The following is a 57,671-nucleotide window of genomic DNA, read 5'->3' as shown; positions in this document are numbered from 1 at the left end:
CCCACGGCGCCGCAGCCCAGCGTCAAGGCCGGCGGAAGGCCGGTGGTGGCCCCCACTCCGCCGAGGGCCCCCGGCGTATTCACCAGCAAACGGGAGACAGGCTTTTTCAGCGCGAATTCCCGGATCACGCTCTTGTCCTGGCTGTGGATGGTCATCGTGTGGCCCTTGCCCTCGTTAAACAGGATCTCCATGCAGCGTTTGCAGGCGCTCTCCCAGTTATCCTCCACATAGTAGGCCAGGATGGGGCAGAGCTTCTCTCGGGAATAGGGATTGTCCTTCCCCACCGTGGTCTGGCGGGAGAGCAGGACCCGCGTGCCTTCCGGAATACGGATGCCGGCCATGTCCGCGATGGTCTGTGCGGTACGGCCCACGATCTTTGGGTTCATCGTTCCGTTGGCCCGCATGATGAACCGGCTCACCTTTTCGCTCTCCTCCGGCGTCATGAAATAGCCGCCCTGCTTTTCGATCTCGGCGGCCACCAGGCTGCTGATGCATTTCTCGGTGACGATGCTCTGCTCCGAGGCGCAGATGGTCCCGTTATCAAAGGTCTTGCTGTCAAAGATCCTGCGCACAGCCGCGGGGATATCGGCCGATTTTTCAATATATGCCGGACCATTGCCCGGTCCCACGCCCAGCGCCGGGTTTCCGGAGCTGTATGCCGCCCGGACCATGGCCTCGCCGCCGGTGGCGAGGATGATGCCGATGTCCGGGTGCCGGAGCAGGGCGTTGGTGCCCTCCATAGACGGCGTGGTGATGCACTGCACCAGCCCGTCCGGCGCGCCCGCCGCCTTGGCGGCCTGCATCACAATCTTATAGGTCTCCAAAATACAATTCTTGGCGTTGGGGTGCGGGCTGATCACAATGGAGTTGCCCGCCTTCAGCGAGATGAGGCATTTGTACATCACGGTGGACGTCGGGTTGGTGGAGGGGATCAGGGCGGCCACCACGCCCATGGGCACGGCCACCTCCATAACGCCGGTCTGTTGGTTTTCGCTGAGAATCCCCACCGTCCGCAGGTCCTTGATGCTCTCATAGGTGATGGTACTGCCCAGCTGGTTTTTCAGTACCTTGTCCTGCCAGACGCCGAAGCCCGTCTCCTCCACCGCCAGCTTCGCCAGGCGCTCCGCCTGAGCGGCGCAGGCCTCAGAGACCGCCTTCACAATCCGGTCTACCTGTTCCTGCGTATAGGACGCGTACTCGCCCTGCGCCTGCCTGGCCTTTGCCACCAGGTTTCGGACTTCCTGTATCGAACGCAAATCTCTGTCAAATTCCAACTATCATCGCTCCTCTCTTTCTATAATCTGTTCCCCCACTGTGAAAAGGCGGTTTTATCCGTATGCCACGGGACTCCCGGCGACTCCGCACACCGCCTGGGCAAAGGCCGCGCAGGCCGCCTTGCAGGCCGCCTGATCGCCGGTGAGAAGGCCGCCTGCAAAGTTGGTCTCCGTCGGCGGGCCATAGAAGAGGCCCAGTCTTACATCCGCCGCCTTCAGCGCCGCGTCCAGTCCCACGATCGCCTCCGCAGGAGGCGCGATCAGATACGCCATGGCCCCGCCCTCCGCCGCACCGGCTTTTTCCGAGAGGTAGGACCCGGTGCGGGAGATACAGTGGGCAAAATACACGATGGAATCGTCGTCATTGGCACTGTAAAAGCAGGCCTCCTCCCGCGCATAGCGGACAGCGGCTTCCAGGCCGCTGCGCACCTCGGCAGGGTCCTCTCCCGCCAGGATGCCGATAAACTCGCCCGCCAGTTTCGTACTGGCGTTGCCGGAGCCCGCATACATGCTGCTGGCGTAGGCCACCCGGACATTGGCCCGCTTGGTCGCCTCGTCCAGCGCCGCGTAGGACACGTCGTCGCAGTCCGTTGTAAGGATGCCGAGGCTGCGAAGTTCCCGGGGCAGCGCCAGCTTTTCCAAAAGGGCGGGATCGGCATTGGGGATCATCTGTACACTGAGAACGGTCGTCCTTATCGCATCGCCGCGCATCTCTCACCTCTCATTTCACCAAATCGACTCCGCTTGCCTTTTGCTCCAGGATCTGGGCGATGACCTCCACGATGTAGGCGCCGGCCTCCACTGCGGAGAGGCCGTCCTTATGGATGTTGGAGACCACCGTGCGCTTTGCCTCGGGCATGCCCACATAGGCGTTGTAGGCAATATAGGCGCTCATGCTCTCCGCCGTGGCCAGGCCCGGCCGCTCCCCGATGAGCACGCACACTACCCTGGCGCCCAGCACCTCGGACACCTGGTCCTCCGCCGCCACCCGGCCAAAGCGCAGATAGAACGGCGTTCCCACCTTCAGGCCCCTGGCCTGAAGTCCGTCCATCAGGATGGGCAGGATCTTTTCCAGGTTGGCTTCAATGGCGGAGGAGCTCAGTCCGTCCGCCGCGAAGATCTGCACGTCTGGATTGGGCACGCAGGCGCTCCGAATGGCCTTTTCCGCCTCCCCACTGAGCGTTCTTCCAAGGTCGGGGCGGGTGACATAGGTATCCTTGCAGTCGCACATGGTCTGCACGGTCATAAGCCCCATGCGCTCCGTAAGCTCAGGGCTCACGTCGGTAAAAACCGAGTCCCGGGCCTTTGCGTGGTCTGCCCGCATAGCCAGCATGGTCTGGGTATTGAGCCGCGGACCGGCGCGGCCCACGCCGATGCGGGCGTTGGTGTACCGCTTCATCCGCAGCAGCGCCTCCATATCCTGCGGGTCCCGCAGCAGCGGCTTTGCCTTGCAGGACGGGGAGGTGATATCCTCCGGCCCCTCCGCCGTCCCGGGCGCCGGGTCCTCTTTTTCCGGCAGGATCACATATCCCCGTTCCTTCAGCTGCCGCATCACCTCTTCCGTGATGCGGCTGACCAGCCGTTTATCTACCAAGCATCCTCACCCCCTGCGTGTAAAGATCGTGGGATCTCCGGCTCTCGGCGTCAGCCTGCCGTTCTCCATGATCCCCATCTTCTCCAGCCAGCCTTCAAACTCCCGGATGGGCCGCAGGCCCAGCACCTCGCGGATGGCTGCGGCGTCATGATAGGCGTTGGTCTGGTAGTTGAGCATGATATCGTCCCCGGCGGGAACGCCGAGAATATAATTGACTCCCGCGCCGGCCAGCAGAAGAGACAGGTTTTCAATGTCGTTCTGATCGGCCATCATATGGTTGGTATAGCAGCAGTCGCAGCCCATGGGGACTCCGGAGAGTTTTCCCATGAAATGATCCTCCAGCCCGGCGCGGATGACCTGACGGCTGTCATAGAGGTACTCCGGTCCAATAAAGCCTACCACTGTATTGACCATGAACGGCTCAAACGCCCGGGCAAAGGCGTAGCAGCGGGCCTCCATGGTGACCTGGTCGGCGCCATAGTGGGCGTCTGAAGAGAGCTCGCTGCCCTGCCCGGTCTCAAAATACATCACATTCGGGCCCTTGGCGGTCCCCCGCTCCTTTAACAGCTGACGGGCTTCCCGAACCGTGTCTGCGCAGAAGCCAAAGGCGCTGTTCCCCTTCTGGCTCCCGGCGATGGACTGAAAGATCATATCGCAGGGGGCGCCCCGTTTTACCGCCTCGATCTGAGTGGTGATATGGCCCAGCACGCAGATCTGGGTGGGGATCTGAAAGCGGTTCTTCACCTCGTCGAACCGCTTGAGCACCTCCATCAGGCTGGACACGGTATCATTGACGGGATTCAGTCCCAGCAGCGCGTCGCCGCTGCCATAGCTGAGTCCCTCGAACAGGGACGCGGTGATCCCCTCAATATGGTCGGTGGGATGGTTGGGCTGCAGTCTGGTGGCAAGGGTGCCCCGGCAGCCGATGGTGGTGTTGCAGGTGGCCGTGATGCGGATCTTGTTGGCGGCATAGACCAGATCCAGGTTGCTCATGAGCTTGCAGACTCCGGCAACCACCTCCGCAGTCAGTCCGCGTCCCAGCCGCTTGAGGTCCTCCTCCCCGGAGGCGTCCCCCAGGATGTACTCCCGCAGCTCTGCCATGGTCCAGTTCTGTATTTTCTCGTATACCGCGCTGTCGATGGAATCCTGGTTGATCCGTGTCACCTCGTCATCCTCATAGGGGACCACCGGATTCTCGCGCAGGTCCCGTACCAGCAGATGGCTGAGCACTTCCTTGGCCGCGATGCGCTCCAGATCCGATCCCGCGGCGATCCCCGCCAGAATGTCCCCGGATTTTTCCTCGTTGGCTTTGGCCAGCACTTCTTTTACGGAATGAAAAGTAAATGTCTTTCCAGCCAGCAGCGTTGAAAAGCCCATCTCTTATCCTCCTCTTCTTTCAGTCATCCAAAAACCAGAGTCTTTACCACGACCGGCACCACCAGCCCGTCCATCAGCGGACGGCCGATATCCACATAATCGTTCGCTTCCACTTTGACGCCGTCTATCGCGGCTGTCTTTCGTCTGCCGCCGGTCTCGGACCTCATGGCCATGCCCAGTGCTTTGGCGATATCTTTCTCCAATATGACGATAATGGGCTCGCCTTCCGGCAGCAGCCGGTCCATCACCTGTACGATCATCCGGGCCAGGGTTTTGATCTCCCCATATGTGGGATCCGCTTTTCCCGGCAGGGCAAGCACGATCCGCCGGCTGTCGCTCTGCCGCAAAAACCACTCCGTCTTCTGCGCGAGCTTTTCGGCGCTGCCGTCCAGACAGTCCTGCTGTTCCTCCATATCCAGCTTCAGCACCGGGACGTTCTTGACCGGGAAAATACCGTCGGAGCAGGTGATGGTACTGCCCGAAAGGCTGGTGGTGTAGGTCCCTGCGCCCACCACCGTGGCGCGGATGGTCTCGCTGGCCGAGATGATCTTTTCTCTCTCCGGCAGGAAACGGGCTCGGATGGAGTTTCCCAGAAACACGCCGATGTCGCCGTACCGCAGCGGGTCCGTTTCGCCCGGGGAGCGCACACAGTCCGCCACACCCCCCGAAAAACAGATCCGCTCGGCCCGCCTGATGATGCGCAGCTCGGAGCTGTTGGGCGTTTCCACCCACCCAAGCAGTGGCTCCGCAGGCGCAAGGCCGATGGCCTGGGCCAGCAGGTCGGCCATCTTGTCTGTGATCCGGCCCAGCTCCGCCGGGGTGATTTTTTGCCCGACCACGGGCCGGACGCCCACCGCCTCCGCCACCGCTCCCGCCGCCGGGCTGACGGAGGTCACGGTATAATCCGCCGCCAGGCGGATCAGGCGGCCGCCGATATCGAAGCAGCCCTTGCCTATGATATCTCCGCTGTCAAAAAGCACGATATTGGTGGTGCCGCCGCCGATATCCAGATTGACCACGGCGCAGTCATGGTCCACGCTGTACTGAAACGCGCCGCTCCCCTTGCCGGCAATGATCGATTCCAGATCCGGTCCCGCCGTGGAGACCACAAACTCGCCGGCAAATCCGCTGAGCTGTTCCGTGATCAGGGCCGCGTTTTCCTTGCGGGCAGATTCTCCCGTAATGATCACCGCGCCGGTGTCGAGCTGCGCAGGGGTAAGCCCCGCCGCCCGGTATTCCCTCTCCACGATCCTCCGGACCCCTTCTCCGTCCAGCAGGGAGGCCGTTTTCAGCGGTGTCGTATGGACCGGGCTTTTATAGACCAGCTCTTTGCCGACAATGGAGATGCGGGGCACCGAAAAGTAGCCGGCAGTATTCTCCATCCTGATACGGCTGAAGATCACCTGGGTGGTCGATGTGCCAATGTCTATTCCAACACTCAAGATCGCCGACGACACTTTTCCATCTCCCTCACCGCACAGTCCCTGATGAAAACCAAAAAAGGCCAAGACAACACATTTGTTGTCCAAGCCTTTTTGCCATAATACAGTACCCTATTGTACTGTAATCAAATATTCTTTTGAAATGACACAGTATGATGATACAGGCAGAATCTTTTCAAATAAGATGTAAAAAGTATAGCATAGATCTCAGGGGTTGACAAGATACAGCTTGCCGCTTTTCAGCGTCAGCCGCCGCGGCCGCATATTCCGCCCGCACCGCGCAGATACTATCCGCGAGGTGATCCCATGAAAAACGAACTGCCCCTCGGCTTGGGCATGGCCCTGGCCCAGAACGAGGCCGCCATGAAACAGTTTGAGTCCATGACAGAGCCGGAAAAGCAGGCCGTCCTGCAGCGGGCCCACGGCGTCCGGTCCAAACAGGAAATGCAGCGTCTGGTCTCTTCTCTCAGCGCGCCCGGCGCGCAGGGATGACTCCCCGGCATGCATACTCTCCTTTGAAAAGGGCCATATTAACCGCGGGATGATCAACATGTCTCAGCCGCAGCCAACCGGTCCGGACCGGCCGAAAATCAAGCGTCGGAATGCCGCGCATCCCCGGGGAGACAGGCCCATCCCGGATGTATATCCGGTCATCGACAACGATCTGGCCCGGGACAATCTGGAAAATGATATCCCGGCGGCAGATCTCCAGGACCTGTAGCCGGGCCCCACCGCCGCCCCGGGCGGAATGCAGCCAAAATGCCCCCGGCACAGACGTGCCGGGGGCAAATGACGGTTTCAGGCCTTACGGGATGCCGGCTTTTATCCTGCGGCGGCACAGCCCGGCGGCCGCTTTTCTCCCCACTCTCTTTACTTCGGCTCCGCACCCGGCCGCAGTTCCGGATAGCGTTCAAGCAGCCAGTTCAGCAGCTGCAGCTCGCTCCGAAAATGGAATATCTCATTTTCCGCCGCCACGCTGCCCTGCCAGGTGGCGCCCTCTGCAGATGTAATCTGAACCGTAAATCGTGCAATCACCTTTTTCTCCATCATATCACCTTCCCTGCTGCCCTTTGGGCATCACACCAGACGCTGATATTCATAAATTCCTAATTCATTATTACATGGTCCACAGGCAAAAAACAGTAGCCCTATAGCTGAAACAGGGCTACTCTTTCCCAAAACAGGGCTACCATCTTCCTCTGCAGCCGTGCAGGAAAAGGTGTGCACTTCATTGGACGCAGAAAAGGAGCCGGCATACAGCCGGCTCCCGGTCTTTTTCTAGTTTGGGACGTCCGTTTCCCGATCCGCCTTCGCAGTAAGTTCACTTCTGCTGGACACCTCAAGTTTTGAAAAAATATTGGCGGTGTGCTTTTTCACCGTATGCTCGGTCACGTTCAGATCCGCCGCGATATCTTTTCGTTTTTTGTTTTCCAAAAGGGCACGGAGTACCTCTGCCTCTCTGGCTGTCAGCATGGAGACTGCCGGCCAGCCGGCCATGATCTGCGCGATGCGCTCATCAGGCAGTGCCGCCGCGCCTTCACGTCCGGAAGCCGCGCCCGCCGCCGGGGATCCTTCCGCGCTCTCTTCTTTGGCGGCCGGGACCGCAACGCCCTTTTTCGACCCTCCGGAAGCGGCCTGTAAGGGATCTGTCTCCGGCAGGCCCGGCCATATGCCATAGTCCTGCATCATGCCGTACAGCATCAGCAGAAGCAGTCCGCTGGCAATGTAGGAAACCGACAGGAATTCAAAATCCGAGTAAATAAGCTGCTCGACAAGCCAGATGGCGACATTCAGGAACACGACCGCCAAAAGCAGCGCGGCATGTTTGCAGGACACCGTCTTTTTCCCGATGATAGAGGTCAGGACCGCACCGATCATGGCTCCGAAATAGGCGAGCAGATATACCAGATATATAACATGCAGTGGTCCGTATTCTTTGTCCAGTCTGGCCATTCCATTCACGAATACCAGTGTGGCCTCCTTATAATAGCAGTCCAGATAGCCCGGACTGGCAGCTACAAGAAAGACCCCAACGCCGATCCAGAACAGTACGCCCAAAAGCCGCTTTCGGTAACGGATGCGGCAGATATCCAGGATGGCCATCAGCATGCCAAGGGGAAGAAAGACCGAGCCAAAATAAGAGATGCGGTTGGCCAGCAGCGCCTCCTCCAGCGTTTTTGAGACCGAGAGCGCAAGATATCCCAGGTTCACGATCACGACGGAACCGTAGGTCATCAGCAGCCAGATACTTTTTTGACGCACAAGGGCGCAGTAACCGACGAACAAAAACAGGGACAGGGCAGTCGTAATCCCATACGCAATGGACATATTCGTTGTTTTCGCAGCCAATGCGGCGTCTCCGCTTTCTGCAGCAAACGCTGTCAGTTCCATAGCAAAAATAAAGAATAGCAACGCCGCTGCGCCCCCCCCACAGCCTCGGCCTGTATTATGATTCCGCAGAGCTTTTGCCTGTTTCATCTTCTTTCCCTCTTTATAGAGAACTTTTCCCTCCGGTTACGGCATGTAAATGGGAATTGTATGAAATTATAGCACCCTTGCAGCGAAAAAGCCACCGCAAATATACCCGGGCGTGCCTTCCAGCACATATATGCCTCACTTCGTTGGGCGTCCTTTCCTCTCCCTTTTGTAAAAACGGCGGTCCCCTTTCCGGCCGCACATGCTTCCCGCCGTCAGATCAGTATAGGCAGATTAAATTTTTTAAACTCAGCAGGTCGTTTTCTATGGACAAACGGTGAAGCACGTTTTATAATAAAGGTACTGATAATCGAACCAACCCGTATAGAATGTCATATAAGGAGGATATTTATTATGGACAGACTCAAAGGTAAGGTCGCCGTTGTCACCGGCTCCACCAGCGGCATCGGCATTGGCATCGCCCGGCTGTACGCCGCCGAGGGCGCCAAGGTGGTCATCTGCGGCCGCCGTGAGGAGAAAGGTCAGGCCGTTGTGGACACCATCCGCAGCGAGGGCGGAGAGGCCTGGTATCATTTCATGGACATCACCTCTCCCGAGAGCATTGAGAAGCTCTTTGCCGATACCGCCGAGAAGTACGGCAAGATCGACGTTCTGGTCAATAACGCCGCCAACGTGGGCCTGAAGGACGGCCGCGTGGACGAGCTGACCCTGGACATGTGGGACGCGGTCTTCCAGAGCGATATGCGCGGCACCTTCTATTCCATCAAGTGCGTGCTCCCCTACCTGCAGAAGAATGAGGCGGGTGGCTCCATCATCAACATCGGCTCCATGGCCTCCTGCGGCGGCGACCTGGGCTCCACCGCCTACGCCTGCGCCAAGGCCGGTGTGGATATGCTGACCAAGTCCACCGCCCTGCAGTACGGCAAGCAGAACATCCGCTGCAACTGCGTGCGTCCCGGCCTGATTGTCACCCCCCAGAACGAGGCCCACGTGCCCCAGGTGCTGAAGGATATCTTCCTGAGCAACATCATGGTCAACCGCTATGGCTGCCCCGAGGATATCGGCCACATGTGCGTCTACCTGGGCTCCGATGAGAGCAGCTACGTTACCGGCCAGGTCATGACCGTGGACGGCGGCCTGAACTCCCACGTCTCCACCGTCGCCCAGTTCAAGCAGCTTCAGTCCCGCACCTGGTAATCTGTGATATCCGCCTGCTTTCCCGGCAGGCTAGAATGCCCCCGCTCCCGGCTTTATGGCCGGCGGCGGGGGCGTTTTTTTGTTTCGGAAGGATTTTCCGGCGATGCCGCAACTTTTTTCCTCCTCCTTCGTCTATACAGAATAAGGCCGGGGGCTGAAGATTAAATTTAAGGTTTTATTAAGAACTTGTCACCATTTTGAAAGTATCTTCACGCTCGCCCCATGCTACAATGTATGTATTGCAGGTATGAAAAAACTGGCACAGGAGGAAACGAATATGACCGAACAACAGACCCCTGTTCTGGACCCGGGCACACAGTCCGCCCCCGCCGCTCCGGCGCCGGCCAAAAAGAAACACAAAAAGAAGAAAGCCGGGAAGATCGTTGCAGCCGGCGCGGTACTGGCCGCGCTGGCCGTGGGCGGCTTTCTGATGTGGAAATTTGTTCTCAGCGATCCCGAGGAAGAACAGGGCGAGGTCCTGACCGATATGGTCTACTACGGCTCCATCTCCAGCATGGTGGAGGGCAGCGGCGTGGCCAAGGCCAAGTCGGCCTCCACCATCACACTGGCCGCCAACGGGACGGTGAACGAGGTCTTTGTCACCGAGGGCCAGCAGGTCCAGGCCGGCGACCCCCTTTACACCATCCGCAGCGAGTCTGCCGAGCAGGCCGTCACCTCCGCCCGGGAGAGCCTGACCTCCCTTAATGAGGATATGCAGAAGCTCCGTGAGGACCTCTCTGAGCTCACGGTGCGCGCCCCCTTTGCCGGCAAGCTGATGGATGCGGGCGAATTCTACCCGGATGACAATATCGCCGCCGGCACCAAGATCGCCACCCTGGTCAACGACCGGAAGCTCAAGCTCTCCCTCTATTTCAGCTATGCCTATGAGAGCAGCATCTCCGTGGGACAGAGCGTCCAGGTCTCGGTCCCCGCGGTGATGGGATCCTTCTCCGGCAAGGTGGAGAAGATCAACAAGGTCAGCTTCATCACCCCCGAGGGCTCCAAGTGCTTCGAGGTGGTCTTCGTCATGGACAACCCCGGCACTCTGACCCAGGATATGGACGCCTCGGTAACCTTCAGCGCTGCCGACGGCACCCCCATCTACCCCTACGCCGATGGGCAGCTCAAATACTATGAGGTCCGTGACATCTCCACCAAGGCCGGCGGCCCCCTGGTCAAAGCCGACCTGCTCAACTACGCCGACGTCTCCTCCGGTCAGGTCCTGATGGTGCTGGGTGACGACGATGTTCAGGAACAGATCAAGGCCAAGAACGAGCAGATCCAGGAGGCCCAGCAGAAGCTGGAGGACGCTCAGAAGGCCCTGTCCGACTTCAACGCCGTGGCTCCCATCAGCGGCACCGTCACCTCCTGCGGCCTGGTGGCCGGGGAGGACGTGGAGAGCGGCAGGGTGGCCGTCTCCATCGCGGACACCACCGTGATGAACGTGACCATCGACGTGGACGAGCGCAACGTGGGCAACATCCAGACCGGCATGACCATCGATCTCACCGACTGGGACGGAAATATGTTCATGGGTATCGTAGACGGCGTCAGCCTGGAGCCCAAGACCGACTCCGGCGTCACCACCTATCCGGTCTCGGTGCGGGTGGACAATCCTGACGGCGCCATGCGCAACGGCCAGACCGTCAACTACAGCTTCGCCGCCAGCCAGAGCCTGAACTGCCTGGTGGTCCCCGTCATCTGCGTTCACTACGTCAGCGACGTCGACGGCAACAACCTCTCCGTGGTCTACCTGAAGGCCGACAGCGCCCCCGAGAACATGGTGGAGCTTCCTGAAGAGATCGCCAAGGAGATCCCCGAGGGCTTCTACCCCGTGGAGGTGGAGGTGGGCCTGTCCGACACCTCCAATGCCGAGATCCGCTCCGGCCTGAACGAGGGGGACGAGGTATTCACCAACATTATCAAGGAGCAGGCCGACAATTACGGCTGGTAAGGTCCCGATGAGCGCCGGATAGGAGCTGATACATTTGCTCATTGATATCAAGGACGTATATAAGATCTATAACGAGGGCTACGAGAATGAGGTCCGGGCCCTCAACGGCGTTTCCCTTCAGATCGACCGGGGCGAGTTCGTCACCATCGTGGGCCAGTCCGGCTCGGGCAAATCCACACTGATGAACATCCTGGGCTGTCTGGACATCCCCACCTACGGCGACTACCACCTGGACGGCACCGACGTGACCGAGCTCAGCGACCGGAAACTCTCCCACATCCGCAACAAGCAGATCGGGTTTATCTTTCAGGGCTTCAACCTGATCCCCGCCCTCTCGGCCTACGAGAACGTGGAGCTCCCCCTCATCTACCAGGGGGTCCGCGCCGGGGAGCGGGAGGACCGGGTTATGGACGCGCTGGAGCGGGTGGGTCTGGCCGACCGCCGGGGCCACAAGCCCACCGAGATGTCGGGCGGCCAGCAGCAGCGGGTGGCCATCGCCCGGGCCATCGCCACCCATCCCCCCATCATTCTGGCCGACGAGCCCACCGGCGCGCTGGACTCCAAGACCGGCCTGCACGTGCTGGAGATCCTCCGCCGGCTCTACAAGGAGGGCACCACCGTCATCCTCATCACCCATGACAACGGCATCGCCGCCACCGCGCCGCGGATGGTGCGCATCTCGGACGGCGTCATCGTCGCCGATCACCCCCAGGAGGTGGACTGGCTGTGAACTTTATCCAATCGGTCAAGCTGGCCTTCAAATCCATCATCGCCCGGGGCGGCCGGACCTTCCTCACCATGCTGGGCATCATCATCGGCCTGGCCGCCGTCATCACCCAGATCACCTACGCCAAGGGCCAGAGCAGGGAGATCATGGAGTATTACGCCAGCATGGGCACCAACCAGATCAATGTCTACGCCTACAAGTGGGGCGCGGGCAGCGACAGGGTGTTCCAGAGCCTGTACGACTACTGCCTCCAGCTGGGCGACCTGGTGGAGGGCGTCACCCCCAGCGGCACCACCTGGGGCACCATCAAGTACCAGACCAAGAATTCCGACTCCATGAACTACCAGCCCCAGGTCTACCTGGGCAGCGACCAGTGGTCCCTGTGCAACAACTTCTCCATCGGCTCCGGCCGGGACCTGTCCTACCTGGATGTGAAGAGCTACCGGCAGGTCTGCGTGCTGGGCTCCCGGGCCAAGGAGCTCTTCTTCGACTACTCCGACCCCATCGGCAAGACCCTCACCATTAGCGGCGTTCCCTTTGAGGTAATCGGCGTCTATGCCCAGAAGGATTTTTCCGACCAGGCCGAGGAGGGCTGGTCCATGGACAACGTCATCGTCATTCCCTACACCGCCAACCGTGCCCTGGCCGCGGTGAGCGGTTCCTACACCGACATGAGCGAGTTCGTGGTCAAGGCCAGGAGCCGGGAGGCCGTCACCGAGGCCATCACCCGGCTGGACGGCTTTCTCAAGGGCCTCATCGGCGACCAGCAGAGCGGCAACAGCTTCGGCTCCTACAGTGTGTACAGCGCCGAGCAGGGCCGGGAGCAGATGGAGGAGGCCACCAAAAAGCAGCAGAACATGCTGGGCGGCATCGCCGCCATCTCCCTGCTGGTGGGTGGCATCGGCATCATGAACATCATGCTGGTCACCGTCACCGAGCGCACCCGGGAGATCGGCATCCGCAAGGCCATCGGCGCCGAACGGCGCAGCATCATCACCCAGTTTCTCATCGAGGCCTGCATGATCTGCGGCATCGGCGGCATACTGGGCATCCTGGCCAGCTATCCGGCCACCTGGATCTACTGTAAGCAGCAGCTGGGCTATATCGTCAATCCCGACCCGTCCATCATGGTCACCGGCGTGGTGGTCTCGGTGCTGCTCGGCATCATCTTCGGCATGTACCCCGCCATCAAGGCCAGCGGCCTCCAGCCGGTGGACGCCCTTCGGGCGGAATGACGAAAGGAGAGAGTACCCGCATGAAATTCAGACGTATCCTGGCCGGCCTTGTGACGCTGGCCGCTCTGGCCGCCCTCCTGGTCCTGCCCGCCTCGGCGGCCGGGAGCGCCGCCTTCTCCGACATCAGCGACCCCGACGTGGCCGAGGCCGCCCAGGTCCTGCGCCTGCTGGGCGTGGTGGACGGCACCGGCGGCAATTCCTTCAACCCCGGCGGCACCCTGACCCGGGCCCAGTTCTGCAAGATGGCGGTGGACGTGATGGACAAGGGCGCGCTGGAGCCCGCCCAGCGCAGCCGCACCATCTTTTCCGATGTGGGGCCCCGGCACTGGGCCAGGGGCTATGTGAACCTGGCCTCCACCCTCACCACCTCCGGAGAGGCGGCTTCCTCCGGCGGCGAGGGGCAGAAGGCCGACCGGCTCATTCTGGGCGTGGGCAACGGCACCTTCCAGCCCGACCGCCCCATCACCTACGGCGAGGCGGTGGCCATTCTGGTCCGCATCCTGGGCTATAACACCGGCGACATCTCGGGCGGCGCCGCCTGGTATGACGGCTATCTGGCCGCCGCCCGGCAGAACGGCCTCACCGAAGGGCTCTCCCTGGGGGGCGGCGAAACCATCACCCGGGCCCAGGCCGCCATCCTCTTCCGCAACCTGCTCTTTACCGATATGAAGGACAGCGACTCCTGCTATCTGGAGGTCCGTCTGAAGGGCGTCCTCACCGAGGACGTGACCCTGCTGAGTATGGACGCCAACCAGGCCACCGGCTCCAGCACCGTCACCGTGGCCGTGGGCGGCCAGACCCAGTCCCCCAGAACCGACCGGGCCGCGGTGTCCTCCTCCCTGATGGGCGTCCGGGGCCAGATGGTCCAGGATAAGGACGGCCGTTTTCTCACCCTGCGGCCCAACTCCGCCGACTCCGTCCGCCGCGTCACCGTCTCCGGGCCGGTGGACGCCAACTACGTCACCGCCGCCGGCGGGGAGAAGATCACCATCCCCCCCGAGACCCCGGTGTGGAAAAACGGCGAGGCCACCAGCTTTGACAAGGTCTGGTCCTATCTCTATTCCGGCACGTCCATGGTGCTGTGCTACGGCGCCGCCGGCAAGCTGGACTACATCTATCTCTCCCCCGCCTCCAGCTCTGGCGAGGATGTGATGGTGGCCCGCACCGACCCGAAAGGCTCCAATCCCTTCGCCGCCCTGACCGGCGGGGATAAGGACTATCAGATCTATAAAAACGGCGTGCCAGCTTCGGTTTCCGACCTGCGGCAGTACGATACGGCCTTTTACGACAGCGGCGCCAGGATCCTCCACGTCTCCGACCTGCGTCTCACCGGCCTGTATGAGAACGCCTATCCCAATCCCACCGCTCCCTCCCGCATCACCATGCTGGGGCAGGACTTCACCGTGCTCCCCGGTGCAGTCTCCGACCTGGCGGCCTTCCGTCCCGGTGAGGATGTGACCCTTCTTCTCACCAGCGACGGCCGGGTGGCCGGGGCCGTGTCTCCCTCCACAGCCCGTTCCACCACGGTGGGCGTGGTGGAGAGCTGCTCCGCCGGGGAGGCCAGAGTGGTCCCGCTGATGGACCTCTTCAATGCCGGCGGCGAGCACATCGTCTTTCAGGGCGACCCGGATCTGAGCGAGAGCTCCGCCGCCAAGCTGGTGGGCCAGCTGGTCACGGTCTCCTCCCACAAGGCCGGCCATATCACCCTTTCCCGCCTCACCGGCAGCGGCGCGTCCGATACGCTGGACGTGGCTGCCCGGACCCTGGGCGGCGTAAAGCTGGCCGAGAACGTGCGCATGTTTGAGCGGGTGGGCGCCGGTACGCCCCGGGAGATCACCTTCCGCCAGCTCACCCGGGCCGCCGTGCCCGCCTCCCGCATCCAGTATGTGGGCAAGGATTACGCCGGAAAGATCAATCTGCTCCTTTTTGACGACGTGACCGGGGACCAGTACGAGTACGGCTTTGCCAAATATTCCGCTGCCACCCAGGACCCGGACGATCCCTGGAGCTTTACCAACGCCTCCATCTCGGTTGAAAACGGCGGCAGCGGGCTGGGGCCCCTCACCGGCGGCTCCTCCTTCCGCAACGGTGACGCCATCGGTATCGCCAGGTCGCTGGAGACCCGGGACGGCCGGAACAAGCTGGCCGGCTCGGTGGCCCTTGAGTCCCTCTCCGGCATCCGCCGCTCGGCCTATGACCCCGATGCGCGCACCATTACCGGCGGCGGCATGGTCCTTCCCGTGTCCGACCAGGTCTGGTGCTACAACAAGACCACCGGCCACTGGTTCTCCGAAGGGCTGGACGGTCTGGAGGAGGCCCGGGCCTATTCCGACGACCTCACCGTCTATTACGACAAGGCCCCCGAGCAGGGCGGCAAGGTCCGCCTGGTGGTGGTCCGCTGATCCCATTCTCTCATAAAAAACCCCCGGAGCCCATGCAAACGCATGAGTTCCGGGGGTTTTGCCCTGTTCTCAGTCCGCCGCCGGCAGCACCGCCCGCACCAGCAGGCCGCCGCCGGGGGCATTCTCCGCCGTCACCGAACCGCCGTGAGCCCGGATAATGCTTCTGCAGATGGACAGGCCCAGTCCGGATACCTTCCTGCCCCGGTCCGAGGTGTAAAGGGGCTCGAAGATCTGGGTGAGAAGCTCCGGCTCCACCCCCGTTCCGTTGTCCCGGAACTCCAGGACCAGCTCGTCCCGTTCCCGCCGGCACGACAGCGTCAGTTCCAGCGCCCGGACGCCCCCGTGGCGGATGCTGTTGCCGATCAGATTGCCGAAGTACCGCCGCAGGTCGTCCCGGTTGCCCAGAAATGCCGCGCCCGGGCAGGCGCATTCCACGCTCAGCCTGACGTTGGCCTCCTGGAGCTCCGCCTCATATTCCTGCCGCACATCGGCGCACAGTTCCTCCGCCGTGAGGCGCTCCATGGGCCGGTCGTCCCGCAGGCCCACATCGATATATTCATCGAACTCATCCACGATAGACTTCAGGCGCAGAGCCTTTTCATGGATGCTCTGGAGGTACTGCCGCTGTTTCTCCGGCGGGAGCTGGGCTGAGAGCAGCCGCTCGGAAAACCCCAGCACCGAGGTCAGCGGGGTCTTGAGGTCGTGGGAGATGGAAGCGATCAGCCGCCGCTCCGACTGTTCCTTGGCCCGGAGCTCCCCGGTCAGGTCGGCAAAGGCATTCTGCAGCTTTCCCACCTCGTCGGTCCGGGTGCTGCGCTCCGGAAGGTCACCCCGCCGGGCATAGGCCAGCATGGTCCTGCGCAGCGCGATGATGGGCGAGAGGACGATGAGATACAGCAGCACCCCTGCCGCCAGAAACAGGCCCAGGTTGAACAGAGACAGTCCCACAAAGGCCTGATGGCCCAGGGCGTCGCTCAGGTCCTCCCGGTCAATGGCGGTGCTCCACACATATGCCCGCAGCGTGCCCGAGCCGGTGGTCACCGGTATGCCGCAGGAGGCGGTCAGACGGGGGGAGAGCCAGGACTCCGGCATGAACTGAAAAACCGTCCTTCCCTGGTCGTCCTGAAGGATGCAGCCCAGTTCCCGCTCCTCCAGATATCCGGCGAGACCGGATATGTCTCCCCGGCTCCCCTCCAGGAAGGAGGCCAGTTCCCGGGCCTGTTCCTCTGACTGCCGCATTGCTCCGTCATAGGCGTTCCCAGCGTAGTCCTGCATGTCCCGCAAAAACCAGAAGAAGGACAAAAGCCACCCCGTTACCGCCAGGGCGAGCAATATTACGATCATCTTGCGGGACAGGCGCGCCCCCAGCCAGCCGGTGCCGGGAAACCGCCGCTTTTTCCCCTCAGTCATGGCTCGCTCCCCTCCATCTTCTCCTCCTCATAACCGCTGCAGGTGACAAAGCGGTAGCCCGAACCCCACACCGTCTTGATGTAGCTCCAGTCCGGATCCAGCTTGGCCCGCAGGTTCTTGATATGGATGGCCACCGTGCCGATGTCCCCATATCCGGTCTTCCATACATCCCGGAATATCTGCTCCTTGGACAGGGTCCTGCCCGCGTTGTGCATCAGATAGGACAGCAGCTCAAATTCCTTGCTGGACAGGGCCACCGGCAGGCCGTCTCTGGTGACCTCCATCTTCTCCGGGTCCAGGCGGATAGCTCCGATCTCCAGCGCCCGCTCCCGACGCTCCACGCCGGGGGCGGTACGGGCCTGACGGCGCAGATGGGCCTGGATACGGGCCGCCAGCTCCTCCACCACGAAGGGCTTGGTCAGGTAATCATCCGCCCCAAGGCCAAGCCCCCTGACCACGTCACGCACATCGCGCTTGGCGCTGAGGAAAAGGATGGGGCAGTCCACCTGCCCCCGGATCCTCCGGCAGACCTCCAGGCCGCTGATCCCTTTCATCATGATATCCAGCACGATCAGGTCAAACCGCTCCTTTTCCAGAATGCGGATCGCCTCCTCGCCCGACTGGGCCGTGCGCACACCGATGCCCGCGTCGGAGAGCACATCGCAGATCAGCAGGAGGATGGCCGCGTCGTCATCCACGATCAACACCCGCTCGCTCACGCTTGCTCGCTCCTCTCACAGGCCCGTCCACAGGCGGGCCCGGTATTTTGTTGGGTCTTGTTCCAGGGTATTATATCAAAAAGCGCCCCATACGACTATTAAGAATTATAAAAGCGTCCCGCCCTGTCCCATTTATTAAGAATTATGAGGAAACCTTCTCCTTCGTTGACTTTTCGTTTGCGCCAACCTAAAATGCCAAAGCGTAAAGCCAATCAAGTCAACGCATCCAGCGTTTCAGGAAGGTGACAATCGTGCTGGAAAAAATCGCCCACAAGCTGACCCGGAAGCCAAGGCTCGTCGTCATGATCGCGGTGCTTCTGCTCATCCCCAGCATACTGGGTGCCGCTTTTACCCACATCAACTATGATATCCTGTCCTACCTGCCCCAGGATCTGGACTCCGCCAAGGGCGAGGCCCTGCTGGAAGATCCCTTCCACATGGCCGCCACCACCATGCTCATCGTGGAGGGCATGCCGCCGGAATATTCCAACCGGCTTCTGGAGCAGGTCAAGGAGGTCCCCGGCGTCAGCGGGGCCATCTGGATCTCCAACCTGGTCGGCATTCAGATCCCTCAGGAAATGATCCCTGAGGATATCCGGGACATTTTCTTCTCCGGGGACGCCACCATGATGATCGTTCAGTACGAACAGCCCGGCGCATCTGAGGCCACCATGAAGGCCATCGGGCAGGTCCGCTCTCTGTGCAACAAAAACTGTTTTCTGGCCGGCTTCTCCGTTTTCACCAAGGACACCCGGGACCTCATCACCAAAGAGATGCCCATGTATGTGGTGGTGGCTGTCCTCCTAGCCATGGTCGCCATGTGTGCCATGATGGACTCTTGGCTGCTGCCCGTTGCCCTTACGCTGTCCATCGGCCTAGCGGTGATCTACAACTTCGGCACCAACATATTCCTGGGACAGATCTCCTTTATTACACAGGCCATTGCCGCTGTTTTGCAGCTCGGCGTCACCATGGACTACTCCATTTTTCTCTATGACCGCTACATGGAAGAACTCCATCATTACGACGATAAACGGGACGCTATGTCCACTGCCATTGTAGCCGCGTTCAAATCCCTGACTGGCAGCTCCATGACCACCATTGCCGGCTTTCTGGCCCTGTGCTTCATGCGTTTGACACTGGGCCGCGACATTGGCCTTGTCATGGCAAAGGGTGTGGTGCTGGGCGTCGTTACCGTAATCCTGGTCCTCCCCTCCATTCTGCTTCTGATGGATCAGAAGCTCCAAAAGTACCGCCATCCTACCCTCAAACCCAATCTGAGCCGGGTGAACACCTTCATTATCCGGCACCGGAAGGCGTTTGTGGCGCTTTTCCTTCTTCTCTTCTTCCCGGCTGTTTACGCCAATAACCACACCCAGGTCTACTACAAGCTGGACGAATCGCTGCCCCAGGATATGCCCTCCATCGTCTCCACCAACAAGCTCAAGGATGAATTCGGCATGGCCTGTACTCATTTCATCGTCATGAAAGACGGCCTGAGCCACGCCGATATGCTGGAGCTGACGCAGGCCATTGAAGAGGTCCCCGGCATTACCAGCGTGGTATCCTACGATAAGCTGCTTCCCACCGGTATCCCCGATTTCTTTATCCCCGACTCCATCAAGGCTCTCTGCAAGAAGGACGGCTATCAGATGATGATGGTCAACTCCTCCTATGTCACTGCCTCGGATGAGGTGGCGAAGCAGCTGGACACGCTCAACACCCTTCTCAAGTCCTATGACCCGGACGCCTACATCACCGGCGAGGGTGCCATGACCGCCGACCTCATCACTACCGCCGACGTGGATTTCACCGTTACCAGCTATCTGTCCATTCTGGCCATTCTGATCCTGGTGGCCCTCACGTTCCGGTCCATCGGCATCCCCATCCTTCTGGTGGCCACCATCGAGCTGGCCATCTTCATCAATCAGGGCATTCCCTATTTTACAGGTACTTCCATTGCCTTTGTGGCCCCCACCGTCATCGGCTGTGTCCAGCTGGGCGCCACCGTGGACTACGCCATCCTGATGACCACCCGTTTTCAGGAGGAACTGCAGAAGGGCCATGACCGCCTGGAGGCCATCCATATCGCCGCCTGTTCGGCCGACACCTCCATTATCACCAGCGCCCTCGTGTTCTTCTGCTCCACCTTGGGCGTATCTCTGGTCTCTACCATGGACATCGTCGGCGATATCTGCCGCATGCTCTCCCGGGGCGCCATCATTTCCGCTCTGGTAAGCATCTTCATTCTCCCGTCCGTGCTGGCGGTCTTTGAACCCGTCGTCGCCAGGACCACTCTTCACTGGCGGACCCCCAAGCCGCGGCGGTCTTCCCGGCGCGCCTGTCTTCCGGAGCAGAAGACCGCGATCCCTGCCGCCGATACTGTTTCCGATGCTGTTTCCGCCGGGGACAGTCTGTCCGGCAAAACGTCTGACGCCGCCGAAACCCACTGAAAGGAGTTCATTTCCATGAAATTGACCCATAAACGCGCCCTGGCTCTGGCGATGAGCGCCGCTCTGGTCCTGGGGACCCTGACCCCCGCCATGGCCGCCGGGGAGCTCTCCCCGGTCTGTGATGAGTCCTACTATGCCACGCTGGATTATTACGGCGGATTGAAGGACGCCAGTGTGGTCAAGAGCTACCGGACCAACGGCCGCTCTACCCTCACCGACTATGGTTCCTACGACGAGGTGATCAACCTGACCGACGACCGCGCGCCCACAATGGCCGACGGTGCCGTCACCTTCGACCTGGGGGAGGACGCCCCCGACCGCTTCTACTTTGAAGGCAAGACCGAACAGCCCTTCCGCGACCTGCCCTGGACCATCTCCCTCTCCTACAAGCTCAACGGCGCGCCCGCCCTGGCTGAGGATCTTGCAGGCAGCACCGGTCTGGTGGAGATCGACCTGGACGTGCTCCCCAACCCCTCCGCCTCTGAGTATGCCCGGAACAACCTGGTCCTCACCGCCGCCACCGCCTTCAACGCCGATGACATCACCTCGCTGGAGGCACCCGGCGCCCAGGTACAGCTGGTAGGCAACCTGCGCGCAGTGCTCTTTATGGTCATGCCCGGAGAGGAGCAGCATTTTGCCATCCGGGTGGGCAGCGAGGATTTCTCCTTCTCCGGCCTGGTGCTGCTGGCCGTTCCCGCCACCCTGCAGCAGCTGGACCAGATCGCCGATCTGCGGGAGGCCAAGGAAAAGACCGAGGAGTCCTATGACGCCATCAACGACAGTCTGGATGTGATCCTCAACTCTCTGGACGGCATGAGCGGCAGTCTGAACGCCACCGCCAACGGCCTGGACCAGCTCAATCGGGCCAGAGGGACCATCTCGGCCGGAAAGGGCGGCGTCTACAGCAGTGTGGACGCGGCGCTCAGCGCCTCCGGCAGTCTGACCAACTCCATGAAGCCGGTCAACGGCCATCTGGACAGCGCCTCCCAGGCCCTGACCGACGCCACTTCCACCCTTACCGCCCTCACCGACAACGCCATGGCCCTCAAGCCCGAGCTGGAGTGTGCCCGCAGCGCCATCCAGTCCATCCAGTCCGACACGAAGAAGCTCAAAGACCTGGCCGGCAGCCTGGAATCCTACAACAAGTCCGCCTCCCAGATCTCCGGCGACCTTCAGAGCGACTGTGAGGACATGGGCGACGCTCTGGAGGACCTGGAGAGCAGCCTCTCCAAGCTGGAGAGCGCCCTCAGGAGCGCCAGCGGCGTGTCCGAGGTGGACCCCTCCGACCTGACCGACAGCACCAAGGTCAATGTGGGCGGCACCCAGATGACGGTCACGGAGCTTCTCAGCAAGATCAGCGCCGCCAAGAAGCTGGAGGCCGCCTATGAGGCCAAGGTCAAGGAGCTCTCCGCCGCTTCCGGCGCCAGCGAGGATGTCATCCGCGCCCAGCTGCCCTTCCACACCTTCCTGGTGGGCTACTTTACCGGCCAGGGCCTCTCGCCTGAGGCCGCCGACGCCCAGGCCACCGGTATCGAGCAGCTCATCGCTTTTACCCAGACCCAGGACTATCAGGACCTCATGTCCACCCTGGACAGCGTGAATTCCGGCGTGGACGGCGTCAATGACAAGATCGGCGAGATCAACGGCCTCATCACCGGCCTGACCAAGCCCACCGCCCGGGTGGTGGAGGACCTGCAGCGCCTCACCGTCTTTCTGGGCGATGACGGGCTCAGCGGCGACCTGGCGAAGCTGTCCAAACTGGCCTCCGATCTGCTCAAGGACCTGAAGGAGCACGAGGGGGACGCCTCCACCCTGCTGACCCACCTGGATGAGCTGGGCGATCTGGCCGGCCGGGTCACCCGGAACGCCGACACCGCCCTGGATCTGGTCAAGCAGCTGGACGACACCCTGGTCGCCTATGAACCCAAGGCCCAGCAGGCCCTGTCCGACGCTCAGGATCTGGTGACTGCGGCAAGCGACAGTCTGAGCGCCCTGACCGGCGCCGCGCAGCAGACCGAGTCTCTTCTGAAAGCCAGCGGCGGCGATCTGGACGCCGGCACCCGGCAGGCCCTGTCCGGCCTGGCTGAGGCTCTGCGCCGCTCCACCACCGGCCTGAACGAAACCGATACCATCCGCAATGCCAAGGATACCATCACCGGCCTCATCGACGATGAGTGGGAGAGCCACACCGGGGGTGACAACAACCTGCTGCTGATGGACGCCGCCGCCAGGCCCCAGTCCATGACCGACGCCCGCAACCAGGACGTGAACAGCGTGCAGTTCATCCTCCGCACGCAGGAGATCAAGGCCGGTGAGGAACCGGATGAGGAGACCGCCCCCGCCCGGCACTCCGACAACGGTACCCTGTGGACCCGTATCAAGGCCATGTTCCGGGACTTCTGGAACGCCATTACCGGGCTCTTCCATTAAAATGCTTTTTCTCTTTTTGATCCTCTCTTTATTGTCAGGGGGCCGCCCGATATCCGGCGGCCCCCTGACGTCTGTCTTTCCGCACCTGAAAGGCCCCCTTTCAAAATCGTCCCGCTTATGGTAAACTGAGCATACCGATCATTCCCGGGCCTGAGAGGAGAGGACGCCATGTACTGCCCGTTCTGCCATACTGTCCATATGGAAGAGGGGCTCTTCTGCCCCGTGTGCGGTTCCCCCCTCCAGCCGGAGCCCCCCGCGGAACACGCCCCTCCGCCGGAGCGCATCTCCCCGGAGGCAGGCCCGGCGCAGGCCGTCCCGCCCAGCCGTCCCTGTGGGAAGCGGCTGCTTTTTCCCGCCGCTGCCGTGCTCCTCATTGCGGCGGCGGTGCTCCTGCTCCGGCTGTTCCAGGCCGCCCCGGGGCCTGCGCTGGGGCTGCAAAGCCATTCCTCCTGCTGGGTCCGCAATGACGAGGCTACCCTTTTTCTCTTCGATGGAGAGGAGGTTGCCCGGATGCCCGGCGGTCACACCTATATGGTCCAAAACCGCTCGGCTGACGGCTCCGCCGTGCTCTGTCTGGAAGGCACGGACAATTCCTATGACCTGAGCGGCCCCTTTTACCTGCTCACCGCCCGGGGGCTCTTCCCTGTTGCGGAGGAATGCGATGAGATCGGCCTCTCCTTCTGCGGCCGCTGGCTTTTCTATGTGGACGGCCTTGAGCTCCATCTGGTGGACACCGCCACGCTGAGCGACACGCTGGTCACCGCGCGGCTGGCCTCCTCCCATACCGGGTCGGTCTGCTTCTCCCCCGACGGGGAGGACCTCTACTACGCCGCCTACCACTCGGATACTTCCGCCGTCTCCGTCTGCCGGTGGACCCGGGACGGGCGGGAGGAGGCGGTGCTGAAAGGCGCCGTGCCGGTGGCCGCCTCCAACGGCGGAGACTATCTCTATTACACCCCCGCCTACGGCGACGGCTTTTTCGTCTGGGACGGCCACAGCTCCGTCCTGCTTCACGAGGAGGCCCCCCGCTTCTTTTATCTGGACCGGACCGGGAGACAGATGCTCTTTTCCACTGACGACGGGGCCTTCCTCTGCCGGGAGGGGGGCGGATCCGTCCCCCTGTCCCATGGTTCCGCCGCCCTGTCCGGCGCTTCCGCGCTGATGTCGGCGGCCCTGCCCGCCAACGCCGGGCGCTCCCTGACTACCTCCGGCGTCATTCTGGACGCGGCCGACCTGACCGGCCTGGGCTACCTCTCTCTGCTCTCCCTTTCCTCGGCCGGCACCGTTGAGCTCTCCCTGTATTACTTCGGAGCGGACGGCTCCCTGCGCTCCCATAAGACCGGGCAGTATTTCACCCCCGCCGCCTCCGCCGACGGCCGCACCCTTCTGCTCAACGCGGGGCAGGAGCTCTCCCTTTTCGACCTGGACCGCCCCGATGAGGGACCGGAGGTCATCGCCTCCGCCCCCGACGGCGGCCAGCTGGGCGGACTGCTCTGCCCGGACGGCCGCCGGGCGCTGGTCTACAACCCGGAGGGCAAGATCCTCTCCCTCTGGACCCGGGGCGGGGAGCTCACCGAGCTGGCCCGGGACGTGGAGGGCTACGCCCTCTCCGCCGGCGGCGAGGCCCTCTATTACACCGTGGCAGACTCCGGCGGCTCTGCAGACGAGTGGGGCCGCGTCAGCGGTACTCTCTGGTCCTGCGCCGGGAAGGGCAATCCCCGCCCGGTGGAGGGAATGGAGCAGGTGTTCCCGCCCCGGGCTCTGGGCGGCGGCATCCTCTGCCTGGACGAAGAAGGCTCCGCCTGGTTCGCCATACCGGGACAGCCCTTCCGAAAGCTGTGCGGCAGCGTGATCGACTACGGATGATCCCCGAAAGGAGCGGTATATGTACTGTGCATATTGCGGCGCCCCCTGCAGCGGGGATGAGATGTTCTGCCCCGGCTGCGGTTCCCCCCTCCAGACCGAGGGGGGCATGACCGATGTTCCTCCCTCCGTTCCGCCCGCCCCGGAGGAAGGACCTCCCGCCCCGCCGGAGGAGGCCCAGGTCCATACCGCCGCCCTTCCGGTCCTCCGGCTGCCCCGGCTCTCCCGCAGGGCCCGGCGGGCCTGCCTGGCGCTTCTGGTCCTGCTGGCGGCGGTGGGAGCGGCGCTGGCGCTGCGGCCCCGTCCCGCTCCCGACTTTTCCCTCTCCCGGCAGCCCTATGGCCTGGTGGACTCCGGTGATGCCCAGGCGCTTTACCGGGACGGAGAAGAGATCGTCCTGCCCGACGGAGATACGGCCTGGTACCTTCTTCCCTCCTACACCGGAGAGGGCGCGCTCCTGACGGGCGCCTCCCAGCTATACGCCCTCTGGGGTGGAACTTCCCTTCCGCTCCATGTCGAGGAGAGCCGGCTTTTGAATCTGGCCTGTTCCATGGATGGCCGGGTGGTGTGCTATACCACCGACGGGGACGGCCTGCTGTATTTTGACGCTGCCCGGAACCAGACCTTCTTCCTCTGGGAGGACGGCGCCGCTCTCCTCTCCGGCCCCGTCCTCTCCCCCTCCGGCGACACGCTGGCCTTTTCCGCCGCCGGGGAGGATGGGGAGGCCACTCTCTTTCTCTCCCGGGACGGCGGGGAGCCCCGCCCGGTGATGACGGACGCCGTCCCCGCGGCCGTGTCCGACGGCGGCGAATATCTCTACTACAGCCGCTCAGCCTCCGATCCCAACAACGGCCAAATGGATGACCTGTATGTCCGCAACGGGGCAAGCTCCATCCTCCTCGCCTCCCAGTGGAGCGGCGACCTTGTCCTCAACCGGGATGGCAGCGAGGCCATTTACACCACCCCTTCCTGCGGCGTTTTCCTCACCCGGCAGGGGAGCGGCGGCATCCTGCTGGACCGGGATCTCAGTTTTCTCTCCCCCATCCTGCCCCAGGCCAGCACTTTTAGCACTATGATCTTCTCCCAGGCCTGGTATTTTGACGTGACCCATCTCACCGGCCGGTTCTGCGTCGGATACGGCTCGGGAGAGACGCCCTGCTATCTCACGGAGGGCGGCGAGGCACAGTCTCTGGAATTTGACCTGCTGCGGCGCTCTCTGGCCCCTCCCGATGGCCAGACCCTCTATTGTCTGGACTCGACCCATCTCTTCCGGGTCCGGGCCGGTCATTTGGAGGAGCCAGAGCCCCTGCTCCCCGACACGCTGGTGGATGATTTCGCCCTGAGTCCCGATGGGAAGTCGCTCTTTGTCCGGGCCATGAACGGAGAACTTTACCGGCTGATCCCCGGCCGGGAGGCCGAGCTTCTGGACAGCGGGCTCCTCTCCTGGCAGATGTCCCCGGACCGGAAGCAGCTCTGGTACCAGAAGGAGGAGGGCGGCCTTCTGTACGCCTGCACATGGAGCGGCGCGCCCGCCGCTCTGATGGAGGCTGACCGCTATTCCCCCTTCTGCGGCGGCATGGCGGCCTACACCTCCGACGGCCGGGTCTGGTACGCTCCCTCCGGCGGCGCCCTTGCCCCCCTCACCGACCATACCGGCGCGCCCCAGACTTACAGCAGTGCAATATATGAAGATTAGCCCCAAAACCGAAACCGCCTGCGCTCAAAAGAGCGCAGGCGGTTTTTTGATCTCCTACCACTTGTTCTCCACCTTTTCGGCAAAGCCCATGGGCCCGTCAAAATAGATGGTCCTCCCGCCGCCCAGCACGGCGGAGCCCCGGAAGCGGCCGAACACCTGGTGCTGGTCAGACTTGATAATCCCCGCGCTGGTACAGGCCGCCCGGTCCATCACCGGGGTCATCACCGCCTCCAGCCGTCCGTCATCACTGATGAAGGCCCAGTCCGCCCCGGTGAAGCGTTCAAAGCCCCTCTCCCGGGGGATGTGGAAGCGGACCCGGCCCAGCTTGTGGGCCTTTCCGCCGTAAAAGAGCATGTTCTCGGTGGCATGGGAGGTATCCCCAAAGCCGTATCCCAGGTTGAAGCCGAAGGGCACCCCCTCCACCCGGGTGGAGAGGGAGGACCAATACCAGGTGTTGTGGTAGGTCCACACCCCCCGGCCCCAGTCCAGAGTGCCGAAATCCCGGCCGGGCAGGAAGGGATAGGTCCGCTCTCCCAGCTTCACCGTTCCCGACGCCGCCATACAGTTGATTTTCTGGTTGTAGTAGAAGTGGCCCGGCTTGTCAAAGGGGGTGCAGATGACCATGGACTCCTCCGGCTCACCGGTGAGGACCACATGGGCGTCCAGGGTCTGTCCGTCCCGGAAGTTCTCCATGTGGGCCAGCAGCTCCCGGCGGCCTTCTCCCTCATTCCGGAAGAGGATGCTGTACCCCCGGCCGGTGCTGACGGTGTTCCCCCGCTCCGAGGTGGCGGGCAGGCCGGTGCGGCCCATGGGCAGCAGCCGCATGGGGCTGCGGGTGACCTGCCATCCCTCCTCAAAGTCCAGCAGGGAGATGGAGTCCAGCCCCATGTAGCCGTTGTCGGCCACAGTGAGGGCCAGGGCGAAACCCTCCCCCATCACCAGGTAATAGTCCCACTCCTTCCGCCGGTCCGCACGGGCGCGGATCCGGCTCCGGTCATATACCGGCAGCAGCTTCCGGGCAAAGCCCGGCTCCGTCAGGTTTCCCCGCTCGTCCAGCAGGGGGATGGGGGCTGTGATCTCGTGCTGCAGCATGGTCCCGCTCCTCTCTCCGGGCCTACTGCCCGGTCTCCGCCTCCAGGATGGCTCCCGTGGCGGCGTCGATCAGATACTCATATTCCCGGCCCTGCCACTGGAATTCCAGCTCATAGTACCAGGCTCCGTCCTGTTCCTCCAGTCCCAGCGTTCGGTCCTCTGTTTCCTCTTCCGCGCACCCTGCCTGGCGGAAAGCTGCCTGCCAGGCCTGCTGCTTCGTCACCGTCAGAACGGGTGCGGGCTCCCGCTCCTCCCGCCGGAACTTCAGGATGGTCCCATCGGCGGCCACGTCGCATTCAAATTCCGCGTCCCCGCTCCGGAACTCCAGTTCATAGACAGTCCTTCCGTCCTCCTCTTCCCGCTTCAGCTCTGTGAGCTCAACGTTCTCCCGCTTCAATCCGGCCCGGTTCAGGGCGGCCGACAGGGCTCCCTCCTCCCCGACATCCGCCGGAGCGGGGACTGCGGCGGGCCGGGCGGTGGGCTGTACTGTCGGAACAACAGCCGGGACAGAGGGCAGCACGGCTGCCGGCGGCGTCTCGCTCTCCTCTGCCGCCGGGACGGAGGGGAGCGCTGTGCGTTCAGGTACAGGAACGATATGGGCCTGGCCGCCGCTCCCGGCCACCCGGTCTTCCAGCACCTCTCTGGTCATGGCCAGCAGCTCCCGGTTGTACCGCCAGTCGCCGCCGTCCACCGCCACGGGGATGTCCTGTTCCCCGGTCAGGCAGCCCTGTTCCTCCATAGAACGGGCCACCGTCTCCAGCGCATCGTCCAGTCTCTGATACCTCAGGGAGAGCCCGGACAGCACCATCTCCCCCGTCTCGCTGTATCCCGAAGCGGCCAGCACCCGCTGAAAGCGGTTCACCGACAGCTCCAGGTCAGGTCCGCCGCCGATGGAGATGATGGCGGCGGTATGGAAAAATCCGAATCCGCCGATGCACAGCGCCAACAGCACGCAGGCGCACAGGGCCAGGGGCAGACCCTTTCTGCGGCGGGCCATGGGAGGCGGCACGATCCCATCCGGGTTCAGCAGCGGCGCCGCCGGCTCCCGGGAGATGGCCTGGTACACATCGGGCACGCTCCGGTCCACTGCCTGGCGGAGCAGCCGCTCCAACTCCCGCTCACTCCAGTCCTTTCCCATGGTCACACCTCCTCTCCGGCCAGCAGGGCCGCCTTCAGCTTGGCCAGCGCCCGGTGGTATTTGGACAGCACAGTGGAGAGGGGCCGCTCCAGCATGGCGGCGATCTCCCGGTGCTTCAGTCCGGACACCGCGTGGAGCAGCACGATCTGCCGCTCCTCCGGCCCCAGCAGACGCATGGCCTGACGCAGCACCATGGCCTCGTCGCTGCGGTCGGTCTCGGGCAGGGCCAGCTCCCCCTCGGGGCAGTCGCCCATCAGCTCCTCCCGGCCCGCCCGCCGCTGCTGGTCCCGCACCAGGTTCTTCACGATGGTGAACACCCAGGCCATGGGCTTGCCGCAGGGCTGATAGAGGTGGGCGGCCGAACGGATCTTCAGATAGGTCTCCATCATCACATCCTGGGCGTCATGATGGCTGCGGGTCAGAGAGAGGGCGTAGGCGTAGATCGCCCGGTCCGTGGCCTGGTAGAACTCCCCCAGGGCCTCCTGATCCCCCCGGGCGATACCGGCCAGGAGCCGCTCGCAGTCGGTATGGGCCAGACGGCGTCCCGCCTCCCAGGCTCCCTCCATCATCAGAAACACACCCGCACCCCCTTTCCCTGTTCCTAAAAGGGAGGGGGGGGCCGCGGGCCGCCCCCTGTTCCGACGTTACCGCGTTACACGGTCAGTATAGCAGAATCCCCGCCTTTTTTCCACCGGGACCCATGCCCTTCAGTCCCGCTCCGCCTCCAGGATGGCGCCGGAGCACGCGTCCACGGTGTACTCATATTCCTCGCCGCCGCAGCGGAATTCCAGCTCGTACACCACCCGGCCATCGTCTCGATCCAGCTCACACTCGGTAAACTTCACCTGACTCACGGTCAGCCCGGCGTGCTCCGCCGCCAGCTTTTTGGCCTTCTCCACGCCGATCAGGCTCTGGCCGGAAGCGCCGGAGGTCTGCCGGGGCTCCTGCTCCCGCTTCAGGATCTCCCCGGTGAGGGCGTCGATCTCATAGTCATACTCTTTCTCTGCGCTGTAAAACTCGATATCATAGACCGCCCGGTCCCCGTCCCGGTCCAGCTTGCTCTTCTCAAAGGTCACATCGGCCCGTTTGACTCCTGCGTCCTTCAGTGCGGCCGCCTCGGCCTTCTCGCGGCTGATATAGCCGTCATCTTCTGAAACGGCGGGCTTCCGGCTCTCTCCGGTGAGGGACACCGTCTGGCTCTTGCTGTCCCACCGGACCTCCATGCCTACGGCCTCTCCCACCGCCCGCACCGGCAGATAGGTGGTGCCGTTGTAAGTGATGGCGTACAGCTCCTTGCCGTCTCCCTTTTTCAGCTCCTGCACTTCCCCGTTCACCTTCAGGGTGATGTCGGGCCGCAACTCAGCGGTAATCTTCTGGCGGACTGCGGAGGAGGCCGCCGCTGCTCCCACGGTCAGGAGGGCCGCCAGGGCCACGATGCTGACGCTCTTCTTCCAGTTGTACTTCATATGGATACCTTCCTTTCTTGTGATCGGTTTTGGGTCCTTTCACCCATATAACGCGGATACAGGCGGTTTTATTGCAGGGTATCCAAAAAATTTTTTCAATCTGAAAAAGCGGGGCCGCACAGAAGTGCGGCCCCGCCGGAATCGCTCAGCTTAGAAGTATTTCTGCAGGCCCTCGGTGGCCAGGGAGGCGTCGGCGCTGATGGTGACGGTGAACTTGATGCTGTTCTTGTCGGAGAAGGCGTTCAGCCAGTCCAGGAACTCCTCCAGCGCATGATCGGTGGCGTCCACGCCCACGATCTTGGTCAGGCTGTCGATAAAGACGTGGGTGATATCGTAATTGCCGGCGTACATGCCGCTGATAAAGCCCTTCATGAACTCGAAGCTGCCCATATCATAGTGGCTGGCCTCCACCAGGCGGATCTTAGAATGGATGTCATAGGTCAGCTTATTGCCCCGCTCGATGCAGACCACGTTGCCGTTCTCACTGTGCACCGCGGAATTAATGAGGTCGATCATCTGCTTGGTCTTACCAGTGCCCTTGACACCCATGATCACTCTCACCATATGTTATCACTCCTTATTTGTCCACCGGGACCTCCCGGTCTTTGTTTCATGTTACCATGTTTACGTCCGGATTGCAACCAATTTACAGAGTTGTTCATTGAAAATTCAAAGGATCCCGCAACGCCTCATCCATTCAGGCGGGCCTCCAGCGCCGCCTTCTGATCCTCGTAGCCCGGCTTGCCCAGCAGGGCGTACATATTCTTTTTATACGCCTCCACGCCCGGCTGGTCGAAGGGATTGACCTCCAGCAGATAGCCGGACAGACCGCAGGCATACTCAAAGAAGTAGATGAGCTCTCCCACGGTGCGCTCGTCCCGGCGGGCGCACCGGATGATCACGTTGGGCACGCCGCCGTCCACATGGGCCAGCAGGGTACCCCGGAGGGCCTGCTCCGCCACAAAGGAGAGGGGCTTGCCCGACAGGAAGTTGAGCCCGTCCACATTGTCCGGGTCGTTGGGGATGGTGAAGGAACCCCTGGACTCCTCAAAACGGACCACGCTCTCGAACATCAGGCGCTGGCCCTGCTGAATGTACTGGCCCATGGAGTGCAGGTCGGCGGTGAACTCCACACTGGCGGGGAAGAGGCCCTTGTTCTCCTTGCCCTCGCTCTCGCCGTAGAGCTGCTTCCACCACTCGGCGAAGAAGCGGAAGGAGGGCTCGTAGCCCACCAGGATCTCGGTGCTCTTACCGGCGGTATACAGGGCGTGGCGGGCGGCGGCATACTGCCAGGCCGGGTTGTCCTGACCGGGTGCGGCCAGGGCCTCCATGGCCTCGGCGGCGCCGCCCATCAGCTTCTCCAGGTCGATGCCGGCCACGGCGATGGGCAGCAGGCCCACGGCGGTAAGCACCGAGTAGCGGCCGCCCACAGCGTCGGGCACCACGAAGGTCTCATACCCCTCGCTGTCCGCCAGCCCCTTCAGGGCGCCGCGCCTGGCGTCGGTAGTGGCGTAAATGCGCTTTCTGGCCTCCTCCTTGCCGTACTTCTCCTCCAGCAGGCTCTTGAAGATGCGGAAGGCCACCGCCGGCTCGGTCGTCGTACCCGACTTGGAGATCACATTGACCGAGAAATCCCGGTCCTTCACCAGCTCGATGATCTCCAGCAGCGCATCGGTGGAAAGGCCGTTGCCGGCAAAGAAAATGTCCGGCGTGTCCTTCTTTTTCAGATTATAGTTGGGGGACTGCAGCAGCTCCACCACGGCCCGGGCGCCCAGATAGGAGCCGCCGATGCCGATGACCACCAGGGCCTGGGAGTCGGACTGGATCCGTTTCGCCGCCTTCTGAATGCGGCCGAATTCCTCCTTGTCGTAGTCCCGGGGCAGGTGGACCCAGCCGGTGAATTCGCCGCCGGGGCCGTTGCCCTCCTCCAGCATGACGCGGGCCCTGTCCAGAGCCGTCTGGCGGGAGGAGAACCAGTCCCCGGGAACGAAGCTGGTCATATTGGAAAGGTCGAGTTGAATCATTGTATTCCTAGCCTCCTTTTTCAACACAAGCATTCCTGTTTCCAGGAGTACTTGGTTATAGTATACACCTTTTTCCTTCTCTTTCCTAGTATAAATTGGCGATTTACGCAAAAAGTCGCGGACCATCCTCTTCGGGACGGTCCGCGGCTTCCTAATCTTTCCCCAGCAGACGCCGGGCCCGCTCCAGCAGCTTGGTATAGACCCCATCCATCTGCCACTCGTTGGTGTACTCCAGCAGTTTCTCCGCCGGAAGCCAGCCCACCCGGCTGTTCTCCCCCGCACGGACCTCCAGCGGGTCCCGGTCGTCGGCCACCAGCAGGTAGGACACGTTGAGGTGCTGATGGGAGGGCACCCACTTCCCCCGCTTCACATGCCCCCACACGGGCAGGATGTCCACCGCCGCGATCTTTTCCGAAAGAGGGCGGATGTGCTCCACACCGGTCTCCTCCCGTGCCTCCCGCAGGGCCACCGCGAGCAGATCCCCGTCCCCGTCGGCGTGGCCGCCGGTCCAGGCCCACACCCGGTAGATATTGTGGTGGGCCATCAACACCCGGCTGGCGTCGGCGTTGACCACAAAGCCCGAGCTGGTGATATGGGCAATGGCGTTGTCCCGGGTAAGGATATCCTCCGGAAAGCGGCGGATGTACTCCAGTATCATCCGCCGGTCGCCCTCCTCCTGGGGACTCTGGGGTACATAGGCCTCTATCTCGTCCCGAAACATCACGCTCTCCTCCGGTAGGTCACATAGCGGTAGACGATCCCGTCCTGCTCCAGCGGCCCGCTCTCCTCCGTCCGCTCCCAGGCGCCGTCGGCGTCCAGGTCAGGGAACCAGGTGTCCGCGCCCGGGAAGGCCGCGTCGATCCGGGTGGCGTACACCGTATCGCACCAGGGCAGCAGCGCGGCATACACACTGCCGCCGCCGATGACGAAGGAATCCTCCGGAGCGGCGGTCAGCAGGGATCTCAGTTCTCCATAGACCTCCGCCCCCTCCGGCCGGAATTCCGGGTCCCGGGAGAGCACCAGGTTCCGCCGGCCCTTCAAAGGCCGGCCGCCGGGGAAGGTGGCCAGCGTCCTGCGCCCCAGGATCACCGTATGGCCCATGGTCAGGGCCTTGAATCGCTTCAGATCCTCTGAGAGATAGACCAGCTGATCTCCTCCCCGCCCGATGGCCCAGTTCCGGTCCGCCGCCACGATGGCTTTCATACCCGTTCCCTCTTTCTTCTTGTTTTTCTCCGACAGCTCACACCGCCACCGGGATCTTCTCCGCCAGGGGATGGGCCTGGTAGCCCTCCAGCTTCAGACTGTCGGGGGTGAAGTCATAAAAGTCCTCCACCGCCGGGTCTATCCACAGGGCGGGGGCGTCATAGGGCCTGCGGCTTATCAGCTCCTCCACGATGGGCACATGCCGGTCGTAGATGTGTGCGTCGGCGATGACGTGGACCAGCTCCCCCGCCTCCAGCCCGGAGACCTGGGCCAGCATATGGACCAGGGCGGCGTACTGCATCACGTTCCACCCGTTGGCGGTGAGCATGTCCTGGCTGCGCTGGTTCAGAATGGCATTGAGGGTCCTGCCGCTGACATTGAAGGTCACCGACCAGGCGCAGGGGTAAAGGGCCATCTCACTCAGATCGTGGTGATTGTAGAGACTGGTGAGGATCCGGCGGGAGGCCGGATTGTGCTTCAGGTCATAGAGCACCCGGTCCACCTGGTCCATCTCCCCCTCGGGATAATGGTGCTTCACCCCCAACTGGTATCCGTAGGCCTTGCCGATGGAGCCGGTCTCATCCGCCCAGGCGTCCCAGATGCGGCTGGAGAGGTCGTGGATGTTGTTGGACTTTTTCTGCCAGATCCACAGCAGCTCGTCCACGCTGCTCTTGAAGGCCATCCGCCGGATGGTCTGGACCGGAAACTCCTCACGCAGGTCATAGCGGTTCACGATACCGAATTTCTTGATCGTATGGGCGGGGGCACCGTCCTCCCACCGGGGGCGCACCTCCTGGTCCGTATCCCATACGCCGTGGGATAAAATCTCCTTGCAGTTTTCAATAAAGTACCGGTCGGCCAGGCTCATATGACCTCTCCCTTCGGCTCAGTCGCGCAGAGAGCCATTTGTTCATTATTGTATCAGTTGTTCGCTAGGTATACAAGTATAATCTCATTTTAACTGTTTGGTTTCCTGTTTTATACAGAACAGGGGGAGAATTTTCCTCTTTTTCTACAATTCAAATTCGGAGTTTTTTCTGGTACTCTATATATATAACATATAACAGAATGAAAGAACAGCCCAATCTGATTGCAGATCATAAAAAGGGAGAGGAGAACATGATATGAGTGACACCCCCGCCCGAACATGGCCCAGGATCGGCCTGCGCAACCTGAAGACCGCCCTGTCCGCGGCTCTGTGCGCGCTGCTCTATCTCCTGATCGGCCGCAACCCCACCTTTGCCTGTATCGGCGCCATCTTCGGCATGGGCCAGAACATGGATCATTCCAAACTTCATGGCGGCAACCGGCTTTTCGGCACCATCATCGGCGGTTTTGTGGGCATGGCGCTCTTCTGGCTCTATGTCCATATCTTCCCCCAGGGAGACCACCGCTGGGCATTGATCCCCCTGCTCTTTGTGGGAGTGGTGGTCCTCATCCTCCTCAGCCAGGTCTTCTGGGTGGGCGCCGTGCAGCCCGGCGGGGTGGTATTGTGCATCATTCTGTTCAACACCCCGGTGGATACCTATGTGAGCTACTCCCTCAACCGGATGCTGGATACCGGCATCGGCGTGATCATGTCGCTGCTCATCAACTGGCTGCTCCCCCGGGAGCGGCTGCTGGTCTGGCTGGCTCCCATACGCCGGCGGTATTACCGTCTGTGCCGCCGCATGGGTCTGGCAGTGCCGGAGGAAAACCAAACCTGTTTCTGATTCTCCTTACTGTCCTTTCCAATACATATTAAAAGGGCCGGAATCCTGGGATTCCGGCCCTTTTATTTCTATGGAACATGAATTACGCTTCGGATCCGCCGCGCTTTTTCAGGAGTGCGAAAATCAGATAGGCGGGCACGCTGGTAGCGCAAAATACCAGGCTCCACAGGATCTTGTACATCGGTACCAGGGAGGCCAGATAGACCGTCAGCGCGACAGAAAGGATGACGCTTGCGGGATACAGAGGCATCTTTACAGGGCGCACCAGGTCAGGCCGCTTTTTACGCAGGACCATCAGCGAGGTGGCCACGAGGAACTCGGAAATCTTTCCTACAAAGACCACCATCATCAGCAGAGTGCTGAAGCTTCCGGTCCACATAAGGAAAAGCGCGATGCCGCAATAGACCATGATGGAACAGTAGGGCGTGTCATACTTAGGATGGATCTTCCCAAAAAAGCTGGGGAACAGGCCAGCCCGTCCAACATTGAACGCCACGCGGGGCATGGACATGAAGCCGGCATTGATCAGGCCATAAATAGAGATAAGTGCGCCGATGGAAACGACCGCAGCTCCCACTTTTCCAAAGATGACCTCGGCGACCATGGCCACAGAGTTGGAACTGGCAGCCAGAGTCTCCACGGAAAGGGTACCCACGCACACCACCGAGAGAAGGATATAGACCACACAAATAACGCCGATGCCCAGCAGAATGGCGCGGGGCAAAGTTTTCTCAGGCTCCTTGATCTCTTCGCTCATATAGGTCAGCTGGTTATATCCGCTAAACGCAAAGAACGCAGGTACCGCGGCGGCGAAGGCCGTTCCCCAGCCCTTTTCCGCGTCCACAACGGGCTGGAAATTCTCAGGCACCAGGAAAAACACTCCGGCTATGATGATGCCGCCCAGCACCACCAGCTTGGTAATGGTAAGGATATTCGTGGCTGTGGCGCCCATTTTCACGCCGCGCACGTTGGTCGCCATGGCCGTGACCAGGACTACAGTAGCTACCAGCTTACTCTGGAACGGGCTCAGCGGGATAAAAAACTTGAGATAATTGGTAAATGTAATGGAAACGACCGCCAGCACCGCGGAATTGTTGAGCATGGCGAACCAGCCATAGAAGAACGACATCTTGTCGCCATAGGCCTCCCGAAGGTAGATCGAAGGTCCGCCGGCGCCGGGCATAGCGGTGGCAAGCTCACAGTACACCAGTCCCATGAGCAGCACCGCAAACGCCGCCACGATCCAGGCCACGATATTGGGTCCGCTGCCCATGGCAATGGTCATGATCTCTCCGGGAACGGTAAAAATACCTCCGCCGATGACCGACGTTACCATAATCATGACGCAGGGGAACAGGGTCAAAGTACGTTTCAGTTGGACTTTTTCACTCATTTTCAGAGCCCCTCCTCTTTGGTTTTCTAATCGCACACACATTTGGTCCGGCCATCCCGAAGTACTTTTTGTGATCCGGAATTTCTGATTCTAAGTATATAACGCCAAACAAAGCCATGTCCAATCGTTGGTTATGGTGGATTGTCAACAAAAAAAATGATGACCGATCCGTTTATACTCAGACTTCTCTGTCCCCGCCGAGCCAGCGCCACGCCAGCCATGCCAGTCCGGCCGCGCCCCGGGGAAGCGCCCGCTCGTCAAAGACCACTTTGGGATGGTGCATGGAGTACTGATACCCCTCCGCGCTGTCTCCGGCTGTAACGAAGAAAAACACGCCCGGCACACGGTCCAGGAAGTTGGAAAAATCCTCCGATGCCGGCGACAGTTCCCCGTCCACATCCATCCAATCCGGGCCGTCCAATTCCCTCAGCCAGCCTGCAACCTGGTCAAAAAGCTCGGGGTCATTGTATACCGGCGCACAGCCGCCGGTCACATCCAGGCGCACCTCCGCGCGGAAAGCGCTTCCGATCATCTCCACCATCTGCTTCATCCGCTCCAGCACCTGCCGGCGTATCTGATTGTCATAACAGCGCAGCGTTCCCTCTATCTCGGCCTGTTCCGGGATGACATTGGGCGCATCTCCGCTGCGGAAGATCCCCTGCGTCAACACCACCGAGTCTTTTGCCGGTACCTCCCGGCTGACGATCTCCTGCAGCGCCAAATGGATATGGGCGCCCACATTGATGGGATCGATCGACTCATGGGGCGTAGCGCCATGGCCTCCTTTTCCCTTGATGCGGATCACATAGCGGTCACAGGAAGCTGACGCCACGCCCGGACGATGCATGGTGAGGGTCCCCGGACGGTAGCGGCTCGCCACATCCACATGCAGGGCCAGTGCTGCATCCACGTGTGGGTTCTCCAGCACCCCCGCGTCAATGAGATTCTGTGCACCGGTAAGGGTCTCCTCCGCCGGCTGAAAGACCAGTTTGACCTGCCCCTGCAGCTCTTCCTCCCGCTGCTTGAGCAGACGGGCCACTCCAAGCAGCATGGCAGTATGCAGGTCATGCCCGCAGGCATGCATCCGTTCACCATCTATCCGGAACGGTTCCGACGTGTCCTCGCACAGGGGCAGGGCGTCCATATCCGCCCGCAGCAGAATGCAGCGTCCCGCGGGTTTCCCCACCAGCGCGGTCACGCCATGATCTCCTATATCCGTTGGCTCATAACCCATTTCACGCAGGCGCCCTTTAACGTAATCTGCCGTCTTATCCAGTTGGTGGCCAAGTTCCGGGTGCTGGTGCAGCCATCGCCGGTCCGCGATCAGATCCTGTTCCAGCTCATAAGCCCGCTCCAAAAATACGTTCATCGCCGCATTCTCCTTTCTGTTCAGGCGGTTTCTCCCTGAATCATTTTCAGTATAGAGCCCGGTTCGTCGGCCGTCCAACAGCCCTTTCTGCTCTCACGATAACAAAATTCTTGGTAACCCGAAAACACGAATAACGATTGGACTCTCCAAATGGAAGCGGCTAAAATGAAATTATTCCCGGTATTCAGTCTGCGGCAAAGCAGAGCAAGTACATGCTGAACCAAAGCAGTTCTTCCGCCATATCTGTTTCCCGGGATCCGGCAGAGCGGCCGCACACCCCGCCTCTGCCGGGGCCATCCAGATCCGGAACATCCGTCAGACAGGAGGGATTCTATGCCGGTGCTTACCATTAGCATGTGCAAAGGCCGTACCCCCGATCAGAAGGCACGTTTAAAAAATGCTGTTTGTACTGCGCTTCAAGAGACATTCTGCAAGGCAGATAACAGTTACAGCATTCGCATGATGGAGTTCACTCCGGAGGATTTCTTCCTCCCTCCCCCCAAGACCCAGGGATATCTTTTATTCGAGGTGGACTGTTTCCCGGGCCGTGAAGAGTCCCAGAAGAATCAGTTCTATCAGAGCATCCTTGCCGGTCTGCAGGAGATCGGAGAAGATCCGGAGCAGGCGCTCATCCTTATACGTGAGCCTCCGCTGGAAAACTGGGGATATGCCGGCAAAAAGAATATTCTTCCAAGCGGGCTCAGATGGTATTATCACACCACTTTGTAGTTGAAGGAGTGAGTCTTTTGTTCCATAAGATCAGCATTTTCGGCGGCGGTTCCACGGGGCACGCCGCGGCTGCCTATTTTACGCTCAAGGGCTTTGAGGTCACTCTCTGTGACACACCCCAGTTTGCCTCCCGCTTTCAGGCCATTGCAGATAACGGCGGCATCCTTCTCCGGGGCAAAGAGCGCGGATTTGCCCCCGTTCACTGTGTGACGCATGATTTTGCCGCCGCTGCGGAATCGGCGGATCTGCTCATTATCTCTGTGGTGGCCTACCGCCATGAGGAGGTCGCCCGTGCCATCGCGCCCCATATCCATGATGGGCAGCATATCCTCATCTCTCCCGGTAACCTTGGCTCCTTCATTTTCCGCAAGGTCTTCCGGGAAATGAACGTGACCGCCGATGTGACTCTTTCCGAATTGGAAGGAAACCTTTTCCCTGCACGCCTCACCGGCGCCGCCGAAGCCACGGTGGGCATGCCCTTCCGGGCCAAGAGCTTTTCCGCCCTCCCCGCCTCCGACAATCAGCGGGTGATCGACGCCTATGCCGGCTGTATCGAGATGGTCCCCTGTGTCAATGTCTTTGACTGCGTCATTAACTCCAACAACTTTGTCACTCATTTGGGCGCTACCATTCTCTCTGCCTGCCAGATCGACCAGAAGGGCCAGAGCTTTAATCTGTTCACTGACGGTCTTACCCCCGCTTCCATCCATCTGGCCGAGCTGGCCAGCGAAGAGCGCCGCCGTATCATTTCCGCCATGGGCTATGAGGAGCACAGCGACCCCATGATCCATATGAACCGCCTTCTGGACCCGGAACACAACCCTCAGCTGGATGTTTTCCTTACACTGGACGGCCCCTATGATACCGCCCACCGCTACCTGACCGAGGATGGTCCCTGCGCGGGCGCGTTCGCCGTGTCGGTTGCCCGCCGTCTGGGCGTCAGCGTTCCTCTGCTGGAATCCCTGGTCGTAATCGCCGGACAGCTCAATGGACAGGATTACCTGTCCACCGGCCGTACGCTGGAAAGCCTGGGCTATGGCGAATCCATGTCTCTGCCTGAGATCATTGCCACCCTGTAGGGCGGCCAGAAGGAGCCTGTGATGCAACGCACTGCAATTATCGGATTCGGCTGTGCCGGTTTTCATGCTGTCAAATCCCTCCGGGCGCACGGCTACAGCGGCGAGATCCATGTTTACAGCAATACTGGTGAACCCCCCGCCAATCCTATGCTCACGACCTATTATGTCGCAGGCAAACTGCCCTACGATGGTATGTTCCCCTTCGGCACATTGGAGTCGCTTCAGGATGAGTATGATCTTGTGCTCCATCAGAACAGCCCGGTGACCGCCCTGGATTCCCATACCAGGCAAATTGTCCTGGAAGACGGGAGCACTGCATGCTTTGATCACATTGTGCTGGCCACCGGCGCCAGCGCTCTGGTCCCCCCCATCCCGGGCGCGGACCATCCCGGCGTCTTTTGTATGCGGACGGTCCGTGACGCGGAAGCACTGCAAAAAAGGCTGGAGAGCGGTGTACGCTCTGCCGTCGTGATCGGTGCGTCCATGGTGGGCATCAAGCTGGTAGAGCTGCTCCACCGCCGGGGGATCCAGGTCACTTTAGCCGATATGGCGCCCCATATTTTTCCCACCGCCGCTTTGCCCGAGGTGGCGGCCGAGATCGAGCGCCGTCTGGACGGTCTCGGGATCAATCTGCGCTTCTCCCAGCCCATTCAGGCCATTGAGCAGACCGATCATGGTCTGGATGTCTGCCTTGGCGGCGGCACCCGCCTGCCCTGTGACATTGCACTGATGTGCATCGGTACCCGTGCCAACACCCAGCTTGCCGACAGCGGGATCCAGCTGGGCCGCGGCATCGTGGTCGACCAGCATATGCAGACCTCAGCCCCCGGGATCTACGCAGCCGGGGACTGCTGCGAGGGTTATAACCTGCTCTCCGGCCAGACCCAGATCATCGGCCTGTGGGACAACGCCGCCCGCCAGGGTGAGACGGCCGGCGCCAATATCGCCGGCGCGGTGTCCACCTCCTATCCCGGAAACATCACCCACAACATCACTCATTTCATGGATATGGATTTTATCGGTCTGGGAGACATCCGGATACAGGGGCAGCGCCGCATTTTTGATCTGCCGAACGGCCGCGGCCGGGTCGATCTGGTCACCTCCGGCAACCGGCTGGTATGCGTAAATATCCTGGACAACTACCGTATCAGCGGCGTCCTCAAACGCTACCTTCTCAAAACCCTGACCGGGGAGAATGCCCGTCTGGGGCCTGCCGGCCGCGGACGGCTGGAACGCGAAGGTGTCCCTGCTGCTCTGATTGACTATCTGGAAGGACTGAACTGACATATGGCCATTATCATTGACCTGGATATTGAGAAGTGCTCGGCCTGCGGCGCCTGCGCCGTGGCCTGCATGGATCAGAATGATATCGATACCCAACGCTGCGAGGCTCCCTTCCGGGTGGTATTCGACCTGGAGCAGACCGACAGCCAGGGGCACTGCAAGTACACCTATATGGCTACCGCCTGTATGCACTGTACGGATGCCCCCTGCATTACCGCCTGCCCCTGCGGCTGCCTGTCGAAGGACGCCTCTACCGGCCTTACCGTATTTGACAATACCAGCTGTATCGGCTGTCACAGCTGCGCTATGGCCTGTCCCTTCGGCGCCCCCTCTTTCAGCGCTGAGGGAAAAATGCAGAAATGTGACGGCTGTGCTACCCGCATTCACTGCGGACTGGAACCGGCCTGTGTGCGGAACTGCCCCACCGGCGCTCTGCGCTGTGTGGAGGACACCGACTATAAGGAGGAGCACATTGAACGTTCTCTGAAGCGTCTGGCCAGCCTGATCCAGCCCTGATCCGGCGAAAGGTGATTGCAGTATGATCATCAGTGCTGCCCGCATGATTACCGGCGACGGCAGGACCGTTTTGCAGGATCACGGTGTCCTGGTCAATTCACAGGGGCGGCTGTCCGCCATCGCTCCCACAGCTTCTCTCCTGGCCGCCTGTCCGAATCAGGAGCATATCGCTTTTCCTCAGGGCACTCTTCTCCCGGGCCTTATTGACCTCCATGCCCATCTGACCGTCCCCATGTCCTCCGCGGATCCCCATCTGCACAGTGACTATACCCAGGCCTATCTGGCCCTGGAGCAATGCCGCCGTGCTTTCTCCCGCGGAGTGACCACCGTGCGCAGCCTCTGCTGCCGCCCCGGCCTGGAGGATGCTCTGCGCCATGCCGGAGCACATCTGCTGCCCATCCCCCGGCTGGTCTCCAGCGGGCGGGGGATCTGCATGACCGGCGGCCACGGCCACGACCTTGGTCCCGGCGTGGAGGAGGTGGACGGCCCCGAGGCTCTGCGCCGGGCCGTCCGGACCCGGGTGCGCGAGGGGCACAGCTGGATTAAGGTCCTCACCAGCCACCGGTCCGAACGTCCGGAATTCACCCAAGAGGAGTTGGACGCCCTTACCGACGAAGGCCATCGTCTGGGCTGCCGACTTGCTGTCCACGCAGGCACGCGAACAGCCGTGGACATGTGTATCCGCGCCGGCTTTGACACCATTGAGCACGGCACCTTTATGACCGTGGAACAGGCCGCCCAGATGCGCAGCAAGGGGATCGTATGGGTTCCCACCATCATCGCCTACTCCTCTGCCTATCAGCAGATGCGTCCCGCAGGAGATCCCCAGGCTCCCTCTCCGGCCCTGCGCTATTTCCAGCAGGCCGATGCGGCCTACCGGGATGGATTTCTGGCAAGGGTCCAGACCGGCGTGGCCATCGCCGCCGGGACAGATCTCTGTGTGGATGGCTTTACCGACCTGAATATCCCCCGTGAGCTGCAGTACTATACGGACTACGGGATGGATCCTCTGTCCGCCATCGCCTGCGCCACCAGCGTCGGCGCTGAGGTCCTTGGGCTGGGCGGCGTGACCGGCCGTCTGGCTCCGGGTCTGGAGGCGGATATGATCCTGGTAGAGGGGGATCCAAGCAGAGACATCCGCGCTCTTTCTCAGGTACGCCGGGTGTTTCTGAGCGGAAAAACAGTCTGGCAGTGGGATGAGCGGGGGGAAGGTCCGCAGTCCCCTGTTTAACAAAAAATGCCTGCCCCGGATCTCCGGGGCAGGCATTTTTTATATATGAATCTAATCCGGGACGGCATCCCATCCGCCCGGAGCCGGGCAATTTACACTCCCAGCTCTGCACAGGGGTGCTTTGCGTCTACCGTAAATCGGTGGGTCCGGCAGTTCCAGCCCTCCCTCAAAAGCGTTTCCAGCTCTGCCGCCAGATCCATCGGCGGGTACGCACTCTGCACGCGTCGGCATAAATCAGCTCGCCGGCCTGCAATACCTCCTCCGCGTCCTCTCCCAGGGGGACAAAGCGGTCCGTATCCCTGGAAAAACGCACAGCCACCTCTCCGGTGAGCTGATCCAGATCGTGGGCTCCCATGGGCAGCAGGTATTTCAGGGACAGGCTGTTTCCCAGATCCACCACCGGGCTGATCGTGGGCAGCCGGCTGCCCTTCAGCACACGCTTGAGCATAGCCTCAATGGAACTGGGGAACCTGTTGGGATTGATCCCCAGGTTCTGAAACGCCGTCCGGTAAGGCAGGACCGCCGGATGGGTTTTAAGTTGATCGGGCGCTATCTCCTGGCGGCAGCGCTCCTCGGCGGCCTCCAGCCGCCCCTCCAGAAGCGCGGGGACGTAATGATTATCAATCCCATATGCCACAACTCCCCCGAAAACCAGATCCGGAAGCCGTTCAAATACCTGGCCCTCCACTGCAAATCTCACAATAAAGCGCCCCCGTTCAGCTTATCGGCCAGAGCAGCGGCCTGCTCCAGCCAGGCGGTGCCCTCCACCGCCCCGCGCTCATACAGGCTGTCCGCCACCAGAACGCCCATGTCTTTCCAACCCAGATAGTGGGCCAACACGCGGTAAGTATCCACCATGGGCGTAAATTCATCCCGGACATCGGTGGCACCGCAGACCAGCAGCATACAGGATTTACCGTCGATGGACCGGGGGCGGTTGTCCTTACAGTAGGGATAGAGCCGGTCGATCACCGCTTTCAGGCGGGACGGAAAACTGAAATAATACATGGGCGTCGCCAGGATGACCGCGTCAGCCCGCTCGATCTGCTCGCACAGCTCATTCATGTCGTCCCGCTGGACGCAGGGTTTCCCCTCCCGGCTCCAGCAGTGGTCGCACGCCAGGCAGCCATTGACTGTTTTGTCACATACCCGCACGGTTTCCACTGTCCAACCCTTCAGGGCGGCCGAGAAAGCCCTGGATAACGCGGTGCTGTTTCCGGCGCGGCGGGGACTCCCTTCCAAAATCAGCAGATGTTTCATTCTATGTTCCTCCTGTCGGATGATTCTTTTCCAGTTTAGGGCATACCGGCCTGTCGGTCAAGGCTCCGGCAAATGCTCTTTCTGCTGACCAGCCCCCAAAGAAACCGCTCGCTTCCACACGCACGGTCTCACCTGCCCTATCCAGGCCGATCTTTTTCCATTTTGCCTATTTTCTCATTATCTTTCCGGAAATCCCACTCTCCAGCCGCTGTTACCGCTTTTTTTGTTAACTTCCCAACACCAACTACTATTGGACTGTATCTTCAGAATCGATTAGTATGGAATCGTCGGGAGCTCCACTTACCGGCAGCTCCAGCTTCCGATAAAACTCACGGATCAACTCGATCAGCTTCTCCTCATGCTTGTTCAGCCCATTCTTCTGGTTGACCACCAGGAAGTTGGTCAGTTCTGTTTCAAATCCGGTCAGTTCCAACAAGCACAATTTGCCGGAGGCCACCAGTTCATCTCCATAATAGGAAAGTGATGGAAGTGCCGCCACCATATTCTGCTCCAGTACCGCCTTTTTTACGACCTCCATGTTGTTGAATACGGAAAAACACCGCACATATTTGAACAGGCAGCCTACTGTCATGGTAGACGAGGACGGATGAGCACTCGTTGCTGCCAAATGTTCTTTCTCCAGCTCGGACACATCGACTGTCTTTCGTCCGGCCAGATGGGAGTCTCCGCTGACGCACAGGCAGAAACGGTCGGTATACAGCGGCTCAAAGAGGAATCCATTGTTATGCGCGGTGTACTGATGATTGAAGAACTCATACCGGGCGGATGCGCCGATACCGATATTGGCCGCCCCATTCACAATACCGCTGAGCACCTTTTCAGAAGGCGTCTCCTGCATGGTCAGGGTAAACGCATCTGTCTCCTTCTGTATCTTATCACTCAGATACAGTCCCAGAATATTGCATGCGCTCGGATATGCCACCAGTGAGATGTTGCGCCGGGTGAGCGCCATATCCTGACACAGATTATGGAGCTGACGGTTCTTTTTTACCATATCTTCGGCGATCGCAATTACCTGCTCTCCGCGCTCCGTAAGCTTCACGCCCCGATGCGTCCGCAGGAAGATCTTTATATTCAGCTCATTTTCCACTGAATTGATGATCGCGCTCAGGGTCGTCTGTCCGATAAAAAGTTTTTTGGCCGCCCTCGAGATCGAGTTGGTGTGGGCCACTTCCAGCAAATACTCCAGATACTCTGTTCTCACACCAAATATCCCCTTTCTTCGAAATCATGTCCCTATTATAGCATCGTTTCTTGTTTTTTCAACCTAATTTTCCATCTTATTCAGTTAAAAAGTTGTATATATTAACAATTCAAACTTTTTTGGAGGTGCAGTTATGAAGAAGTACACACAAATCCTGGCGGACTATCTGGCCAATCTGAAGTATGAGGACATCCCTCCCGAGGTCATCGAGCGTGCCAAAATGGTCACGCTGCACACCGTCGGTGTGGCCCTGGGCGCAGCCAAGGCCAAGACCGTCCGTGAGGCCATTGATGTGGCCAAGGTGATGGGTACCAGTGAAAAGGGCGCCACCATCTTCGGCGACGGGACCAAGGTCTCTGTCTCCAGCGCCGCCTTTGCCAACGGCATGATGAGCGATTTCCTGGACTGGGAGGATTGCTCCTGGACCGGTCATCCCAGCTCCGGCGCTGTTCCGGCGGGCCTGGCCGTAAGCGAGGCTTACGGCAAGTCCGGTAAGGATTATCTCACCGCCTTCATCGGCGGATTCGAGGTCTATCAGCGCATCGCCATGGCAGTCCAGCCTACGCCCGAGCGCTTTGACGCCGGCTGGGGCCTCTACTGCTGGCAGATCTTCGCCCCCGCCGCCGTATCCGGCAAGCTGCTGGGCCTGTCCGCCGACAAGCTCAACCAGCTCATCGGTACCGCCGCCGGCATGTGCCCTGTGGCTACCGAGCAGATCAACGCCACCAACACGGATTTCTACCATTACACCTACGGCCTTACCGCCAAAATGGGCGTGGAGTGCTCCCTGATCGTGGACAAGGGCATCACCACCCTGATGGACGCGCTGGAGGAATACGGCGGCTACTGGTTCGGCGTATCCGATCAGTGCGACTGGAATTGGTTCGATAAGGAGCTCGGCTCTCATTACTACCTCATGGACATGCTCCTCAAGAACTGGCCCGTGAACATGTGGATCCAGGCTCCCATGGACCTGCTCCACAAAATGGTCACTGCCAATTCCATCAAGGCCGACGACATCGAATCCATCGAGATGTCCCCCTTCATCCCCAACCGCAGCGAAAACTGGCCCGAGGGCTACCCCTCTACCGTGCGCGCCCAGTTCTCCATCCCCTTCTGCCTGGCTATGTATCTGCGCGGTCCCCAGCTGGGCTGGGAGTGGGCCGAGGAAAAGTACCTCAAGGATCCCGTCATTTTGGAGATGGCCAACCGCTTTAAGGGCGTGGGCCGTGTGGAGCGCGTCAGCTCCCAGTTCGACAAGTTCCGTGAGGGCGGTTATCCCACTTATGAGATGAAGATCACCCTCAAAGACGGTACGGTGTATGAGGATTCCATCCACTACCCCAAGGGCCATCCCTGCAATCCCTATACCCGCGAGGAGTGCATCGACAACTTCCGCACCGCTACCGCCACCATCTTTACGCCCGAGCAGTGCGACCGGCTGGTGGACCTCATCATGAACCGTCTGGAGGATGTGGAGGACCTCTCCATCCTCGGTGAGTATCTCAAGGCATAAGCTTTTTAGGCGTAGGGCCGCCGCCATACCGGCGGCGGCCCCTTTTCAAAGGGAGGAAACATATATGGGCGAGCACAGCGTTGACATTCTTTTTCTGTCCAGACAGGAAGTAGAATCCATCCTGACCTACCCCGATGTGGTGGCCGCGGTTGAAGACGCCTTTCGGGCAGACGGTTCCGGTCAGATGATCGTGCCGTCCAAAGAGGTCATGCGGGTGGGGCCCGGGCGCGCAAACTGCATCTTCGCAATGCCGGGCTGCCTGGAAAACCTGAATACCGCCGGAGTGAAGTGGACCAATTTCTATCCCGCCCAGCCGGATGGATACCCCACCATCTGGGCCCATGTACTCATTCTCAGTCATGAAAACAACGGCATGCCCTACGCGATCCTGGACGCCACCTCCATCACGAATATGCGCACGGCAGGCGGCCATGCAGTGGTCGCCGCAAAATATCTGGCCCGCAAAGGCGCGAAAACACTGGGCATCCTCGGCTGCGGCGCGCAGGGCCGCTCCGCCATCCGGTCCTTTGATGAGAACTTTGATCTGGAGCGGATCCTCATCTACAGCGCCACCCCCGACCATATGAAAGACTGTGTCCGCCAGATGGCCGGCGGTCTGCGGGCACGGCTGGAGATCGCCCCCTCGCCCCAGGCGCTCGCCGAACAGTCTGACATCCTGCTCACAGCTACCACCTGCCGCACGCCCATCATCAAGGCCGAATGGCTGCCCGAGGGCTGTCTGGTAGACGCCATGTTCGCCTTTAATGACATTGAGCCCTCCATCAGCCGGTACTGCGACAAGTGGGTCGTGGGAAACCGGGATTCTGACCGCATTGAGATCCTGGAGCATCCCAATTTTGGGCACCTGCTGGATCCCGGCGATGTATACGCGTCCCTGGGCGAGATCATCTGCGGCAAATGCCCCGGCCGGGAGAATGACCGGGAACGGATCGTCTTTTCCCATATGGGCATGGGCACGCTGGATATCGCAGTCGGCGTCCATCTGGTGGAGAAAGCCCGCCGTTTGGGCGTGGGGCAGACCCTGCGTCTGACCTGACGCACAGAAAAGCCGGCTGACCGCCGGGCTTCCAACCAAACTTATTTAACAGGAGGAATTATATCATGTATGCCTGGAGAGCTGAAATTGGCCTGATTAATCCCGGTACCGGCGCTTCCATGGAGCGTGACTTCCACCGTTTTGTCCCCGAGGGGGTCGGTGTGATCACCACCCGCGTTCCGTTCGGCGGTATGCCCAGCCCGGAAGGCCTGATGGAGATGGCCGATCTTCTGGAGGATTGCGCCAAAGTGTTTTCCACCCGTCATCACGACCTGGTGATGTTCGGCTGTACCTCCGGCAGCCTCATTGGCGGCCCCGGCTTCGATCAGGAATGTATCCGCCGCATCGAACGGGCCAGCGGCGCCCCCGGCCTGACCACCAGTACGGTCCTGATGGAGGGGTTTGCGCGTCTGGGCGTCAACAGGGTGGCCGCCATCACGCCCTATCCCGACGACACCAACGCCATCGAAAAACACTTCCTGGAATCTCATGGCATCGGCGTTACCAGTATCCAGGGGATGCACCAGAGCGAGAAGTCCATCGCCGACATCCAGCCGAGCTTTGTATACCAGAAGGTCAAGGAGATGGATATCTCCCACTCTGACTGTATTTTTATCAGCTGTACCGGCCTGAATGTACTGGATATCATCGAAACCATTGAGACGGATTTCGGTCTGCCTGTCATCACCAGCAACCAGGTCACGCTCTGGGGCGCTCTGCGCCATGCCAGAGTGGGCGTCAAGATCCCCAAACTGGGCAAGCTGTTTACTCTCTAATTTGGAAGCGAGGCACATTTATGGATCGGATTGAAGCCCTTTTAAAAGCAAAGATCCCCTGTCCTGAGACCGGTATCGAGGTAAAGCATACCATCTGTGACATCTGCTGCCCCTGTACCCACTGCGGGATCGACGCCTATGTGAAAGACGGCCGTGTCATCAAGGTGGAGGGCACGAAGGAGCACCCCCGCAATAAGGGAAAGCTCTGTGCCAAGGGCCACGCCAGCCGTCAATATATCTACCGCTCCGACCGTCTGCGTACTCCGCTGCGCCGGGTCGGGGAGCGGGGTGAAGGAAAATTTGAACCCATCTCCTGGGATGAAGCTTATGCCGAGATCGCCCGCCGCCTCAATGCGGTCAAGGAGACGCTGGGTCCCAATTCGGTGGCGTTCTTCTCAGGATATACGAAGTGGTACCGTCAGTTTCTCCACCGCTTCGCCTACTCCTTTGGTTCCATAAATTACGGCTCGGAGTGTTCCACCTGCTACAAGTCCGCCGTAATGGCGTGGGAAGCTACCGCGGGACTCTACGCCGCCGGTCCGGACATGGGGAATTCCAACGTCCTGCTGGGCTGGGCCCTGAATCCGTACTACTCCAAGCATCTGGCCCTTCCCCGCCTCCAGGCGTTCAAGGACAAGGGCGGCAAGATCATCATCATTGACCCCCGCAAAACGCCCGCCACCGCCAAGCTGGCCGATATGCACCTTCAGATCAAGGCGGGGACCGACGGCGCTCTGGCGCTGGGTATGGCCAAGCTCATCATCGACAACGGCTGGGCGGACATGGATTACATCTCCAAATATACCCACGGCTTTGAGCAGTACGCCGAGTATGTGAGCCAGTTTGATCTGGACCGCGTCAGCAAGATCACCGGTCTGGATCCGGACGATATCTTTGAGGCTACCCGTATCTACGCCACCAGCGGTCCGGCCTGCATCCAGGAATCCTCCGCGCCTCTGGCGCACCAGATCAACGGCTTCCAGAACTACCGCGCCATGATCTGCCTCAATGCCCTCACCGGTAATTTCGACCGGGTGGGCGGCTGTCTCCCTGAGACCATCACTTACTATGACCAGAGCGCCGGATATCTGACTTATGAACACGAATATTACCGCTGCCGTGAGCCCAAGAGCAGTCAGCCCCGCATCGGTCAGGACCGCTTCCCCCTGTGGTCCGTTCTGGTGGACGAATTCCAGGCCATGGATCTGCTCCGACAGATCACCGAGGGCACGCCCTATCCTGTAAAGGCTGTTTTTGCCTGCGGCATGAATGCAAAAATGTTCCCCAATACCCAGAAATTCTACGAGGCGCTCAAGACCCTGGACTTTTTTGTGGACATCGACCTGTTCATGACCGATACCGCCAAATACGCCGACATCGTGCTGCCCGCCTGTACCAGCTTTGAGCGCGGGGAGTTCAAAGCCTATCCCGGCGGCTTTGCCCAGTTCACCAATCCGGTCATCGAGCCGCTGTATCAGTCCAAAAATGACGTTCAGATCCTCTCCGAGCTGGCCGCCGTCATGGATCTGGATGACGACCTGCTCCGCCAGGGATATGAGGCCGGTATCCAGTTCATGCTGCGTGATCTGGATATCACCATCGACCAGATGAAAGCCAGCCCCCTGCCGATCAAAGTTCCCGGCGCGCATCCCGATGTGGCCGGTGAATTGTTGAAAAACGGTTTCCCCACCCCCAGCGGGAAATTTGAGTTCTGGTCGGAGACAGTTGCCCAGTTCTCCCAGTCCCACGGGCTTGATCCCCTCCCCACCTATCGGGATCCCTTTGATGACGCCCCGGGCGACCCTCAGCGTTATCCGCTCAAGCTGATCGCCGGCGCCCGCCTTCCCAACGCGATCCACTCCCGGCTCCATGACGTCCCCTGGCTCCGCAGCCTCCGCCCCGATCCCACCGCTGACCTGAATCCGGAAGATGCCGCCCGGTTCGGGATCGCGGAGGATGATCTCATCGAGCTGTCCACCGCTGTGTCCTCAGTCCAGGTCAGGGCCCATATCAGCTCCAAGATCCAGCCCGGCGAGATCTACTTCTATCATGGATACAGAGAGGCCAACGCCAACGATCTTGTCAGTGAGACGCATCTGGATCCGTACAGCGGTTTCCCCGGGTACCGCTCCAACCGCTGCGCGGTGCGCCGCATCGATCAATGATCCCTCCCCCTCTATCTTTTCTCCTCTATTTTTTCTCCTCTTTCCTTCCCGCGCGCAGACAGACGGCGTCCGGAGCATACCGCTCCGGACGCCGCTCCATTTATATTTCTCCCAACAGGGAAAGCTCTTTCCGCCCCGTGATCCTGACCCGCTTTTCCACGTTGTGCAGGTCCTCGCCCGCCAGCAGCACCTCCGTATAATTGGGGGCGTGGCCACGCCAGAGGCCGTCCTTCTCCTCCTCAAAGAGCACCGGCAGGGTCTCTCCCACCCACGCCTCCAGATAGGCCTCCTCCAGCCGGCGGGCCAGCTCTCCCGCCCGGTGGGCCCGCTCCTCCTTCACCGCGTTGGGCACCTGTCCGGGCATCTGCGCGGCGGGGGTGCCGGAGCGGCGGGAGTAGGGGAAGATGTGCATGGCGGAGAAAGCGCACTTCTCCACAAAAGCCAGGGTCTCCCGGAACTCCTCCTCGCTCTCGCCGGGGAAGCCCACGATAAGATCGGTGGTGATCCCCGGCCGGTCGAAGTATTCCCGGAGCAATCTCACGCTCTCATAATACCGCGTGGTATCATATTTCCGGTTCATCCGGCGGAGCACCCCGTCGCACCCGCTCTGCATGGACAGGTGGAAATGGGGGCACAGGTTGGGCAGGGCGGCCGCCCGTCGGCAGAACTCCTCCGTGATGGTCCTGGGTTCCAGGCTGCCCAGCCGCACCCGCAGACCCGGCGCGGCGGCGCACACCGCCTCGATCAGGTCGATGAGGGAGGAGCCGTCCTTCCGCTCCGCCCCCCAGGAGGAGATCTCGATGCCGGTAAGCACGATCTCCCGGTATCCCTCCTCCGCCAGGCGGCGGCACTGCTCCGCCGCGTGCTCCGCCGGCAGGGAGCGCAGCGGCCCCCGGGCATAAGGGATGATGCAGTAGGTGCAGAAGTTGACGCACCCGTCCTGCACCTTCAGCATGGCCCTGGTCCGGCCGGAGAGGCCGCCGGCCGGCAGCTCCTCAAAGTTCTGGCGGCGGAGTGCGTTGTCCACCGTCACCAGCGGGCCCTCCCGCTCCAGGGCTGCGGCCCGCCGGTCCTCGGCCAGGGCCTCCAGGTCGTCCAGGAAAGCCATGCGCCCGGCGGTGCCTGAGATCAGGTCCACCTCCAGCGCCCTCACCGCCTCGGGATCGGTCTGGGCATAGCAGCCGCACACCGCCACCAGGGCCTCCGGGTTCTCCTTCCGGGCCCGGCGGATCATCTGGCGGGACTTTTTGTCGCTGACCGCGGTGACAGTGCAGGTATTGATGATATAGGCGTCGGCCCGGTCCTCAAAGGGGACCAGGGTATGCCCCCGGCCGGTAAGCTCAGTTTCCATGGCCTGGGTCTCATACTGATTGACCTTGCAGCCCAGTGTATAGATGGCGATCTTCATGGCGGCTCCTTCTCTCCCGGGCCCCGCCGCCCGGCGGACTGGGGCTTGTAATTTACAATGAAACTCGATATAATATGGGACAGTGTCCGTCCGCGCAGTCACAGCGGACCCGGGCCCCCGGCCCGGCAGACATTATTATAGGGCATAGGCCGCCCTCTGTCAAAGGAAGGACCGCCGCTCTGATATCAAGAGAGGTAACTGCTATGAGCCAATTTTCCATTATGCTCTCCTCCATGGACGATGTGAAGCGTTTCTGCAATACTGCCAACCAGCACGAGTGCGACATCGACGTCTCTTCCGGCCGGTATGTGGTCAACGCCAAGTCCATTATGGGTCTTTTCTCCCTGGACCGGGACAAGCCCATGACCGTGGAGTTTCACGGCAGCGACAGCCAGTCCGCCGCCTTCCAGGCGGAGCTGGAGGGATTGACTGTCTGAGAAGTGTATTTGATACACGGACACCTGAGCGGTGCGCGCGGATTTCCCGCTGCGCACCGTTTTTTCTCTCTTTATTCTCATTTTTGAAGATATATCAGTTTACAAGCACTATTGCATGTGATAAAATAACTCTCGCCAATTGTGTGCAGATGTAAGGAGACCGCCATGGCAGAACACTTTTTCGCCTATCTCTCCCGTATGCGCTACATCAACCGCTGGGGATTGATGCGCAATACCTTCCAGGAAAATATTCAGGAGCACTCCCACATGGTGGCGGTGCTGGCCCACGCCCTGGCTGTCATCCGCCGGGACGTGCTGGGCGGAGAGGCCGACCCGGAGGCCGCCGCAGCGGCCGCCCTGTTCCACGACGCGCCCGAGATCCTCACCGGCGACCTGCCCACCCCGGTGAAATACTATAACCCCGCCATCCGGGAGGCCTATCAGCAGGTGGAGTCCTTCTCCGCCGACAAATTGCTCTCCATGCTGCCCGAGGCCATGCGCCCCGCCTACGCCCCCTGGCTGCACGAGGATTACGACCCCGAGCTGCGCCGGCTGGTCAAGGCCGCCGACAAGCTGTCGGCCCACATCAAATGCGTGGAGGAACTCAAGGCAGGCAACAACGAGTTCCGCCGGGCCGCCGGGCAGACTCTGGAAGCGGTCAAGGCCTGCGGTCTGCCTGAGGTGGACTACTTCATGGAGCACTTCCTGCCCGGCTTTGGCCTCTCGCTGGACGAACTGCAATAACATTCTGATATCAACAGGACTATCAATTACAAGGAGGAATCTCAAATGCGCGCTATCGTTACCGTACTGGGAAAGGACGACGTGGGTATCCTCAGTTTTATCTCCGCGCTGCTGGCCGAGCACCAGGTCAGCGTGCTGGACATCAGCCAGACCATCATGCGGGAGTATTTCACCATGGTCATGCTGGTGGACTGCGCCAAAGTGGAGCTGCCCTTTGCCGAGCTGGTGGCCCTGGTGGAGGGCGCCGGCCGGGACCGGGGGCTTTCCATCCACATCCAGCGTGAGGACATCTTCAACGCCATGCACCGCATCTGAGCCTTTCCGCACCCTGATGATACCGAAAGGAGTTGAGTCCCATGATCAACACCAACGAGATCCTGGACACCATCCATATGATCGACCAGCAGCACCTGGATATCCGTACCATCACCATGGGCATCTCCCTGCTGGACTGCGCCGATTCCGACCCCAAGCGCGCCTGCCGGAAAATTTATGATAAGATCACCCGCTGCGCCGACCGCCTGGTGGCCACCGGCGAGGATATTGAGCGGGAGTACGGCATCCCCATCGTCAACAAGCGCATCTCGGTGACCCCCATGGCCCTGGTGGCCGGGGCCAGCGACGCCCGGGACTATGTGCCCTTCGCCACCGCCATGGACGACGCCGCCAGGACTGCCGGCGTGGACTTCATCGGCGGCTTCTCCGCCCTGGTGCAGAAGGGTCTCACCCCCGCCGACCGCAAGCTCATCCAGTCCATCCCCGAGGCCCTGGCCCGCACCGATTATGTGTGCTCCTCGGTGAACGTGGGCTCCACCAAGGCCGGCATCAACATGGACGCGGTAGCCGCCATGGGCCGGACCATCAAGGAGTGCGCCCAGCTCACCGCCGACCGGGGCGGCTTCGGCTGCGCCAAGCTGGTGGTGTTCTGCAACGCGGTGGAGGACAATCCCTTCATGGCCGGCGCCTTCCACGGCGTGGGCGAGGGGGACTGCGTCATCAACGTGGGCGTCTCCGGTCCCGGTGTGGTGCACCACGCCCTCCAGGCCGTCAAGGGCATGCCCTTCGACCAGGTGGCCGAGACCGTGAAAAAGACCGCCTTCCGCATCACCCGCATGGGCCAGCTGGTAGCCCAGGAGGCCAGCCGCCGCCTGGGCGTGCCCTTCGGCATCGTGGACCTGTCCCTGGCCCCCACCCCCGCCATCGGGGACAGCGTGGCCCGTATCCTGGAGGAGATGGGCCTGGAGGTCTGCGGCACCCACGGCACCACCGCCGCGCTGGCCCTCCTTAACGACGCGGTGAAGAAGGGCGGCGTTATGGCCTCCTCCCACGTGGGCGGCCTGTCCGGCGCCTTTATCCCCGTCAGCGAGGACGAGGGCATGATCGCCGCAGCCCAAAGCGGCGCCCTCACCCTGGACAAGCTGGAGGCCATGACCTGCGTGTGCTCGGTGGGCCTGGACATGATCGCCGTCCCCGGCGACACCAGCGCCGACACCCTCTCCGCCATCATCGCCGACGAGGCCGCCATCGGCATGGTCAACTCCAAGACCACCGCCGTCCGCCTCATCCCCGCCCCCGGCAAGAAGGTGGGCGACATGGTGGAGTTCGGCGGCCTGCTGGGCTCCGCCCCGGTGATGCCGGTGCATCCCTTCTCCAGTCAGGCCTTTGTGGCCCGGGGCGGTCGCATCCCCGCCCCCATGCAGAGCCTGAAAAACTGAACCGGACCGAAAAAGCGCCGTCCCGGCCGGGACGGCGCTTTTTTATATCGTATCTTATCCGTTCAGCGTCAGATCGCCCTCTTTGATCCAGCCGATTTTTCGGAAAAAGAGGCCGAACAGCCAGCAGATCACGGCGGGGAGCACAAAGGAGATGAGGATCAGGCCCAGCCAGTCCATGGCGCCGGGGAGGATGGCGGCGGCGCCGTTGGCCAGAGCCTTTTCGCTGGGGGCCACCCAGCCGGTCCACACGCCCAGCTGGCCGCACAGGCCGCAGGTGCCCATGCCCGAGTTGATGGGGGCGCCGTTCATCTCCAGGCCGAACACGCAGGTGGCCAGGGGGCCGGTGATGGCGGAGGTGAGGATGGCGGGGAGCCAGATGCGGGGATTCTTGACGATATTGCCCATCTGAAGCATGGAGGTGCCCAGGCCCTGGCTCACCAGTCCGCCCCAGCCGTTCTCCCGGAAGGACATCACCGCAAAGTCCACCATCTGGGCACAGCAGCCGGCCACCGCCGCGCCGCCGGCCAGGCCGGTAAGGCCCAGCACCGAGCAGATGGCCGCCGAGGAGATGGGGAGCGTCAGGGCGATACCCACCAGCACTGACACCAGGATGCCCATCCAGAAGGGCTGAAGCACCGTGGCCTTCATGATGAGCAGGCCAAAGGCGCTGGCCACCTTACCGATGGGGGGCGCGATGACCCAGGCCGCGCCCACGCCTACCAGGATGGTGACGATGGGGGTGACCAGGATGTCCACCTTGGTCTCCTTGCTCACGGCCTTGCCGCACTCGGCGGCCAGGATGGCCACGAAGAGCACCGCCAGGGGGCCTCCCGCTCCGCCCAGGGCGTTGCAGGCGTAGCCCACCGTTACCAGGGAGAAGAGCACCAGCGGCGGCGCCTGCAAAGCGTAGCCGATGGCCACCGCCATGGCCGCGCCGCTCATGAAGGAGGCCAAACCGCCCACGGTATAGCCCACCTCGTTGATGGTGATGATCTTGGCGGTCAGAAATCCGATGCCGAACTGGGTGCCGATGGTATTGAGGATGGTGCCGATGAGCAGGGACGCAAACAGTCCCTGGGCCATGGCGCCCAGGGCGTCGATGCCGTAGCGCCTGGCGGAGATGACGATATTTTTCCGTGCGAGAAACGCTTTCCAGTTTGCCATTGGAAGGACCTCATTCCTGTTTGATTTTCTGTCGTATCATGTGTAAAGACATCTGTGTTGTCATATTATACAGGCTATTCCCCAAATGTCAACCGGCAATTCTGCCATAAAAAGCCTTGCTTTGCACTGTTTTTTACGCGTGTGGGGCCGCTGTCCCCGCTGCCGGCAAGCCCAGGCATTATTCCCGCGCCTTGTTCTGGAATAAAAAACATGCACAGCCTGAGGCTGTGCATGTTTTGATCTGTTTTAATTTTTTTCCTCTTCTTCGCTCTCCAGCTTGGATACCAGGGCCCACTCCACCCGGCGGTCGGCCATGGACTCCACCTGGATGCGCAGCCCGTCGGCCTCCACCTGGGGGCGGCTGCCGTCCTCCGGGATGACGGAGAGCTGGGCAAACACCAGGCCGCCCAAAGTCTCGGCCTCCTCGTCCTCGGGGAATTCCATGTCCAGGGCCTCGGCCAGATCCTCCAGCTCGGCGGAGCCCGCCACCCGCCACTGGTTCTCTCCCAGGCGGATGATCTCCTGCTCGTCCTGGGGGTCGAATTCATCATAGATCTTGCCCACGATCTCCTCCAGCAGGTCCTCCATGGTCACCAGGCCGGAGGTGCCGCCGTACTCGTCCACCACGATGGCCATGTGGATCTTCCGGCTCTGCATATCCCGGAACAGGTCCCCCGCGGGCACCGACTCGGGGATAAAGTAGGCCTTGCGCAGCAGCTCCCGCACCGGGCGGGGGTTCTCCTGCCGGGCGTTGAGGAAAAAGTCCCGGCTGTAGAGCACGCCGATGATGTCGTCCGGGTCCTCCCCGCACACCGGGAACCGGGACAATCCGGTCTCCTCGATGGTATGGAAGATCTCCTCCTCCGGGTCGTCGGCCCACAGGGTGGTCATCTCCTTGCGGTGAATCATCACGTCCTCGGCGGTAAGATCGTTGAAGTCAAATACGTTCTCGATCATTTCCTTCTCGGTGGAGTCGATGGCGCCCCGCTCCTCGCCGATATCCATCATCAGGCGTATGTTCTCCTCAGATACGGCCCCGCCCTCGGCGTTAGGGTCGATATGGAACAGCCGCAGCAGCTGCCGCACCAGCCAGGCCAGGCTGCCGGTGATGGGCCGCACCACTGTGACAAAGGGGAGCAGCACCGGACACAGGGTCCGCAGTACGCCCAGCGGGTCGTTGATGGCCACCCGCCGGGGAAGCAGCCAGGCCAGAACATAAAAACACAGCAGCAGCACGAGCAGGAACAGGACCTGCTTCCCCAGAGCCAGCGCGTCATATTTGAGCACCATGTACTCCGGCACCGGGCTCTTGGCCGGAAAGAGCACCTGGCACAGGCTCCACCCGGCGGCGCCGGCCGCTCCCAGGCAGAGCATCCGCCACAGGGCGATGCCCCGCAGGAACGCGGTATAATGCTTCAGGCTGCTGAGCACCTTCGCGGCCCGGGGCTCTCCCTCCTCCGCCTGACGGCTGAGGCTCTCCGGGCTGGTTTCGTCCAGCGCGGCGGAGCAGGCGGAGAGCGGGATCTCCGCTGCCAGCGTCAACAGAATCAGCGTCCATATGTGCGGTTGCAAACCAATTCCTCCTTGCAGACGGTGCAATCGAATTCATCTGTTTTTCAGTATAGCATATATAGGGAAATTTTTCACGCGCAAATTGCAATAACAAGTTGGACACCCCGTGGTAAAAACCTTGCTCACGGATGGAGCCGCAGGATCTATCCGTGAGCGAGGTTGCCGCAGCCGTCAGGCTGCGTAGACA

General features: G+C 61.2%; 51 protein-coding genes (1 of these 51 running past the window's edge). 25 read left to right on the top strand and 26 right to left on the bottom strand.

Features of this window, described 5'->3' with window-relative positions; all coding sequences use genetic code 11:
* The 5 genes in view from ACTNBZ_RS00255 to ACTNBZ_RS00235 are tightly spaced (at most 54 nt apart) and all read right to left on the bottom strand, a layout consistent with a single transcriptional unit that may run on beyond the window.
* Positions 1 to 1,274: the 5' portion of an acetaldehyde dehydrogenase (acetylating) gene (locus ACTNBZ_RS00255; RefSeq protein WP_441207638.1), read on the bottom strand. 226 nt of this gene lie to the left of the window's left edge; 1,274 of the gene's 1,500 nt are visible here — the first part of the coding sequence; its start codon is at positions 1,272 to 1,274; the stop codon falls past the left edge of the window.
* Positions 1,275 to 1,328: 54 nt separating this feature from the next.
* Positions 1,329 to 1,985, bottom strand: a complete 657-nt coding sequence (gene eutL, locus ACTNBZ_RS00250) for an ethanolamine utilization microcompartment protein EutL (RefSeq protein ID WP_441207637.1) — start codon at positions 1,983 to 1,985, stop codon at positions 1,329 to 1,331.
* A 10-nt stretch (positions 1,986 to 1,995) separates the two neighbouring features.
* Positions 1,996 to 2,868, bottom strand: a complete 873-nt coding sequence (gene eutC, locus ACTNBZ_RS00245) for an ethanolamine ammonia-lyase subunit EutC (RefSeq protein WP_441207636.1) — start codon at positions 2,866 to 2,868, stop codon at positions 1,996 to 1,998.
* A 6-nt stretch (positions 2,869 to 2,874) separates the two neighbouring features.
* Positions 2,875 to 4,245 carry an ethanolamine ammonia-lyase subunit EutB gene (locus tag ACTNBZ_RS00240; RefSeq protein ID WP_441207635.1) on the bottom strand — a complete coding sequence of 457 codons (1,371 nt, stop codon included), beginning with the start codon at positions 4,243 to 4,245 and terminating at the stop codon, positions 2,875 to 2,877.
* A gap of 23 nt (positions 4,246 to 4,268) precedes the next feature.
* Positions 4,269 to 5,702 carry an ethanolamine ammonia-lyase reactivating factor EutA gene (locus tag ACTNBZ_RS00235; protein WP_441207634.1) on the bottom strand — a complete coding sequence of 478 codons (1,434 nt, stop codon included), beginning with the start codon at positions 5,700 to 5,702 and terminating at the stop codon, positions 4,269 to 4,271.
* Between the two features lie 291 nt (positions 5,703 to 5,993).
* On the opposite strand from ACTNBZ_RS00235, the gene ACTNBZ_RS00230 reads away from it, so the two are divergent.
* Positions 5,994 to 6,179: a hypothetical protein gene (locus tag ACTNBZ_RS00230; protein WP_441207633.1), complete on the top strand. Its 186-nt coding sequence runs from the start codon at positions 5,994 to 5,996 to the stop codon at positions 6,177 to 6,179.
* Between the two features lie 58 nt (positions 6,180 to 6,237).
* On the top strand, positions 6,238 to 6,408 hold the full coding sequence (locus ACTNBZ_RS00225) for a hypothetical protein (protein WP_441207632.1): 171 nt from the start codon (positions 6,238 to 6,240) through the stop codon (positions 6,406 to 6,408).
* Positions 6,409 to 6,557: 149 nt separating this feature from the next.
* On the opposite strand, the gene ACTNBZ_RS00220 is transcribed toward ACTNBZ_RS00225, so the two are convergent.
* Positions 6,558 to 6,737, bottom strand: a complete 180-nt coding sequence (locus tag ACTNBZ_RS00220) for a hypothetical protein (protein ID WP_441207631.1) — start codon at positions 6,735 to 6,737, stop codon at positions 6,558 to 6,560.
* Between the two features lie 228 nt (positions 6,738 to 6,965).
* On the bottom strand, positions 6,966 to 8,165 hold the full coding sequence (locus ACTNBZ_RS00215) for a LuxR C-terminal-related transcriptional regulator (RefSeq protein ID WP_441207630.1): 1,200 nt from the start codon (positions 8,163 to 8,165) through the stop codon (positions 6,966 to 6,968).
* 351 nt (positions 8,166 to 8,516) lie between these two features.
* Here ACTNBZ_RS00215 and ACTNBZ_RS00210 point away from each other — a divergent pair, with 351 nt between their 5' ends.
* The 5 genes from ACTNBZ_RS00210 (at position 8,517) to ACTNBZ_RS00190 (ending at position 15,638) form a co-directional block, all read left to right on the top strand.
* Positions 8,517 to 9,320: an SDR family NAD(P)-dependent oxidoreductase gene (locus ACTNBZ_RS00210; protein ID WP_441207629.1), complete on the top strand. Its 804-nt coding sequence runs from the start codon at positions 8,517 to 8,519 to the stop codon at positions 9,318 to 9,320.
* A 277-nt stretch (positions 9,321 to 9,597) separates the two neighbouring features.
* Complete coding sequence (locus ACTNBZ_RS00205) at positions 9,598 to 11,274, top strand: efflux RND transporter periplasmic adaptor subunit (protein ID WP_441207628.1); 1,677 nt, start codon at positions 9,598 to 9,600, stop codon at positions 11,272 to 11,274.
* Positions 11,275 to 11,308: 34 nt separating this feature from the next.
* A complete protein-coding gene (locus ACTNBZ_RS00200; protein ID WP_441207627.1) occupies positions 11,309 to 12,004 on the top strand; it encodes an ABC transporter ATP-binding protein in 696 nt (231 codons plus the stop codon).
* Positions 12,001 to 13,236 (top strand): ABC transporter permease, encoded by a 1,236-nt coding sequence (locus ACTNBZ_RS00195; RefSeq protein WP_441207626.1) that lies wholly within the window; start codon positions 12,001 to 12,003, stop codon positions 13,234 to 13,236. Before ACTNBZ_RS00200 ends, ACTNBZ_RS00195 begins: the two co-directional genes overlap by 4 nt.
* Positions 13,237 to 13,256: 20 nt before the next feature.
* Entirely contained in the window at positions 13,257 to 15,638 is a 2,382-nt protein-coding gene (locus ACTNBZ_RS00190; protein ID WP_441207625.1) for an S-layer homology domain-containing protein, read from the top strand.
* A gap of 69 nt (positions 15,639 to 15,707) precedes the next feature.
* On the opposite strand, the gene ACTNBZ_RS00185 is transcribed toward ACTNBZ_RS00190, so the two are convergent.
* On the bottom strand, positions 15,708 to 17,048 hold the full coding sequence (locus tag ACTNBZ_RS00185; protein WP_441207624.1) for a sensor histidine kinase: 1,341 nt from the start codon (positions 17,046 to 17,048) through the stop codon (positions 15,708 to 15,710).
* Positions 17,045 to 17,767 carry a response regulator transcription factor gene (locus ACTNBZ_RS00180; protein ID WP_441207623.1) on the bottom strand — a complete coding sequence of 241 codons (723 nt, stop codon included), beginning with the start codon at positions 17,765 to 17,767 and terminating at the stop codon, positions 17,045 to 17,047. Before ACTNBZ_RS00180 ends, ACTNBZ_RS00185 begins: the two co-directional genes overlap by 4 nt.
* A 251-nt stretch (positions 17,768 to 18,018) precedes the next feature.
* On the opposite strand from ACTNBZ_RS00180, the gene ACTNBZ_RS00175 reads away from it, so the two are divergent.
* The 4 genes from ACTNBZ_RS00175 to ACTNBZ_RS00160 all read left to right on the top strand — a co-directional run bounded on the left by ACTNBZ_RS00175 (position 18,019) and on the right by ACTNBZ_RS00160 (position 26,209).
* The gene (locus ACTNBZ_RS00175) at positions 18,019 to 20,220 is read left to right on the top strand and encodes an efflux RND transporter permease subunit (protein WP_441207622.1); all 2,202 of its coding nucleotides are present in this window, start codon (positions 18,019 to 18,021) and stop codon (positions 20,218 to 20,220) included.
* Between the two features lie 15 nt (positions 20,221 to 20,235).
* On the top strand, positions 20,236 to 22,650 hold the full coding sequence (locus ACTNBZ_RS00170; RefSeq protein ID WP_441207621.1) for a hypothetical protein: 2,415 nt from the start codon (positions 20,236 to 20,238) through the stop codon (positions 22,648 to 22,650).
* 168 nt (positions 22,651 to 22,818) lie between these two features.
* Entirely contained in the window at positions 22,819 to 24,516 is a 1,698-nt protein-coding gene (locus tag ACTNBZ_RS00165; RefSeq protein WP_441207620.1) for a hypothetical protein, read from the top strand.
* Between the two features lie 19 nt (positions 24,517 to 24,535).
* Entirely contained in the window at positions 24,536 to 26,209 is a 1,674-nt protein-coding gene (locus ACTNBZ_RS00160; protein ID WP_441207619.1) for a hypothetical protein, read from the top strand.
* Between the two features lie 54 nt (positions 26,210 to 26,263).
* Here ACTNBZ_RS00160 and ACTNBZ_RS00155 read toward each other — a convergent pair whose 3' ends face one another.
* The 9 genes from ACTNBZ_RS00155 to thyA all read right to left on the bottom strand — a co-directional run bounded on the left by ACTNBZ_RS00155 (position 26,264) and on the right by thyA (position 34,000).
* Positions 26,264 to 27,301: a DUF2804 domain-containing protein gene (locus ACTNBZ_RS00155; RefSeq protein WP_441207618.1), complete on the bottom strand. Its 1,038-nt coding sequence runs from the start codon at positions 27,299 to 27,301 to the stop codon at positions 26,264 to 26,266.
* A 22-nt stretch (positions 27,302 to 27,323) separates the two neighbouring features.
* Positions 27,324 to 28,439, bottom strand: coding sequence for a PepSY domain-containing protein (locus tag ACTNBZ_RS00150; protein ID WP_441207617.1), 1,116 nt, complete (start codon positions 28,437 to 28,439; stop codon positions 27,324 to 27,326).
* Between the two features lie 2 nt (positions 28,440 to 28,441).
* Positions 28,442 to 29,008: an RNA polymerase sigma factor gene (locus ACTNBZ_RS00145; protein ID WP_441207881.1), complete on the bottom strand. Its 567-nt coding sequence runs from the start codon at positions 29,006 to 29,008 to the stop codon at positions 28,442 to 28,444.
* A 138-nt stretch (positions 29,009 to 29,146) separates the two neighbouring features.
* On the bottom strand, positions 29,147 to 29,905 hold the full coding sequence (locus ACTNBZ_RS00140; protein WP_441207616.1) for a PepSY domain-containing protein: 759 nt from the start codon (positions 29,903 to 29,905) through the stop codon (positions 29,147 to 29,149).
* Between the two features lie 150 nt (positions 29,906 to 30,055).
* Positions 30,056 to 30,469 carry a hypothetical protein gene (locus tag ACTNBZ_RS00135; protein WP_441207615.1) on the bottom strand — a complete coding sequence of 138 codons (414 nt, stop codon included), beginning with the start codon at positions 30,467 to 30,469 and terminating at the stop codon, positions 30,056 to 30,058.
* A 125-nt stretch (positions 30,470 to 30,594) separates the two neighbouring features.
* On the bottom strand, positions 30,595 to 31,929 hold the full coding sequence (locus tag ACTNBZ_RS00130) for a glucose-6-phosphate isomerase (protein WP_441207614.1): 1,335 nt from the start codon (positions 31,927 to 31,929) through the stop codon (positions 30,595 to 30,597).
* A 151-nt stretch (positions 31,930 to 32,080) separates the two neighbouring features.
* Positions 32,081 to 32,650, bottom strand: a complete 570-nt coding sequence (locus ACTNBZ_RS00125; RefSeq protein ID WP_441207613.1) for an NUDIX hydrolase — start codon at positions 32,648 to 32,650, stop codon at positions 32,081 to 32,083.
* A complete protein-coding gene (locus ACTNBZ_RS00120) occupies positions 32,650 to 33,132 on the bottom strand; it encodes a dihydrofolate reductase (protein WP_441207612.1) in 483 nt (160 codons plus the stop codon). The genes ACTNBZ_RS00125 and ACTNBZ_RS00120 overlap by 1 nt, the downstream gene beginning before the upstream one ends.
* A gap of 37 nt (positions 33,133 to 33,169) precedes the next feature.
* Positions 33,170 to 34,000, bottom strand: coding sequence for a thymidylate synthase (gene thyA, locus ACTNBZ_RS00115; RefSeq protein ID WP_441207611.1), 831 nt, complete (start codon positions 33,998 to 34,000; stop codon positions 33,170 to 33,172).
* A 256-nt stretch (positions 34,001 to 34,256) separates the two neighbouring features.
* On the opposite strand from thyA, the gene ACTNBZ_RS00110 reads away from it, so the two are divergent.
* On the top strand, positions 34,257 to 34,844 hold the full coding sequence (locus ACTNBZ_RS00110) for an FUSC family protein (protein WP_441207610.1): 588 nt from the start codon (positions 34,257 to 34,259) through the stop codon (positions 34,842 to 34,844).
* Between the two features lie 82 nt (positions 34,845 to 34,926).
* Here ACTNBZ_RS00110 and ACTNBZ_RS00105 read toward each other — a convergent pair whose 3' ends face one another.
* Positions 34,927 to 36,237 carry an APC family permease gene (locus ACTNBZ_RS00105; RefSeq protein WP_441207609.1) on the bottom strand — a complete coding sequence of 437 codons (1,311 nt, stop codon included), beginning with the start codon at positions 36,235 to 36,237 and terminating at the stop codon, positions 34,927 to 34,929.
* A gap of 178 nt (positions 36,238 to 36,415) precedes the next feature.
* Positions 36,416 to 37,606, bottom strand: a complete 1,191-nt coding sequence (locus ACTNBZ_RS00100; protein WP_441207608.1) for a M20 metallopeptidase family protein — start codon at positions 37,604 to 37,606, stop codon at positions 36,416 to 36,418.
* Positions 37,607 to 37,939: 333 nt separating this feature from the next.
* Between ACTNBZ_RS00100 and ACTNBZ_RS00095 the strand changes: the two genes are divergently transcribed.
* Genes ACTNBZ_RS00095 through ACTNBZ_RS00075 form a run of 5 tightly spaced genes read left to right on the top strand, consistent with a single transcriptional unit; the run spans position 37,940 to position 42,445 of the window.
* Positions 37,940 to 38,335, top strand: coding sequence for a tautomerase family protein (locus ACTNBZ_RS00095; RefSeq protein WP_441207607.1), 396 nt, complete (start codon positions 37,940 to 37,942; stop codon positions 38,333 to 38,335).
* A gap of 17 nt (positions 38,336 to 38,352) precedes the next feature.
* Positions 38,353 to 39,414 carry an NAD/NADP octopine/nopaline dehydrogenase family protein gene (locus tag ACTNBZ_RS00090; protein WP_441207606.1) on the top strand — a complete coding sequence of 354 codons (1,062 nt, stop codon included), beginning with the start codon at positions 38,353 to 38,355 and terminating at the stop codon, positions 39,412 to 39,414.
* 21 nt (positions 39,415 to 39,435) lie between these two features.
* Positions 39,436 to 40,698, top strand: a complete 1,263-nt coding sequence (locus tag ACTNBZ_RS00085) for an NAD(P)/FAD-dependent oxidoreductase (protein ID WP_441207605.1) — start codon at positions 39,436 to 39,438, stop codon at positions 40,696 to 40,698.
* A gap of 3 nt (positions 40,699 to 40,701) precedes the next feature.
* Positions 40,702 to 41,214, top strand: coding sequence for a 4Fe-4S dicluster domain-containing protein (locus ACTNBZ_RS00080; protein ID WP_441207604.1), 513 nt, complete (start codon positions 40,702 to 40,704; stop codon positions 41,212 to 41,214).
* Positions 41,215 to 41,236: 22 nt separating this feature from the next.
* A complete protein-coding gene (locus ACTNBZ_RS00075; RefSeq protein WP_441207603.1) occupies positions 41,237 to 42,445 on the top strand; it encodes an amidohydrolase family protein in 1,209 nt (402 codons plus the stop codon).
* 166 nt (positions 42,446 to 42,611) lie between these two features.
* Here the strand turns inward: ACTNBZ_RS00075 and ACTNBZ_RS00070 are convergent, their stop codons facing one another.
* From ACTNBZ_RS00070 to ACTNBZ_RS00060, 3 genes are all read right to left on the bottom strand, one after another.
* The gene (locus tag ACTNBZ_RS00070; RefSeq protein WP_441207602.1) at positions 42,612 to 43,082 is read right to left on the bottom strand and encodes a B3/B4 domain-containing protein; all 471 of its coding nucleotides are present in this window, start codon (positions 43,080 to 43,082) and stop codon (positions 42,612 to 42,614) included.
* A 59-nt stretch (positions 43,083 to 43,141) separates the two neighbouring features.
* Complete coding sequence (locus tag ACTNBZ_RS00065; RefSeq protein ID WP_441207601.1) at positions 43,142 to 43,705, bottom strand: flavodoxin family protein; 564 nt, start codon at positions 43,703 to 43,705, stop codon at positions 43,142 to 43,144.
* 247 nt (positions 43,706 to 43,952) lie between these two features.
* Positions 43,953 to 44,930 (bottom strand): LysR family transcriptional regulator, encoded by a 978-nt coding sequence (locus ACTNBZ_RS00060; protein WP_441207600.1) that lies wholly within the window; start codon positions 44,928 to 44,930, stop codon positions 43,953 to 43,955.
* A 133-nt stretch (positions 44,931 to 45,063) separates the two neighbouring features.
* Between ACTNBZ_RS00060 and ACTNBZ_RS00055 the strand changes: the two genes are divergently transcribed.
* From ACTNBZ_RS00055 to ACTNBZ_RS00040, 4 genes are all read left to right on the top strand, one after another.
* Positions 45,064 to 46,446, top strand: a complete 1,383-nt coding sequence (locus ACTNBZ_RS00055) for an MmgE/PrpD family protein (protein WP_441207599.1) — start codon at positions 45,064 to 45,066, stop codon at positions 46,444 to 46,446.
* 64 nt (positions 46,447 to 46,510) lie between these two features.
* A complete protein-coding gene (locus ACTNBZ_RS00050; RefSeq protein ID WP_441207598.1) occupies positions 46,511 to 47,503 on the top strand; it encodes an ornithine cyclodeaminase family protein in 993 nt (330 codons plus the stop codon).
* Between the two features lie 65 nt (positions 47,504 to 47,568).
* The gene (locus ACTNBZ_RS00045; RefSeq protein WP_441207597.1) at positions 47,569 to 48,279 is read left to right on the top strand and encodes a maleate cis-trans isomerase family protein; all 711 of its coding nucleotides are present in this window, start codon (positions 47,569 to 47,571) and stop codon (positions 48,277 to 48,279) included.
* 20 nt (positions 48,280 to 48,299) lie between these two features.
* Positions 48,300 to 50,444: a molybdopterin-containing oxidoreductase family protein gene (locus ACTNBZ_RS00040; RefSeq protein WP_441207596.1), complete on the top strand. Its 2,145-nt coding sequence runs from the start codon at positions 48,300 to 48,302 to the stop codon at positions 50,442 to 50,444.
* Between the two features lie 100 nt (positions 50,445 to 50,544).
* Here ACTNBZ_RS00040 and mtaB read toward each other — a convergent pair whose 3' ends face one another.
* Positions 50,545 to 51,852, bottom strand: a complete 1,308-nt coding sequence (gene mtaB, locus ACTNBZ_RS00035) for a tRNA (N(6)-L-threonylcarbamoyladenosine(37)-C(2))-methylthiotransferase MtaB (protein ID WP_441207595.1) — start codon at positions 51,850 to 51,852, stop codon at positions 50,545 to 50,547.
* A gap of 203 nt (positions 51,853 to 52,055) precedes the next feature.
* Here mtaB and ACTNBZ_RS00030 point away from each other — a divergent pair, with 203 nt between their 5' ends.
* The 4 genes from ACTNBZ_RS00030 (at position 52,056) to ACTNBZ_RS00015 (ending at position 54,748) form a co-directional block, all read left to right on the top strand.
* Entirely contained in the window at positions 52,056 to 52,289 is a 234-nt protein-coding gene (locus ACTNBZ_RS00030; RefSeq protein ID WP_441207594.1) for an HPr family phosphocarrier protein, read from the top strand.
* A 165-nt stretch (positions 52,290 to 52,454) separates the two neighbouring features.
* Positions 52,455 to 53,033: a 5'-deoxynucleotidase gene (yfbR, locus tag ACTNBZ_RS00025; protein ID WP_441207593.1), complete on the top strand. Its 579-nt coding sequence runs from the start codon at positions 52,455 to 52,457 to the stop codon at positions 53,031 to 53,033.
* 45 nt (positions 53,034 to 53,078) lie between these two features.
* Positions 53,079 to 53,348: an ACT domain-containing protein gene (locus ACTNBZ_RS00020; protein ID WP_441207592.1), complete on the top strand. Its 270-nt coding sequence runs from the start codon at positions 53,079 to 53,081 to the stop codon at positions 53,346 to 53,348.
* A 41-nt stretch (positions 53,349 to 53,389) separates the two neighbouring features.
* Positions 53,390 to 54,748, top strand: a complete 1,359-nt coding sequence (locus ACTNBZ_RS00015) for a PFL family protein (protein WP_441207591.1) — start codon at positions 53,390 to 53,392, stop codon at positions 54,746 to 54,748.
* A gap of 54 nt (positions 54,749 to 54,802) precedes the next feature.
* Here ACTNBZ_RS00015 and ACTNBZ_RS00010 read toward each other — a convergent pair whose 3' ends face one another.
* On the bottom strand, positions 54,803 to 55,912 hold the full coding sequence (locus ACTNBZ_RS00010) for a PTS transporter subunit IIC (RefSeq protein WP_441207590.1): 1,110 nt from the start codon (positions 55,910 to 55,912) through the stop codon (positions 54,803 to 54,805).
* Between the two features lie 246 nt (positions 55,913 to 56,158).
* The gene (locus ACTNBZ_RS00005) at positions 56,159 to 57,484 is read right to left on the bottom strand and encodes a hemolysin family protein (RefSeq protein ID WP_441207589.1); all 1,326 of its coding nucleotides are present in this window, start codon (positions 57,482 to 57,484) and stop codon (positions 56,159 to 56,161) included.
* Positions 57,485 to 57,671 lie beyond the last annotated feature (187 nt).

Origin of the sequence: Pseudoflavonifractor sp. HCP28S3_F10 (assembly GCF_052065415.1) — a bacterium.
GTDB lineage: Bacteria > Bacillota > Clostridia > Oscillospirales > Oscillospiraceae > Pseudoflavonifractor_A.
This window is presented reverse-complemented; position numbering and strand designations above follow the sequence as displayed.

Coding starts and splice junctions, on each gene's coding strand:
- eutL (WP_441207637.1), bottom strand. CDS start 1,985: ATGCGCGGCGATGCGATAAGGACGACCGTTCTCAGTGTACAGATGATC.
- ACTNBZ_RS00240 (WP_441207635.1), bottom strand. CDS start 4,245: ATGGGCTTTTCAACGCTGCTGGCTGGAAAGACATTTACTTTTCATTCC.
- ACTNBZ_RS00230 (WP_441207633.1), top strand. CDS start 5,994: ATGAAAAACGAACTGCCCCTCGGCTTGGGCATGGCCCTGGCCCAGAAC.
- ACTNBZ_RS00225 (WP_441207632.1), top strand. CDS start 6,238: ATGTCTCAGCCGCAGCCAACCGGTCCGGACCGGCCGAAAATCAAGCGT.
- ACTNBZ_RS00220 (WP_441207631.1), bottom strand. CDS start 6,737: ATGATGGAGAAAAAGGTGATTGCACGATTTACGGTTCAGATTACATCT.
- ACTNBZ_RS00215 (WP_441207630.1), bottom strand. CDS start 8,165: ATGAAACAGGCAAAAGCTCTGCGGAATCATAATACAGGCCGAGGCTGT.
- ACTNBZ_RS00210 (WP_441207629.1), top strand. CDS start 8,517: ATGGACAGACTCAAAGGTAAGGTCGCCGTTGTCACCGGCTCCACCAGC.
- ACTNBZ_RS00205 (WP_441207628.1), top strand. CDS start 9,598: ATGACCGAACAACAGACCCCTGTTCTGGACCCGGGCACACAGTCCGCC.
- ACTNBZ_RS00190 (WP_441207625.1), top strand. CDS start 13,257: ATGAAATTCAGACGTATCCTGGCCGGCCTTGTGACGCTGGCCGCTCTG.
- ACTNBZ_RS00185 (WP_441207624.1), bottom strand. CDS start 17,048: ATGACTGAGGGGAAAAAGCGGCGGTTTCCCGGCACCGGCTGGCTGGGG.
- ACTNBZ_RS00170 (WP_441207621.1), top strand. CDS start 20,236: ATGAAATTGACCCATAAACGCGCCCTGGCTCTGGCGATGAGCGCCGCT.
- ACTNBZ_RS00165 (WP_441207620.1), top strand. CDS start 22,819: ATGTACTGCCCGTTCTGCCATACTGTCCATATGGAAGAGGGGCTCTTC.
- ACTNBZ_RS00160 (WP_441207619.1), top strand. CDS start 24,536: ATGTACTGTGCATATTGCGGCGCCCCCTGCAGCGGGGATGAGATGTTC.
- ACTNBZ_RS00155 (WP_441207618.1), bottom strand. CDS start 27,301: ATGCTGCAGCACGAGATCACAGCCCCCATCCCCCTGCTGGACGAGCGG.
- ACTNBZ_RS00150 (WP_441207617.1), bottom strand. CDS start 28,439: ATGGGAAAGGACTGGAGTGAGCGGGAGTTGGAGCGGCTGCTCCGCCAG.
- ACTNBZ_RS00145 (WP_441207881.1), bottom strand. CDS start 29,008: ATGATGGAGGGAGCCTGGGAGGCGGGACGCCGTCTGGCCCATACCGAC.
- ACTNBZ_RS00140 (WP_441207616.1), bottom strand. CDS start 29,905: ATGAAGTACAACTGGAAGAAGAGCGTCAGCATCGTGGCCCTGGCGGCC.
- ACTNBZ_RS00135 (WP_441207615.1), bottom strand. CDS start 30,469: ATGGTGAGAGTGATCATGGGTGTCAAGGGCACTGGTAAGACCAAGCAG.
- ACTNBZ_RS00130 (WP_441207614.1), bottom strand. CDS start 31,929: ATGATTCAACTCGACCTTTCCAATATGACCAGCTTCGTTCCCGGGGAC.
- ACTNBZ_RS00125 (WP_441207613.1), bottom strand. CDS start 32,650: ATGTTTCGGGACGAGATAGAGGCCTATGTACCCCAGAGTCCCCAGGAG.
- ACTNBZ_RS00120 (WP_441207612.1), bottom strand. CDS start 33,132: ATGAAAGCCATCGTGGCGGCGGACCGGAACTGGGCCATCGGGCGGGGA.
- thyA (WP_441207611.1), bottom strand. CDS start 34,000: ATGAGCCTGGCCGACCGGTACTTTATTGAAAACTGCAAGGAGATTTTA.
- ACTNBZ_RS00110 (WP_441207610.1), top strand. CDS start 34,257: ATGAGTGACACCCCCGCCCGAACATGGCCCAGGATCGGCCTGCGCAAC.
- ACTNBZ_RS00105 (WP_441207609.1), bottom strand. CDS start 36,237: ATGAGTGAAAAAGTCCAACTGAAACGTACTTTGACCCTGTTCCCCTGC.
- ACTNBZ_RS00100 (WP_441207608.1), bottom strand. CDS start 37,606: ATGAACGTATTTTTGGAGCGGGCTTATGAGCTGGAACAGGATCTGATC.
- ACTNBZ_RS00095 (WP_441207607.1), top strand. CDS start 37,940: ATGCCGGTGCTTACCATTAGCATGTGCAAAGGCCGTACCCCCGATCAG.
- ACTNBZ_RS00085 (WP_441207605.1), top strand. CDS start 39,436: ATGCAACGCACTGCAATTATCGGATTCGGCTGTGCCGGTTTTCATGCT.
- ACTNBZ_RS00080 (WP_441207604.1), top strand. CDS start 40,702: ATGGCCATTATCATTGACCTGGATATTGAGAAGTGCTCGGCCTGCGGC.
- ACTNBZ_RS00075 (WP_441207603.1), top strand. CDS start 41,237: ATGATCATCAGTGCTGCCCGCATGATTACCGGCGACGGCAGGACCGTT.
- ACTNBZ_RS00065 (WP_441207601.1), bottom strand. CDS start 43,705: ATGAAACATCTGCTGATTTTGGAAGGGAGTCCCCGCCGCGCCGGAAAC.
- ACTNBZ_RS00055 (WP_441207599.1), top strand. CDS start 45,064: ATGAAGAAGTACACACAAATCCTGGCGGACTATCTGGCCAATCTGAAG.
- ACTNBZ_RS00050 (WP_441207598.1), top strand. CDS start 46,511: ATGGGCGAGCACAGCGTTGACATTCTTTTTCTGTCCAGACAGGAAGTA.
- ACTNBZ_RS00045 (WP_441207597.1), top strand. CDS start 47,569: ATGTATGCCTGGAGAGCTGAAATTGGCCTGATTAATCCCGGTACCGGC.
- ACTNBZ_RS00040 (WP_441207596.1), top strand. CDS start 48,300: ATGGATCGGATTGAAGCCCTTTTAAAAGCAAAGATCCCCTGTCCTGAG.
- mtaB (WP_441207595.1), bottom strand. CDS start 51,852: ATGAAGATCGCCATCTATACACTGGGCTGCAAGGTCAATCAGTATGAG.
- ACTNBZ_RS00030 (WP_441207594.1), top strand. CDS start 52,056: ATGAGCCAATTTTCCATTATGCTCTCCTCCATGGACGATGTGAAGCGT.
- yfbR (WP_441207593.1), top strand. CDS start 52,455: ATGGCAGAACACTTTTTCGCCTATCTCTCCCGTATGCGCTACATCAAC.
- ACTNBZ_RS00020 (WP_441207592.1), top strand. CDS start 53,079: ATGCGCGCTATCGTTACCGTACTGGGAAAGGACGACGTGGGTATCCTC.
- ACTNBZ_RS00015 (WP_441207591.1), top strand. CDS start 53,390: ATGATCAACACCAACGAGATCCTGGACACCATCCATATGATCGACCAG.
- ACTNBZ_RS00010 (WP_441207590.1), bottom strand. CDS start 55,912: ATGGCAAACTGGAAAGCGTTTCTCGCACGGAAAAATATCGTCATCTCC.